The sequence below is a fragment of the Streptomyces sp. NPDC001941 genome, assembly GCF_040296945.1.
In the GTDB taxonomy this organism is placed as follows: domain Bacteria; phylum Actinomycetota; class Actinomycetes; order Streptomycetales; family Streptomycetaceae; genus Streptomyces.
In genome coordinates this window covers 1-46,354 of sequence record NZ_JBEOYE010000042.1, presented here as the reverse complement: position 1 = coordinate 46,354, position 46,354 = coordinate 1, and the positions used below count along the sequence as shown (strand labels likewise).

The 46,354-nt window shown below is 71.7% G+C and carries 49 protein-coding genes, 1 tRNA gene and 2 pseudogenes; 32 read left to right on the top strand and 20 right to left on the bottom strand.

The window, feature by feature from the left end:
* On the bottom strand, window positions 1-3,268 hold a 3,268-nt coding region (locus ABT160_RS25985), incomplete at its 3' end, for a tetratricopeptide repeat protein (RefSeq protein WP_351650216.1).
* Window positions 3,269-3,423: 155 nt separating this feature from the next.
* On the bottom strand, window positions 3,424-3,783 hold the full coding sequence (locus ABT160_RS25980) for a trypco2 family protein (RefSeq protein WP_351650215.1): 360 nt from the start codon (window positions 3,781-3,783) through the stop codon (window positions 3,424-3,426).
* 162 nt (window positions 3,784-3,945) lie between these two features.
* Here ABT160_RS25980 and ABT160_RS25975 point away from each other — a divergent pair, with 162 nt between their 5' ends.
* Window positions 3,946-4,107 carry a hypothetical protein gene (locus tag ABT160_RS25975; protein WP_351650214.1) on the top strand — a complete coding sequence of 54 codons (162 nt, stop codon included), beginning with the start codon at window positions 3,946-3,948 and terminating at the stop codon, window positions 4,105-4,107.
* 12 nt (window positions 4,108-4,119) lie between these two features.
* Here the strand turns inward: ABT160_RS25975 and ABT160_RS25970 are convergent.
* Window positions 4,120-5,309, bottom strand: a pseudogene (locus ABT160_RS25970) (dihydrofolate reductase family protein).
* 160 nt (window positions 5,310-5,469) lie between these two features.
* Here ABT160_RS25970 and ABT160_RS25965 point away from each other — a divergent pair.
* Both ABT160_RS25965 and ABT160_RS25960 read left to right on the top strand, forming a co-directional pair.
* On the top strand, window positions 5,470-5,931 hold the full coding sequence (locus tag ABT160_RS25965) for a GntR family transcriptional regulator (protein ID WP_351650213.1): 462 nt from the start codon (window positions 5,470-5,472) through the stop codon (window positions 5,929-5,931).
* The gene (locus ABT160_RS25960) at window positions 5,928-6,509 is read left to right on the top strand and encodes an HD domain-containing protein (RefSeq protein WP_351650212.1); all 582 of its coding nucleotides are present in this window, start codon (window positions 5,928-5,930) and stop codon (window positions 6,507-6,509) included. The genes ABT160_RS25965 and ABT160_RS25960 overlap by 4 nt, the downstream gene beginning before the upstream one ends.
* Here ABT160_RS25960 and ABT160_RS25955 read toward each other — a convergent pair.
* Together ABT160_RS25955 and ABT160_RS25950 are read right to left on the bottom strand one after the other, a co-directional pair.
* Entirely contained in the window at window positions 6,497-6,970 is a 474-nt protein-coding gene (locus ABT160_RS25955; RefSeq protein ID WP_351650211.1) for an NUDIX domain-containing protein, read from the bottom strand. The genes ABT160_RS25960 and ABT160_RS25955 overlap by 13 nt on opposite strands.
* A gap of 2 nt (window positions 6,971-6,972) precedes the next feature.
* The gene (locus ABT160_RS25950; protein WP_351650210.1) at window positions 6,973-7,689 is read right to left on the bottom strand and encodes a MerR family transcriptional regulator; all 717 of its coding nucleotides are present in this window, start codon (window positions 7,687-7,689) and stop codon (window positions 6,973-6,975) included.
* A gap of 379 nt (window positions 7,690-8,068) precedes the next feature.
* Here ABT160_RS25950 and ABT160_RS25945 point away from each other — a divergent pair, with 379 nt between their 5' ends.
* From ABT160_RS25945 to ABT160_RS25850, 20 genes are all read left to right on the top strand, one after another.
* A complete protein-coding gene (locus ABT160_RS25945) occupies window positions 8,069-8,458 on the top strand; it encodes a hypothetical protein (RefSeq protein WP_351650209.1) in 390 nt (129 codons plus the stop codon).
* Between the two features lie 169 nt (window positions 8,459-8,627).
* Complete coding sequence (locus ABT160_RS25940) at window positions 8,628-8,990, top strand: WhiB family transcriptional regulator (protein WP_351650208.1); 363 nt, start codon at window positions 8,628-8,630, stop codon at window positions 8,988-8,990.
* Entirely contained in the window at window positions 8,987-9,406 is a 420-nt protein-coding gene (locus ABT160_RS25935; RefSeq protein WP_351650207.1) for a hypothetical protein, read from the top strand. Before ABT160_RS25940 ends, ABT160_RS25935 begins: the two co-directional genes overlap by 4 nt.
* Before the next feature lie 89 nt (window positions 9,407-9,495).
* The gene (locus ABT160_RS25930; protein ID WP_351650206.1) at window positions 9,496-9,774 is read left to right on the top strand and encodes a hypothetical protein; all 279 of its coding nucleotides are present in this window, start codon (window positions 9,496-9,498) and stop codon (window positions 9,772-9,774) included.
* Window positions 9,771-9,905, top strand: coding sequence for a hypothetical protein (locus ABT160_RS25925; RefSeq protein ID WP_351650205.1), 135 nt, complete (start codon window positions 9,771-9,773; stop codon window positions 9,903-9,905). Before ABT160_RS25930 ends, ABT160_RS25925 begins: the two co-directional genes overlap by 4 nt.
* Window positions 9,902-10,441: a hypothetical protein gene (locus tag ABT160_RS25920; protein WP_351650204.1), complete on the top strand. Its 540-nt coding sequence runs from the start codon at window positions 9,902-9,904 to the stop codon at window positions 10,439-10,441. Before ABT160_RS25925 ends, ABT160_RS25920 begins: the two co-directional genes overlap by 4 nt.
* Window positions 10,438-10,656: a hypothetical protein gene (locus tag ABT160_RS25915; RefSeq protein WP_351650203.1), complete on the top strand. Its 219-nt coding sequence runs from the start codon at window positions 10,438-10,440 to the stop codon at window positions 10,654-10,656. Before ABT160_RS25920 ends, ABT160_RS25915 begins: the two co-directional genes overlap by 4 nt.
* Before the next feature lie 146 nt (window positions 10,657-10,802).
* A complete protein-coding gene (locus ABT160_RS25910; protein WP_351650202.1) occupies window positions 10,803-11,057 on the top strand; it encodes a hypothetical protein in 255 nt (84 codons plus the stop codon).
* A gap of 2 nt (window positions 11,058-11,059) precedes the next feature.
* The gene (locus ABT160_RS25905) at window positions 11,060-12,484 is read left to right on the top strand and encodes a hypothetical protein (protein WP_351650201.1); all 1,425 of its coding nucleotides are present in this window, start codon (window positions 11,060-11,062) and stop codon (window positions 12,482-12,484) included.
* Window positions 12,481-13,110 carry a GGDEF domain-containing protein gene (locus tag ABT160_RS25900; RefSeq protein ID WP_351650200.1) on the top strand — a complete coding sequence of 210 codons (630 nt, stop codon included), beginning with the start codon at window positions 12,481-12,483 and terminating at the stop codon, window positions 13,108-13,110. Before ABT160_RS25905 ends, ABT160_RS25900 begins: the two co-directional genes overlap by 4 nt.
* 50 nt (window positions 13,111-13,160) lie before the next feature.
* Window positions 13,161-13,724 carry a hypothetical protein gene (locus ABT160_RS25895; protein ID WP_351650199.1) on the top strand — a complete coding sequence of 188 codons (564 nt, stop codon included), beginning with the start codon at window positions 13,161-13,163 and terminating at the stop codon, window positions 13,722-13,724.
* Window positions 13,724-14,317: a plasmid transfer protein TraA gene (traA, locus tag ABT160_RS25890; protein ID WP_351650198.1), complete on the top strand. Its 594-nt coding sequence runs from the start codon at window positions 13,724-13,726 to the stop codon at window positions 14,315-14,317. Before ABT160_RS25895 ends, traA begins: the two co-directional genes overlap by 1 nt.
* An 82-nt stretch (window positions 14,318-14,399) precedes the next feature.
* Window positions 14,400-16,472, top strand: coding sequence for a plasmid transfer protein TraB (gene traB, locus ABT160_RS25885; protein ID WP_351650197.1), 2,073 nt, complete (start codon window positions 14,400-14,402; stop codon window positions 16,470-16,472).
* A 144-nt stretch (window positions 16,473-16,616) separates the two neighbouring features.
* Window positions 16,617-17,492: a bifunctional DNA primase/polymerase gene (locus ABT160_RS25880; RefSeq protein ID WP_351650196.1), complete on the top strand. Its 876-nt coding sequence runs from the start codon at window positions 16,617-16,619 to the stop codon at window positions 17,490-17,492.
* Entirely contained in the window at window positions 17,489-19,387 is a 1,899-nt protein-coding gene (locus ABT160_RS25875; protein WP_351650195.1) for an AICE element replication initiation protein, read from the top strand. The genes ABT160_RS25880 and ABT160_RS25875 overlap by 4 nt, the downstream gene beginning before the upstream one ends.
* A 2-nt stretch (window positions 19,388-19,389) precedes the next feature.
* Window positions 19,390-19,566 (top strand): hypothetical protein, encoded by a 177-nt coding sequence (locus ABT160_RS25870; RefSeq protein ID WP_351650194.1) that lies wholly within the window; start codon window positions 19,390-19,392, stop codon window positions 19,564-19,566.
* 48 nt (window positions 19,567-19,614) lie between these two features.
* Window positions 19,615-21,030, top strand: a complete 1,416-nt coding sequence (locus ABT160_RS25865; RefSeq protein ID WP_351650193.1) for a tyrosine-type recombinase/integrase — start codon at window positions 19,615-19,617, stop codon at window positions 21,028-21,030.
* Between the two features lie 232 nt (window positions 21,031-21,262).
* Window positions 21,263-22,054, top strand: coding sequence for a TIGR04255 family protein (locus ABT160_RS25860; RefSeq protein ID WP_351650192.1), 792 nt, complete (start codon window positions 21,263-21,265; stop codon window positions 22,052-22,054).
* Window positions 22,051-22,593 (top strand): hypothetical protein, encoded by a 543-nt coding sequence (locus tag ABT160_RS25855; protein ID WP_351650191.1) that lies wholly within the window; start codon window positions 22,051-22,053, stop codon window positions 22,591-22,593. The genes ABT160_RS25860 and ABT160_RS25855 overlap by 4 nt, the downstream gene beginning before the upstream one ends.
* Window positions 22,594-22,622: 29 nt before the next feature.
* A complete protein-coding gene (locus ABT160_RS25850) occupies window positions 22,623-23,048 on the top strand; it encodes a hypothetical protein (RefSeq protein WP_351650190.1) in 426 nt (141 codons plus the stop codon).
* Window positions 23,049-23,302: 254 nt separating this feature from the next.
* Here ABT160_RS25850 and ABT160_RS25845 read toward each other — a convergent pair.
* Window positions 23,303-23,384: transfer RNA gene (locus ABT160_RS25845), tRNA-Tyr, on the bottom strand.
* A 189-nt stretch (window positions 23,385-23,573) separates the two neighbouring features.
* Here ABT160_RS25845 and ABT160_RS25840 point away from each other — a divergent pair.
* From ABT160_RS25840 to ABT160_RS25830, 3 genes are all read left to right on the top strand, one after another.
* Window positions 23,574-24,062: a YajQ family cyclic di-GMP-binding protein gene (locus tag ABT160_RS25840; protein WP_351650189.1), complete on the top strand. Its 489-nt coding sequence runs from the start codon at window positions 23,574-23,576 to the stop codon at window positions 24,060-24,062.
* Window positions 24,063-24,218: 156 nt separating this feature from the next.
* Window positions 24,219-24,764: a methylated-DNA--[protein]-cysteine S-methyltransferase gene (locus ABT160_RS25835; protein WP_351650188.1), complete on the top strand. Its 546-nt coding sequence runs from the start codon at window positions 24,219-24,221 to the stop codon at window positions 24,762-24,764.
* Window positions 24,761-25,423, top strand: a complete 663-nt coding sequence (locus ABT160_RS25830) for an alpha-ketoglutarate-dependent dioxygenase AlkB family protein (protein ID WP_351650187.1) — start codon at window positions 24,761-24,763, stop codon at window positions 25,421-25,423. Before ABT160_RS25835 ends, ABT160_RS25830 begins: the two co-directional genes overlap by 4 nt.
* A 15-nt stretch (window positions 25,424-25,438) precedes the next feature.
* Here ABT160_RS25830 and ABT160_RS25825 read toward each other — a convergent pair whose 3' ends face one another.
* Complete coding sequence (locus tag ABT160_RS25825; RefSeq protein WP_351650186.1) at window positions 25,439-25,708, bottom strand: GlsB/YeaQ/YmgE family stress response membrane protein; 270 nt, start codon at window positions 25,706-25,708, stop codon at window positions 25,439-25,441.
* A gap of 91 nt (window positions 25,709-25,799) precedes the next feature.
* Here ABT160_RS25825 and ABT160_RS25820 point away from each other — a divergent pair, with 91 nt between their 5' ends.
* Window positions 25,800-27,059 (top strand): APC family permease, encoded by a 1,260-nt coding sequence (locus tag ABT160_RS25820; protein WP_351650185.1) that lies wholly within the window; start codon window positions 25,800-25,802, stop codon window positions 27,057-27,059.
* Between the two features lie 301 nt (window positions 27,060-27,360).
* On the opposite strand, the gene ABT160_RS25815 is transcribed toward ABT160_RS25820, so the two are convergent.
* The 13 genes from ABT160_RS25815 to ABT160_RS25755 all read right to left on the bottom strand — a co-directional run bounded on the left by ABT160_RS25815 (window position 27,361) and on the right by ABT160_RS25755 (window position 39,636).
* Complete coding sequence (locus ABT160_RS25815; RefSeq protein WP_351650184.1) at window positions 27,361-27,753, bottom strand: YccF domain-containing protein; 393 nt, start codon at window positions 27,751-27,753, stop codon at window positions 27,361-27,363.
* Window positions 27,750-28,613, bottom strand: coding sequence for a zinc metalloprotease HtpX (gene htpX, locus ABT160_RS25810; RefSeq protein WP_351650183.1), 864 nt, complete (start codon window positions 28,611-28,613; stop codon window positions 27,750-27,752). The genes ABT160_RS25815 and htpX overlap by 4 nt, the downstream gene beginning before the upstream one ends.
* Window positions 28,614-28,789: 176 nt before the next feature.
* Window positions 28,790-29,254: a large conductance mechanosensitive channel protein MscL gene (gene mscL / locus ABT160_RS25805; protein WP_351650181.1), complete on the bottom strand. Its 465-nt coding sequence runs from the start codon at window positions 29,252-29,254 to the stop codon at window positions 28,790-28,792.
* Window positions 29,255-29,321: 67 nt separating this feature from the next.
* Complete coding sequence (locus tag ABT160_RS25800; RefSeq protein ID WP_351650180.1) at window positions 29,322-30,878, bottom strand: NADH-quinone oxidoreductase subunit N; 1,557 nt, start codon at window positions 30,876-30,878, stop codon at window positions 29,322-29,324.
* Window positions 30,875-32,428: an NADH-quinone oxidoreductase subunit M gene (locus tag ABT160_RS25795; protein WP_351650253.1), complete on the bottom strand. Its 1,554-nt coding sequence runs from the start codon at window positions 32,426-32,428 to the stop codon at window positions 30,875-30,877. The genes ABT160_RS25800 and ABT160_RS25795 overlap by 4 nt, the downstream gene beginning before the upstream one ends.
* Before the next feature lie 27 nt (window positions 32,429-32,455).
* Window positions 32,456-34,447 (bottom strand): NADH-quinone oxidoreductase subunit 5 family protein, encoded by a 1,992-nt coding sequence (locus tag ABT160_RS25790; RefSeq protein ID WP_351650179.1) that lies wholly within the window; start codon window positions 34,445-34,447, stop codon window positions 32,456-32,458.
* Entirely contained in the window at window positions 34,444-34,830 is a 387-nt protein-coding gene (gene nuoK / locus ABT160_RS25785; RefSeq protein WP_351650178.1) for an NADH-quinone oxidoreductase subunit NuoK, read from the bottom strand. Before nuoK ends, ABT160_RS25790 begins: the two co-directional genes overlap by 4 nt.
* Window positions 34,830-35,426, bottom strand: coding sequence for an NADH-quinone oxidoreductase subunit J family protein (locus ABT160_RS25780; RefSeq protein ID WP_351650177.1), 597 nt, complete (start codon window positions 35,424-35,426; stop codon window positions 34,830-34,832). The genes nuoK and ABT160_RS25780 overlap by 1 nt, the downstream gene beginning before the upstream one ends.
* A complete protein-coding gene (locus ABT160_RS25775; protein ID WP_351650176.1) occupies window positions 35,423-36,118 on the bottom strand; it encodes a NuoI/complex I 23 kDa subunit family protein in 696 nt (231 codons plus the stop codon). Before ABT160_RS25775 ends, ABT160_RS25780 begins: the two co-directional genes overlap by 4 nt.
* Entirely contained in the window at window positions 36,118-37,086 is a 969-nt protein-coding gene (locus ABT160_RS25770) for a complex I subunit 1/NuoH family protein (protein ID WP_351650175.1), read from the bottom strand. The genes ABT160_RS25775 and ABT160_RS25770 overlap by 1 nt, the downstream gene beginning before the upstream one ends.
* The gene (locus ABT160_RS25765; protein ID WP_351650174.1) at window positions 37,083-38,552 is read right to left on the bottom strand and encodes an NADH-quinone oxidoreductase subunit C; all 1,470 of its coding nucleotides are present in this window, start codon (window positions 38,550-38,552) and stop codon (window positions 37,083-37,085) included. The genes ABT160_RS25770 and ABT160_RS25765 overlap by 4 nt, the downstream gene beginning before the upstream one ends.
* Window positions 38,549-39,199 (bottom strand): NADH-quinone oxidoreductase subunit B, encoded by a 651-nt coding sequence (locus tag ABT160_RS25760; protein WP_351650173.1) that lies wholly within the window; start codon window positions 39,197-39,199, stop codon window positions 38,549-38,551. Before ABT160_RS25760 ends, ABT160_RS25765 begins: the two co-directional genes overlap by 4 nt.
* Window positions 39,190-39,636 (bottom strand): NADH-quinone oxidoreductase subunit A, encoded by a 447-nt coding sequence (locus ABT160_RS25755; protein WP_502984300.1) that lies wholly within the window; start codon window positions 39,634-39,636, stop codon window positions 39,190-39,192. Before ABT160_RS25755 ends, ABT160_RS25760 begins: the two co-directional genes overlap by 10 nt.
* A gap of 252 nt (window positions 39,637-39,888) precedes the next feature.
* Here ABT160_RS25755 and ABT160_RS25750 point away from each other — a divergent pair, with 252 nt between their 5' ends.
* From ABT160_RS25750 to ABT160_RS25730, 5 genes and pseudogenes are all read left to right on the top strand, one after another.
* Entirely contained in the window at window positions 39,889-41,097 is a 1,209-nt protein-coding gene (locus tag ABT160_RS25750; RefSeq protein WP_502984299.1) for a sensor histidine kinase, read from the top strand.
* 498 nt (window positions 41,098-41,595) lie between these two features.
* The gene (locus ABT160_RS25745) at window positions 41,596-42,903 is read left to right on the top strand and encodes a sensor histidine kinase (protein ID WP_351650171.1); all 1,308 of its coding nucleotides are present in this window, start codon (window positions 41,596-41,598) and stop codon (window positions 42,901-42,903) included.
* A gap of 165 nt (window positions 42,904-43,068) precedes the next feature.
* Window positions 43,069-43,758, top strand: coding sequence for a response regulator (locus ABT160_RS25740; RefSeq protein WP_351650170.1), 690 nt, complete (start codon window positions 43,069-43,071; stop codon window positions 43,756-43,758).
* Window positions 43,759-44,154: 396 nt separating this feature from the next.
* Entirely contained in the window at window positions 44,155-46,089 is a 1,935-nt protein-coding gene (locus ABT160_RS25735) for a 2-oxoacid:acceptor oxidoreductase subunit alpha (protein ID WP_351650169.1), read from the top strand.
* Window positions 46,082-46,354 (top strand): annotated as a pseudogene (locus tag ABT160_RS25730) (2-oxoacid:ferredoxin oxidoreductase subunit beta); the annotation flags it as partial. The gene ABT160_RS25735 and the pseudogene ABT160_RS25730, both read left to right, overlap by 8 nt.

Below are 46,354 nucleotides of genomic sequence, written 5' to 3'. Positions count from 1 at the left end.
TGGAATCAGCAAGGGCACGGCGAATTCGGACAGCTTCCTCAACCGCCGCAAGCCCCTCCGATGATCGCCCCACATCCCCCAGCCGATTAGAAAGGCTGTTCAGGGACATGGCCAGGGCAGGCAAGTACGCATCTGGATTGGAATCAGCAAGGGCACGGCGAATTCGGACAGCTTCCTCAACCGCCGCAAGCCCCTCCGATGATCGCCCCACATCCCCCAGCCGATTAGAAAGGTTGACCAGGGACATGGCCAGGGCAGGCAAGTACGCATCCGGATTGGAATCAGCAAGGGCACGGCGAATTCGGACAGCTTCCTGAATCGCGGCAAGGCCCTCCGATGATCGCCCCATGTCTCCAAGCTGATTAGACATGTTGTTCAGGCAGGTGGCGAGGGCGGGTAGGTGGACGTCTGGATTGGATTCGGAAAGGGTACGGCGAATTCTGACAGCTTCTTCAATCACCGCGAACCCCTCCACCTGCCGCCTCATATTCCACAGACTGGCGGCCAGGTTATTCAGAGAGTTAGCAAGGGCAGGCAGATAGGCATCCGAATTGGAATCGGCGAGGGCGCGGTAGTGGCGGACGGCTTCTTCAATCGCGGCATGCCCCTCCACCCGCCGACCCATTTCCCACAGACGGACAACCAGGTTATTCAGAGAGTTGGCAAGGGCGGGCAGATAGATGTCAGGGTCAACTTCGGCAAGGGCACGACGAATTTGGACGGCTTCCTCAATCGCGGCAAGCCCCTCCACCCGCCGACCCATCTCCCCCAGGCGGACAGACAGCGTGTTCAAGGACATGGCAAAGGCGGGGAGGTGGTCGCCCCCACTGGCTTCGGCGACAGCGCGGCGAATTCGGACGGCTTCCTCAATCGCGGCAAGCCCCTCCGCTCGCCGACCCATCTCCCCCAGGTGGTTGGCCAGGTTATTTAGGCAGGTGGCTAGGTCGGGCAAGTAGGCTTTCGCGTCAACTTCGACGAGTATGCGATAGTGGCGGACGGCTTCCTCAATCACAGAAAGACCCTCCCGTCGCCGACCCATCTCCATCAGGCGGGTGGCCAGGGTGTTCAAGGAGGAGGCTAGGGCGGGCAGGTAGGCGTCCGGATCGACTTCGGAAAGGGCGCGACGAATTCCGACCGCTTCCTCAATCACGGCAAGCCCCTCCGCCCGCCGACCCACCTCCCCCAGACGGACGGCGAGATTACTCAGAGCCATGGCAAGGGCGGGCAAGTAGGCGTCCGGATCGGCCTCGGCAAGCGTGCTGTAGCGGTTGGAGATGGTCTGCGCGAGGCAGACGGCTGTACTCGCGAGACGTTGGCTGATCTGCGGAAATTGGTCGAACAACGATGTGAGGTCGTCGAGTTCAGCGTTGGGGTCGGCCACGATGGTGTCGAGGGCAGCGATGAGAGGCTGGGGATAGTCGGTCTGGACGACAGTGGTGACGAGATAGGGGGCGAGCTGGTGTCGTAGGCGTATGCATAGGTTGGTGAGGTGGCCATCGAGACGGCCGCCGAAGATCGAATGGGCGGCAGCGCGGCTGTAAACGGTCAGGAGCTGGACTGTCTGGGTGCTGTCGGCGCTATGGATCAGGTGCTCGGCGAGGGCGGGGTCGCTGTCCAGTGCACGTCCGATATGACGTTCCGCGAGACGGTCAGGCTGGAGCGCGCCCCACGGCTTGTCCGAGACGGCGGGTGGGTAGAGGGCAGCGACCCAAGCGGTGACCCGGTCTCGCCGGTCGCGCGCCTGGTCGGCCAGGGCCGGGATGCTGACCCACGTGCGATCAGCCTGTTCACGGTCGGCCGCGCCCACGAGGTGGGCGGCAGCCAGGGCTTTTTCCAGCGTGCTGCGACTCAGCACATCAGCGAGGCCGAGTGCGTGGGCACCATGCTGCCAGTAGCGGCGTTCATGCCCAAGCAGCCGGTCTTCTACCTCCTGGGCACGGTCGGCCGCTGACGACGCCGAGTCCTCAGCGGCCGGGGCGGCGGAGTCAAGTAGATCAGCGAGGACGGTCATCTGCAGGGTCAGCGCGTTGGCGAACACGTCATCGCCGAGCCGCGGGGCAGGCAGGGCGACGGCGGCGCCGGTCCAGTCCTGGTCGGCCAAGCCGCGCACCCGAGGTAGGGCGTCGGCCAGGGCTCGTGCGGCAGCACGGTAGGCCTGCGCGCGCGAGCCCGGCGCCTGCTCCAGTGGTGCCAGCCCGACTGCGGGAGCGTCGTCCAGGTGGTCCTCGGCGAGGCGGGTGGCGCTCCTTGCTTGGGTCCACCAGTCGCCGTCCGTGCGAGCCAGCAGCAGTACCTTGAACGGCGCGCCGCCTGCATGGACGCCGGCGTCGACGAGCGCGGTCAGCTGCCCGGTGCGGGCCTCCGCGTAGTCGAGGACGACCAGCAGCGGTTTGGCCACGTCGCGAAGCTCTCGGAGCTCGGACGCGTCGGCGCCCGCGCGAGGCCAGAGCACGGCCCACCCGTCAGCTGCCAGCAGCCCGGCCAAATGGTGGGCGAGCCGGGTCTTGCCTTGCCCACCGGGCCCGTGCAACAGCCAGGCGCCGAACCCGTCCCGGCTGCACCATCCGCGCATCCGCTGCAGCAGTTCCTCGCGGCCGTGGAAGGGAACTGTCTGCCGACCGGGTTGCAGCAACGCAGCCGGCGAAGCCGGACCCGCCCCGCCCCCAACGGTGTCTGCGTCGTCTAGATGCTGAAGCTCAGCCGCCTCCAGCCCGGCCGGACGTGTGCCGTGTTCGGCCAAGGCCGCACGGAACCTCGGGTCATGGTGCAGGACGTAGGTGGGGACGACGTTCAGCTGGCCGTGCTCGGAATGCTCTCGGTCGGAGGCCACCACGCCTGCCAGCAACCGACCGCAGAACACTGCCGCTCCCGACAGACCACCCCATGGGGAACTGTTCTCCTTCCACCATCGTGGGGGGTGCTGGAGCAGATCCATCACGTATCGGTTGCCGACGAACCCCGTACCCGGATTGATTCGGCCCTGCAGTTGGACCGCTTCCACTGGTTGCCCTGGCCGCTGGGCCACGTCGGGCAGACCCCACGTCTGGCACGTGGCGCCGGGCCGGTCCGTCACCAGCCGCCCCCAGCGCGCCGCCCCCGGCCAGAGCCGCCACACAGGATCGGCCTCGAGCAGGACCAGCGCAGCGTCGTCGCGGCCGCCGGGCGTGCCGCACCACACCACCTGACCATCCAACGTGCCGTCATGGCCGGGGCGGAACACGTCAACCAGCTCACCGGTCCGCATCGCGACGTGTGCGGACGTCAGCACCAGCCGCCCACCCACCGCGTATCCCGACCCCGGACCACCCGGCCCGGAGACCCCCAGCACACAACCCCGCTCCACTCCAACCCCTCCCGCGCGCCATGTCTAAGCCGCCGACCTTCGGCCCCGACCGGATAGTCGAGGCCGTCGTGTCAGAGCAGTCAGTCCGGGATGCGGCCTGATACGTCCCCCGGGCCGGCAGGCCGCTCCTGCGATCCACTGACCAAGAGGTCGCCACCTCGTGCGTTCTTCGGCGTGAGCGTGAAGGACACCCGGTGCGTACGACCACGCGACACCCCGGCCTCCGTCTCCGCACCCACCGCCCACAGCTTGAACCCGGCCTTCGCCTTCGCGTCCGCCCGCAGCTCGACCTCGAACTCCATCTCCACCGGCCCCACCGCGAACACCACATCGGGATCATCCGCGCCCAGCGCCGCCGCAGCGACAAGCTCATCCCGTACTGCCGCGACCGCATCCACCAGAGGAATATCCACCGACCCCACCCCGATCAGACGACCCACCAACCCGCATACCGTAAAACCACTGGTACAACCCCGGCAGGCGAACACTCAGACCCGCCGCAGGCCGTCCGCGCCAATCCAGGGCGGCAGTGAAGGCGGCTCGCCGCTTTCGCCACCGCGGTGGGGACGCGTTGAACATCCCCGCACAACGACCGGCTGCCGGTGATCTTCCTTTCCCAGGCCAGCGCCTGCGAGGAGTTCGTGACCACGCGGGCCGTCGCCCGTCGCGCCCTGGTCGAGCTGACCGGCTCCGGGCTGCTCGAAGTGGTGCCCGGGAAGGGGCGCGTCGTGCGGGGCCTGCCCGGGGGCGACGCCCCGCACTGACTGCAGGCGCTCCTACGGGAGCGACAGGTGCTCGTTCGGCTTCATGGCAGACGCCGCCAGGTCCGGTACCTCGACCACCACCACGTCCTCCGCCTCCAGGAGCTCCGTCCCGTTGGCGCCCGGGACGAAGGTGTCCGGCTCCCGCCAGGCCGTCACGACCCGGGGGATGCCCGCGCGCATGATCAGCCGCGCGCACGGCAGCGGGCGGGACGCGCGCTTCGCGCACGGCTCCAGGCTGCTGTAGATCGTCGCCGTCCCCAGGTGCGCGTCGTCCTGGTCCAGCTTCGCGAGGGCCGCTTCCTCCGCGTGCACCGTCGGGTCGCCGCCCTCGCGGGAAAAGCCGCGGGCCAGTTCCCTACCGTCCGACGCGACGATGACCGCACCCACGCTGAACGCGGTCTCCGAGGGCGGGCATTGCGTCGCCAGGTCGCAGGCCAGCTGCAGCCAGTGGCGGTCGGCCTGCGTCGGCTCCTGAGCCGTTCCTGGCGTACGGGGGTGTGTCTGGTCGCTCACTGTTGCTCCGGTGCGCTGGTCTCCTTCGGGGCGTACCGAAGGAGTACCACGTCGCCGATCTGCCGCGTCTCCAGCAGCCGCATCCGTCGCAGCGCGCCCCCGGGGTACGTGCCTTCGCCCAGGAACTTCGGCGCCTCCGGCTCGCCCACGATCAGGGGCGCGATCGCCAGGTGCAGTTCGTCGGCCAGGCCCTGCTCCAGGAGCTGCGTGTGGATCTGTCCGCCGCCTTCGACCATCAGGCGCCGCACTCCCCTGCTGTACAGGTACTCCAGGCTCGTCTCCCAGAACTGCCCGACGGGGGTGGCAAAGACCGCCGCCAGGTCGCCGAGTGCAGCGCCCGCCTTCTGCGCGGCGTCGCCAGCCGCGAGGACCAGCTTCTCGCCGCCGTAGTGCCAGAACTTCCACTCCGGGTCGAGGTCACCGGAGTTCGTCACGGTGACCTTCAGCGGGTACTCGGACAGCCCGGCCGCCAGGCGGTCGGCCCGGCGCTGGTCGGACTTCACCAGGAGCCGCGGGTTGTCCGCGCGCAAGGTGCCGGCGCCGACCAGGATCGCGTCGCAGGACGCCCGTACCGCGTCCACCCGGTCGAAGTCGGCGTCGTTCGACAGCATCAGCCGGTCCGGGCTCGTGTCGTCGAGGTAGCCGTCGAGGGAGACAGCTGCGGAGAGCAGGACGTACGGGCGAGGCATCCGTGGACTCCTCAGGGGTGGGGTGCCGATCTAGCAAGCCCTAACGTTAGGTGCTGAACACCCAATGGTTGGGTGCTCCGAGAGGTACCTGGGTACCCCACAGCGTGTCTGATCAGAGATGCTCGCTCTCGACCGAACCGGGAGCAGGAAGGGAGCATGCGTGGCTCAGTCGAGTCCTCGCGGGACGTACTTGAAGATCGCTGACGATCTGCGCGCCCGTATCTCCGAGGACCCCACGCTCTCCAAGCTCCCCTCCCTCGCAGAGCTGATGCAGACGTACTCCGTCTCCCGCGGCGTCGCCCTCCGTGCCTACGGCCTGCTCCGCGAGGAGGGCGTCGTCGAGGCCACCGCCGGCGGGCGCTATCAGGTACGGCGAGGCGGGGCAGAGCGGCGGCGGCCGTTGGCCGATCGCGTCCTCGCTCTCTTCTTCCAGCGCGAGTTGAAGGTGGGTGACCCCTTCCTCAGTGCCTCCGAGCTCAGTCGCCTCCTCGATGCCGCACGGCCCACCGTGGCCAAGGCGCTCGACAAGTTGGAGGCCGCCGGGCTCTTGTCCGCCGGCGGACAGGGGAAGGTTAGGACCGTGCTGGCCCTGCCGGACCGAGAGGAGCATTCCAAGCCTTGACTGCCAAGGGACTGACCGCCTGGGCGTATCCGCTCGCCGAATCCCTGCTCGCCGAGCCACTCCCCCGGCGCTGGAAGCACGTCCTGGGGGTCGCCGAGCGTGCGCAGGTTCTCGCGCCGATCCTCGGCGACGACGCCGAGCTCCTGGAGGCCGCCGCCGTCCTCCACGACATCGGTTACTCGCCCGACCTCGCCAAGACCGGCTTCCACCCGCTCGACGGCGCTCGCTACCTGCGCGACGTGGCCGGCGCCGACGAGAGAGTCGTACGGCTGGTGGCGCACCACTCGTGCGCCTGGCTGGAGGCCGACGCGCGAGGGCTGCGCGAGGAGCTGGACGGCGAGTTCCCGCACGACGCCGCGCACCTCGACGACGCCCTGTGCTTCTGCGACATGAACACCACTCCGGACGGCACCCCCACCAACCCGGTGGACCGCATCAACGAGATCGCGGGCCGGTACGGGACGGACAGCCTGATCGGGAAGTTCATCCGTCGCGCCGAGCCGGAGATCCTCGGGTGCACCTCGCGGGTCCTGGAGCGGGTGGCCGCGGCGAAGCGCGAGGCCCTTCAGCCGATGTAGGGCCGCTCGCGCCCCTCGTCCAGGGCGTGCTCGATCCGAAGCCGCATCGTGGGGTGCACGTCGTAGTCCGCCAGGTCCGCTGGGGCGACCCAGCGGACCTGCGTCGTCTCGTCGCTCGTACGGACCTCGCCACCGACCGGGCGCGCGCGGAAGCAGATGCTGAACTGCTGCCGGGCCTCGCCGTCGTCGTACAGCATCACGTGACCGGGGTCGGTGTAGATCCCCGAGAGGTCGATGACCTCCGCCTTGATCCCGGTCTCCTCCCAGACCTCGCGGATCACGGTGTCGCTGATCGACTCGCCGACGTCGTGGCCGCCGCCCGGCAGGGCCCAGCGGCCGTTGTCGGAGCGCTGGATCAGCAGGACCTCGCCCGCGTCGTTGCGCACGAACGCGACGACGGACGGGACTACGGAGTTGGCCGGCGGAGCGTCGGGGTCGTGGAGGTAGTCGATGCGTCCCATGATCAAGCTCCCGTGATGTCGTGTTCCGTCACCTGGCGCGCGCCTCCCCAGGTGTGCTCGATGCTATTCGCGTACGTGTCGAAGAGGCCGCCGCCGGGGAGCCGCCGCAGGTGCAGGACCGGGGCCATGTAGGCGCCGATGCCGTACACGTGGGTGTTCACCAGCATGTCGTCGTCCGCTCTGAACAGCGAGTTGTAGAGGGTCGCTTCGTGGATGCGGAAGCCGATCTCCGGGTGCGTCGCGAAGAGCGGGCGGTAGTTCATCAAGGCGTTGCGGATCTTGCCGTCCATGATGCGGTGGCCTTCGTCGATCCCGCGCTGCCGGACCGCGTCGCACTCCGGGTCGCCGAGCAGGATGCGCACCTGGGCGTCCGCCCGCACCTTCGTTTTCAGGATCTCCAGGAACTGCGGGTCCTCCGACAGCCACAACCCGGAGTAGACGAGCACCTCCAGGCGGTGCTCGGCCTTGCTGAAGAGGTCCCGCCAGAGGCCCGCCGGCACCATGTGCCGGTGCGGGTAGATGGTGACGATCTCCGCCCTGCTCAGGTCTGTCGTGACCTCCGCGACCCGTGCGTCCTCCCAGAGGGTGGCGACATCGACCTGCAGGGCCTCCGCCGTCGCGTACTGGTGGCGCCGGTACGGCACGATCCCCCGCGTGATCCAGCGCTCGACGGTCTTCGGGTTGACTGCCAGAGCGTCGGCGAGCTCCTGAATGCTCATCTTCCGGGCCAACAGGGCTGAACGTAAGCGCTCGTTGGGCATCTCCGCTCCCCGTGGGACGTCTTGGGAGCTCTTGACGCTAGCCAGACGTCCCCGAGCTGTCCATGGGTGGGGTGACCAACGCCCCTCATCTGCAGGGATTCTGATGGTGCGCCAGGAAGTCCCGGCAGCAAGCCAAGAGATTCCGTCGAGCTACTTGACGCGCTCGCCATGTAGTACCTGTAATACAGGTACTACATGGCGGCTGAGGAAGCCGCCCTGTGCGGCTCTCTCAGCACACGACAAAGGCCCCAGCAGATATGGGTCTCGGGGTGTTGGCCCACCCCTTGAACCGTCTGCCAGGGCCGTCGCATCGAGTTCCGTCCAGAGGAGTTCAACGATGCTCGACGAGCGTACCGCCGCCCCCGCGGCCGCATTAGCCCCCGAGGGTCTCCCTCACCCGCCCGCCCTCCTGGCCCAGCTCGACCGGGTCCGCGCTCTGTTCACGGCCCTTCCCGGGCTGCCGGAGCCGAGCGTGACCATCGACGACTGGCACGTCCAGGTCCAGTTCTCGCACCAGCCCTCCCACGTCGTCTTCCCCGCCGTCGCCCGGGTCGCGGCCCTGCTCCGCGTCCCCACCGAGATGCGGCACATGGACGGCGGCCGCGCCCACTTCCGGTGCGCCGGGCAGTTCCGGGGGACGGCCGTGTGCGCCTTCGCCTCCAGCACGCTCGCGCTCGACGAGGACCGCGACGTCGAGCGCGCGGATGTGGTCGGAGGCGGGGCGTGATGGCCGCCGTTCCGTTCTACGACCGTCGCCCGGTCGCCCGTCGCGGTACGTGCCCGCGCTGCCGCCGTACCGTCTCCCTCTCCGGCTGCCACACCGCCCGCGAGATGTGCGGCACCTGCGGTCACGAGTGGTCCCCCGCGTGCCGCGTCGAGCGGGCGGAGGTGCGGTGATGGTGAGCCCCTCGTACGGCCTGGCCGTCGCCGGCCGTCGCAACCCGCACCTCGCCCTGGTCCCGTCCCTCAGCGAGCGCATCGGGGTCCAGACGAACCCTCTGCAGAGTGCCCTCTGCACCACGGTCAACCCCGAGGTCTTCTTCGCGACCGTCCCCTTCGTGGTCGAGATCGCCCGCCGTGTCTGCGAGCGCTGCCCCGTCCAGCGGGCTTGCCTGCAGGGCGCGTTGGAGCGTGGCGAGCAGTACGGGATGTGGGGCGGCCTGACCCCGGAGGAGCGCCGCGAGTTGCGGCGTCCTCGGCGGAAGGCGCGGAAGACAGCGGAGGCACCGGAGGTTCGGAAGGAGGTGCGAGCGGCATGACCTACTCGACACCCACCGGGCACCCCAGCCAGCACGGCTACCCCGGGAGCTCCCTCGCGCCGGAGGGCCAGCCGTACGTGCTGACCGACGCCTTCGGCCGTACGTGCGTCTCCTCCGCGCCCGTGCCCGCTCCCCCGCACGCGGTCCACGCCCAGACGCCCGCCCCGGCCTGCGGCTGCTCGCACGGTTCGGCGCACACCCCTGCGCCCCAGCACCGCCTCTCTCCCGCCGCCATGGTCGCGGTCGGTGCGGGTGGCGTCCTGGTGGTCGGTGCCGTCGTCGTGGCGCTGCTCCTGTCGGTCGCGGTCGTCGCCGCCTCCGTGGCGACCTGCGCGGTCGCGCTGGCCGTGTGCGCCGTGGTGATGCGCTCGCTGCTCACCGGTCCGGCCCCGCATCGCGGCCGCTACCGCCGCTGACGCGGCTCCCCCTTCTCCCTCTTCCACGGCTGCCGGGCCGCCCCGGCTCGCCCCCGGCCTGCCCGGCAGCCGCTTCCCGGAGGTCTCCCGTGTCCGACCGGACGCTCCCCGCACCCACCCTCGCCTCGCTGACCCGCGCGAACGGCCAGCTGCGGCGCCGGATCGCGGCCCTGCGCCACGACCACGCCGAGCTCCTGGCCGCCGCCCGCGCCGCCGTCGTCGCGCACTACGACGGCCAGGCCCTCCCGCTGGCCGTCCTCATCGACACCCTCGACCAGCTCGGCGCGCTGCCCGAGTACGGGCCGGAGCTCACCGACGACGGTCTGGCCGCCGTCGAGGCCCCGCTGACCGGGCGGCGGGTCGCGTGAGCTCCGCCCGCCCGCGCTGCCCGGCCTGCGGCTGGCACCCGCCCCACCGCCGCCGCCACGCGGCCCGCCGCGCCGCCCTCGACCACGCCTGCCACCCGGCCGCCACCACCCGCAAAGGAGCACTGCGATGACCAACACCCGCGTCCCGAACGGCTCCGTCGCCAGCATCCCGCTCGCCCCGACCGGCTCCGGCACCCGGGCCCCGGCCGGCTCTCTCGCCGAGTTGCTCGCGCTCGCCGCCGACTACCGCGCCGCCGTCGAGCTGCGGCAGCGCCGCGAGGAGGAAGAGCGGATGTCCCGCGAGCGTACGGACGCCGAGTCCTCCGCCCGCTTCCACATCCAGCGGTACTTCCCCGAGACCCTCGCCGTCGTCCTGCCCCAGTCCGCGTGGCGCGGCTACGCCAGGGGCAGCGAATCGCCGCTGGCGCCCTGCGCGGTCGCGCACCTGGGCGAGGGCCTGTGGCTGCACCACACCCGCAACAAGCCCTTCGGATCAGCGCAGTTGCTGACGCTGCTCGTGCCGTGCGCGTGCGGCAACTACCGGCACGTGGCGCTGCCCGACCAGTTCACGTTGTCGGAGGAGCTGGGGGCCGTCGCGGCGAACCGGGGCACCTGCCCGGGGACCTGCACCACGTCCGCTGCCATGGCCTTCGGCGGTGACTGGTGAGCACCCCGTCCCCGCTGCCGGCGTCCGTGGCGTTCCCGGACGTGCCGGTGGTCCGGCGCCGCGCCTACCTCGCCTTCTGCGTCCACGCCGAGGGCCACCTGACCCCGCGCTGGCACGTGTGGCACGCGAGCGGGGCGTACGTCGGCTACTGCACCGAGCCTGCGCTGATCGACCTCACCATCGCCCAGCACCAGCCGCCCGGCGGCACCGCGTAGCCAGGCGGCACCGCCCCTCCGCCCGTCTGCCCCTCCGCGTCCCGCCCCACGCGGTGAGCCGTGCGCCCGCAGTGCTGCCGGTGCCCCGAGCCCGCGCCGGGCGGGCCCCACTCCCCATCACCTCGCTCCCTCGAAGGAGAGCCGTCGTGTTCCTCGCATCGTCGTCCGTCCTGGCCGCCCCTGCGGCCGGAGCGTCCCCCGCCGTCACCATGTCGGTGCTGTTCCTGCTGATCGCGGCCGCCGTGGTGATGTGCCTGTGGGTCGGCCACCGCTGGTCGACGCTGGTCCTGGGCGTGCTGATCGGCGTCTACCTGACCGGTCCGGTCGCCGACACCACCAAGTCCGTCGTCGCGCAGGTCATCGGTATCGCCGTCTCCGGCATTTCCCAGGCGGTGGGCTGACCGTGACCAGCCGCCGCACCACCAAGCGCCGTTCCCCGGCGCCCACGCAGGCCCCGACGGCCGGTGACCCGCTCGCCGCCGCCCGTACGGAAGCCGAAGCGCTGCTCGCCGTGGCCCGCGCGGAGGCGGACGGCGTACGCGCCGACGCCCGGGCCGTCGCCGAGGACCTGGTGGCCGACGCCGACCGTCAAGCCGCCGAGCTCCGCAAGGACGCGGCCGCCGACCTCGACCTGGTCCAGGGCGAGTTGGCGGACGCCGTGGGGCGCCGCGCCCAGGCCGTACGCGACCTGGACCGGGCCCGGTCGGCCGCAGCCGCGATCCGCACGGAAGCCGAGGACTTCAGCGCCGCGCGCCGCGCCTTCGCCGACCGGGTCCACCACGACGCCATCGACGCGGCCACGACGATCCGCACGGCCGCCGACCGTGATGCCGAGCGCGTACGGGAAGCCGGCGCGGCGGTCGCCCGGCGGCTGCGCGAGCAGGCGGACGCCGATGCCGTACGCCTCCGCGATGACGCGGACCGCGTGACCGCGCAGGCGGACCAGGCCCGGCGGGACGCCGAGCAGGAGGCCGCCCGGACCGTCGCCGACGGGCAGCGGCGGGCCAAGCTCACCCGCTACGACGCCGACGTCCTCCGCCACCAGGCCGACGCCGAACTCGCCCGCGCCCGCCGCCTGCGCGAGGCCGCCGAGGACGGACGGCGCGGGCAACTGACCGCATGGCTGTGGGGCAAGGCGCCGTGGGCCGCGTTGTGCGCGGCGGTTGGGCTGACGGCGTCGGGGGAGTTCGAGCTGGCCCGGCTGGTCGGCTGGCCCAACCTGGTCGCGCCGCTGCTGCCGGTCACGATCGACGTGTGGGCGGTGACAGCGTTCCACCGGGGGCGGGACGTGAAGGCGGCCCTCGCGGTGATGATCGGGACGAACACGGTCTACCACCTCGCCGAACGCGGCATGTTCGGCGTCGACGGCGCCGGACGCCCGGCCTGGTGGCTGATCATCCTGACCGCGTCCATCGCCCCGATCGTGGTGTGGCGGGTCCACCAACTGATCGGCGCGGGACGAGAACGTACCCCTTCCGCGCCAGACGCGGATCGGACCCCTTCCGCCGCCGTCGCGGAAGCCCCTACCGCGCCCGCCCCGGTAGCCCCCGCCCACCGGAAGGCCAGTAGCCCTACCGCTACCCGACGCCGCACCCCCGCGCAGAAGCCTTCCGGCACACACCCGCAGAAGCCCTCCGCCTCGCAGACCACCGCGTCCGACGCCGACCTGATCGCCGTCGCCCGCGCCCGTCTCGCCGAGGGGCACGAACCCTCCGCGACCTGGCTCATGAACACCCACGGCGTCGGCGCCAAGCGCGCGGCCCGGATCAGGGACGCCGCGAAGACGCCCACCCTCGCCCCCACCCTCGAAGGGAAGTCCGCGCCATGACGACCGACCCGTACCTCGCCGCCGTCGCGCTCGCCCCCGCCCTCGGATGGGCCGCCCACAGTCTGTGGATGGTGCGCCGCCTGCACGCGGCCCGCCTCGACCCGCTGACCGGCCTGCCCACCCGGCACGCCTTCACCGTCCGCGCCCGCCGCGGCCTGCGCCGCCGGGAGCTCAGCGTGCTCCTCCTCGACCTGGACGACTTCAAGCTCGTCAACGACACCTTCGGGCACGCCTCCGGCGACCGCCTCCTGGCCGCCGTCGCCGAGCAGCTGCACCGCTGGTGCGCCGCGCACGGCGGGTTCGCCGCCCGCATCGGCGGCGACGAGTTCGCCGCCGTCGCCGAGATGGGCGCCCAGGACACCGCCGACCTGGCCCACGTCCTCCTGAACACCACCGTCGACGTCGGCCACGCCCACCTGACCCCGGTCTTCTCCCTCGGTGTGTGCCTGCCCGAGGACTACCCCGGCGCCTGCCTCGCCGAGCGCCTGCACGCCGCCGACCAGGCCATGTACGCCGCCAAGTCCCTCGGCTCCCGCTGGCACATCGCCGGAGAACACCCCACCCACCGCACCGCCGCCGGCCGCCGCGCCGGACGCCACGGCACCCACGCCGCCCTCTCCCGCTGACGGCCCAACGACCCGACGCCACGGCGACGACACCAGGAAGGACACCCGCCATGCGCCCTCGCCCCAGCCCCCGTACCGGCTCCCGCGCCACGAAGGTGCAGTACGGATACGGCGGCACCCGCACCGTCCACCGCATCCCGCGCACCCGCCGCCGCGACGCCCAGCCCATCGTGCTGATCGTCCCCGAGCGCCCCACCCTCCTGCGGCGCGCCGCCAGCGCCCTGGGCCTGTGGCTCTGGGAGCGCCGCAGGGCATGGGCACCGGCCGCGTTGGCGCTGCTCGCGCTCCCGGCCGCCGCCGTCGGTCACGTACTGGCGTCGTGGACCGGCCTGGCCCTGGCCCCCGCCGCCGTACTGCCCCTGGCCTGGCTGCTGCGCACGTCGCGCCGCGACGCCTACCCCGACCCGTCCGTACGGCGCTGGCGCCTCGCCCTCGCCCTGGCGGCCACGTCCGCCACCGCCTGGGCCGCGCTCGCCCTCGCCTTCGGCCCCACCGCAGGCCCGCTCGAACTGCTCTGGCTCGCCACCGCCGTCGCCGCCCAGGTCCTGTGGCTGCGCAGCCGCCGCACCCCTGCCCCCACCGCCCCCAACTCCCCCACTGAGGAGCTGCACTGATGTCGTCCTTCTTCCCGCCCCCGCGCAACGCCGGATACGCGAACGGCACCACCAACCGCTCCAACGGGTCCAACCGGCCCAACCCGTCCGCCGGGTCCAACGGCAAGTCCCGCACCAAGACCAGCAACCGCACGCGCACCCGCGAGTACCACTTCCACGTCAACGAGCGCGACGCCTCCCGCACCGCCGGACCGGGCGGCGGCCCGTTCTCGCGCGGCGCGGGCGGCGGCGGTCGCCCCGGCCACAGCCCCCTCGCCGACCCGGAGTTCTTCAACAGCACCGACGTGCGCAACTACTGCGACGCCGCCCGCGCCGTCTTCCTGCAGCTCTCCTTCGAGCTCGCCGGGGCGGCCGACGTCCTCAACGCGGTCCTCAAGGAGGTCCCGGACCCGGACGGCAGGCCGTTCGGGTCGCGGGCCCGCGCCCGGCGCGTGTCCCGACGGATGAAGAAGGTCGCCGACGACGCCCGCGACGCGGCCAAGAACGCGGCGGCCACCTACGCGGCCTTCCAGCGCGAGTTCGACCTGCAGCTCATGACGTACCGCGCCCGCCAGGCCCAACGCCCACGCCGCCGCTTCGACTTCAACCAGTAGCCGCCCCGGACCGGCTCCACACCCGGCCACCGCCCAACAGCCAAACGCCCCACGCCCGTAGCCCGTCCAGGAGGACCAGGCCGTGTCCCACCCCACCCCCGAGCAGCTCCACGAAGAGCAGCTGCGCGCCGCCCAGGGCGGCGGCGGCCCGGTCGAGTACCTCGGCCACCGGGCCAAGCCCCACCTCCCGCCGTGGCTGATCGGGGTCGCCAGCGGCCTGGTCTCCTGGCCTGCCCACTGGTACTGGGCCGACAACGCCGCCGCCACCGCCGGGCTCACCCTCGCCTCGGTCGCGCTGACCGGCGCGACCTGGTGGGCGGGCAAGAGCACCACCGCGCAGCGCCGCCTGCACTCCGCCATCACGGTCGCCGCGTCCACCGGCTGGTTCACGGCGGCCGCCATCGCGGGGCCGGACGCGGGCCCACTGCCCGGCCTGTACTTCATCGGCGCCCCGGCGCTCGCCCTGTCCTGGAACATCCGGCAGATCCTGCGCCGTACGCCCGAGGGCAACTCCTCCGGCGCCGACGGCGGCTTCCTGGAGAAGGTGGGCCTGGCCAAGACCCAGGTCGTACGGTCCGAAGTCGGCCCCAACCGCGCCTCCTTCGACCTGCAACTGCCGCGCGGCGAGCTCACCCCCGACGACGTCTCCAAGAACGCCACCCGCATCGCCGGCGCCCTCGACGTGCCCCGGACCGCCATCCGCGTCCAGGAGAACCCCGACTCCGCCTCCCGCGTCACCCTCACCGTCGTCCCCCTCGACCTGCTGAAGAACACCGTCCCGTGCCCCGGCCCGTCCCACCCCGGCGGCTCGATCGCCGACCCTGTCCACGTCGGGATCTACGAGGACGGCACCGCGGCCGTCGTCCACTTCCCCGGCGATCCGTCCGCCGCCCGCAACGCCATGCACCTGCTCGTGATGGGGATGACCGGCTCGGGCAAGTCCGAGGGCGGCCTGACCGCTCTCGCCGAGATCTGCACCCGCCGCGACGTCGTGGTGTGGGCATCCGACCCGGCCAAGGCCGAACAGACGCTGGGGCCGCTGCTGCCCGCGCTGGACTGGGCGGCCCTGGACATGAAGTCCACGAAGGCGATGATCGCGGCGCTCAAGGCGGCCATCCCGGCGCGTACGGCGTGGCTGGCCAAGTACGGCTACAAGCAGTGGGAACCCGCCTGCGCGCGGGTCCAGTCGGACGGCTCCCCCGGCATGCCGTACCTGATCGGCTGGTTCGAGGAGGCCGCCAAGACGATCCGCGAGACGGACGACGACGTCTTCACCGGCATCTCCCAGGAGGCCCGCTCGGCGGGCGTCTCCCTGGTCATCTCCATGCAGCGGGCCTCCGGCGCCCAGGTCTCCACCGAGACCCGCGCCTCCTTCGGCTCCTCCTGGTGCCACGGCGTGCGCACCGAGACCGACGCCCGCTTCGCCCTCGACGACGACGTCCTGGACGCGGGCGCCGCCCCGCACGTGTGGAAGGACAAGAAGCCCGGCTACAGCTACCTGGTCGCCAACGGCGTCCCCGAGACGTTCTGGCCCACGCCCCTGCGCGACTTCCTGACCAGCGTCGAGTACCTGCGCTGGACCGTCGTCACCTTCGACCAGGTCCGTGCGTCCCTCGACGCCGTCACCGCGGCGGCCGCCACCAAGGCGGCCCACCGCCAGTACACCCAGCGCACCCGCCACCCCGTGCCCGGAACGACACCGCCCGAGGAGCCCGAGAAGGGGAACGCCATGCCCGAGACGACGTACGCCGCCGAGAACGAGGACGACCAGGCCACCCACGAACAGCACCTCGAAGCCGACCTGTTGGACGAGGACGACGACGACCCGGACCTCGACGACATCGACCCCGAGCAGCCGCTGCCCGAGTCCTCGACGGTGGTCCACTTCGCCGAACGCCCGGCCCCTCAGGACAAGGTCCAGCTCTCCCCCGCCCATGCCCGCCGCGCGATGGAGGAGCTCTTGGCCGAGTTCGAGGCGGAGGGCCGCACCGTCGTCCGCCCCGCCGACTTCATGGCCCACTGCGACCGCCACGGCCGCTCGCGCTCGTGGGTCTCGGGCCAGGTCGCCGCGTTCGTGATGGCCGGACGCCTCGCGGAGACGGAGGAGACGGGCACGTACCTGATCGTCCGCGACGACGAGGAAGAGGCGGCCTGACGCGTCGGACGCCCCCGCGCCCGTACACCCCGAACGCACCGGTCATACGCCCGCGCGACCCCCGTCTGACGCGTCGGACACCCGCCCCTGACGCGTCAGACGCTCCCCCTATCGCGGCCCTCCTCCCTCCCGAAGGAAGCGCGCATGAACGCTCCCGCCACCCACAAGTCCCATGCCCGTGCTCTCACCCACGCCCTGAACGCCGCCCGCCACGGCCTGGCCGTCATCCCGCTCACCCGCACCAAGCTCCCCGGCATCCGCTCCCCGCACCGAGCCGAACGCCGCCGTTCCCGCTGCCGTGGCGAGTGCGGACGGACCGGCCACGGCATCCACGACGCGACCACGGACGAGGAGGCGGTACGCGACCTCTTCGCGTACGCCCCCTGGGCGACCGGCTACGGCATCGCCTGCGGTCGCGCACCCCACCACCTGGTCGGCATCGACCTCGATGTGAAGAACGACGTCGACGGCATCGCCCACTTCGACCGCCTGGCCGCCGAGCACGGCTTCAGCGTCCCGCCCACGGTCACCGTGGCCACGCCCAGCGGCGGCCGACACCTGTGGCTGACGGCCCCCGCGCACGCGCCCGTCCCGAACTCGGCGGGCCGCCTGGCCCCGGGCGTCGACGTCCGCGGCTCCGGCGGCTACCTGGTCGGCCCCGGCTCCCTCACCGTGCGCGGCCACTACACGCTCGCGCCCGGCACTGAGGGCCACGCCCTCGCGGCCGCGCCGCCCGTGCTCCTCCAGCTCCTCGCCCCACCACGCCCCGCACCCCGCGCGGCAGCCTCGCTCCCCCTCTCCGGCCACCAGTCGGTCGCCCTGGTCCGCTTCGTCCTGGACGCACCCGACGGGCAGCGCAACGACCGCCTGTACTGGGCGGCTTGCCGCGCCCACGGCAGCAGCGACCCGGCCCCGCTCGCCGCGGCGCTCATCGAGGCGGCCCTGCACATCGGCCTCCCGGAGCCGGAGGCCCGCGCCACCGTCGCGTCCGCCGCCCGCCGTACGCGAGGAGCACGGTGACCCCGCACGTCGACCGGACCACCACCCCACCCGACGGCACGACCTCAGCCGACCTGGCGCGCACGCTCCTCACGGCCAACGGCGGGGACCCGGAGAAGAAGGGTCCCTCGCAGGCGACCCAGCTGGTCGCCCTGGCCCGGGAGCGCTACGACCTGTTCATGTCCGACGACGGCCGCCCGTACGGCGTCCGCGTCGACGGCCCCAACCTCGCCCTGCCCCTGCGCGGCAAGGCGGGCCTGCGCTCCCAACTCGCCCGCATCTACACCGACGTCCAGGGCGGCACGGTCCCCTCCCAGTCCGCGCTCGCCGACGCCATGACCGTCCTGGAGGGCCTGGCCGCCAACGCCGACCCGCGCACCCCGCTCCTCCGCGTGGCCCGCCACGACGACCGCATCCTGATCGACCTGGGCACCAGCGACGGCCGGTGCGTGAGCGTGGGCCCGGACGGCTGGCAGCTGCTGCCCGACGCCCCGATCGTCTTCCGCCGCTCGGGCGCGATGAAGCCGCTGCCCGCCCCCGTACGGGACGGTGACGGCCTGGCCGCGCTCCGCGACCTGCTCAACACCACCGACGAGGGCTTCCACCTCCTGGTCGCCTGGCTGCTCGCCGCGTTCATCCCGGACCTGCCGCACCCGATCCTGGCGTTCCGCGGCGAGCAAGGCACGGGCAAGTCCAAGGGCGCGGCCATGGTCATCGGCATCATCGATCCGTCCGGCGCCCCGAAACGCACGGCGCCGCGGGACCTGAAGTCCTGGTCGGTGCAGGCGTTCAACTCCTGGGCGATCTGCCTCGACAACATCTCGATCATCCCGGACTGGCTCTCCGACGCCCTCTGCCGCGCGGTCACCGGGGACGGCGTGGTGGACCGCGCGCTGTTCACGGACGACGACGTGGTGGTCCTCGAATTCCGCCGCGTCCTGGCCATCACCACCATCGACGCGGGCGCCCTCGCCGGCGACCTCGCCGAACGCCTCCTGACCATCGAGCTCCAGCTGATCCCGGACAGCAAGCGCCGCGAGGAGGCCGACCTGGACCGCGCGTACGCCGACGCCCACCCGGCGATGCTGGCCTCGCTCTTCGACCTCCTGGCCCAGGTCCTCAAGGCCCTCCCGGACGTCCAGCTCACCGAACGCCCGCGCATGGCCGACTTCGCCCGCGTCCTGGCGGCGGTCGACCACGTCACGGGCTGGGCGACCCAGTCCGCGTACAAGGCGACGGCGGCGGACGCGGTGGCGGACGTTTTGGAGGGGGAGCCGTTCGCGCAGGCGGTGGTCGAGCTGGTCGACGCGGCCGGACCCGACGGGCTCACGCTCACCACGGCGCAGATCCTCGACCTGGTCACCACCCCGGAGAAGCTGCCGAAGAAGTGGCCCAAGGACGCCACCCGCGCGGGCGGTCAGCTGAAGCGCCTGGCGCCCGCGCTGCGCACCATCGGCATCGAGGTGGACGACAGCCACCGGACGCCCGACCGACGCCGACAGCGCCTCTACCGCATCACGGCATCAGAGAAGAGGCGCAACACAGCGTCCGCAGCGTCCATAGCGTCCGCAACCACCTCTGACCAGGCACGTTCAGCGGACGCTGTCGCAGACCCAGCGTCCGGTGCAGTGGGCGCCAGCGTCCGCACACCCACCCTTGCGGACGCTGCGGACGCTCGACCGGACGCTGGCACCGTCACAGCGTCCGCACCTCGCACCCCCTCCGACCAGGCCGAATACAGGTCACCGGACGCTGCGGACACTGCGGACGCTGAATTGCAGCTCTCCTCTACTGCCGCCACCTCCTGCGAGGTCTGCGGCACGCCGCTCGACCCGGTTCTGGCGGCCGCCGGCGACCGCTCGCACCCCGGCTGCGAGACCCCCAACACCCCACCGCCCCCACCGCTCAGGAGCTGAAGATGCGCATACGCCTGCACGGCCCGGCCCTCGACTGCCTCCGCACCGCCCGCCTCCTGGAGAACGTCTTCGAGGTCCTGGAGATGAGCCAGCCGTACCCGGACCGCCCACCGAGCCGCCTGGTCCGGATCTACCTCACGGTGACCCCGCCGGAGCAGCCGCTCCGACGGCCCCACTGACGACACCCACCCACCCCGCTCACGCACACCGGAGGACGAGACCCACCCATGCCCACCAGCTACAACGTCCGCTTCTGGGACATCCGCGAGCGCCCCAAGCGCCGCAAGCCGTTCGAGGTCCGCTGGTCGGTGGACGGCCGCGAGGGCTCGGAGTCGTTCCTGACCAAGGCCCTGGCGGAGAGCCGCAAGGCGGAGCTCATCACGGCGGCGAACAACGGCGAACCGTTCGACCTGCAGACCCGCCTCCCGGCCTCCGAGCTCCGCAAGCTCAGGCAGTCGGTCACCTGGTACGAGCACACCCTGACGTACGTCGACGAAAAGTGGGACGCCACCCCGGCCAAGTCCCGGCCGGGCATCGCCGACGCGCTGGCCACGGTCACCCCGGCCCTGGTGAAGTCGGAGGCGGGCCGCCCCGACCTCCAGGTCCTCCGCCGCGCGCTCTACAGCTGGGCGTACAACAAGAAGGCCCGCGAGACCGGCGAGCTCCCTCAGGACTGGCACCAGGCTCTGGCCTGGCTCAAGAAGCAGTCGATATCCGTCTCGGACCTGGAAGAGCCGCTCGTCCTCCGCAAGGCGCTCCAGGCCCTGAGCAAGAAGCTCGACGGCCAGCCGGCGGCCGCGCGCACGTTCCGCCGCAAGAAGGTCTGTTTCAACCAGGTGCTGACCTTCGCGGCGGAGTCCAAGTACTTCTCGACTGCGGCGAACCCCCTGGACGCCCTGAACTGGACGCCCCCGCGCATCTCGGAAGAGGTGGACCCGGAATCCGTGGCGAACCCCCGCCAGGTCCGCCAACTCCTCGACGCCGTCCGCGCCCAGGGCCCGCGCGGCGAACGACTGGAAGCGTTCTTCGGCTGCATGTACTACGCGGCGATGCGCCCCTCGGAGGTCATCAACCTCCGCGTGCAGCAGTGCCTGCTGCCGGCCACGGGCTGGGGAACCCTCACGCTCCGCCGCGGCCTGGTCCGCGTGGGCCGCCAGTGGACGGACACGGGCGAGGCCCACGACCAACGGAGCCTGAAGTGGCGGGCCCCGAACGAAAGCCGCCCGATCCCCATACCCCCGCTCTTCGTCGAGCTGCTCCGCCGCCACATCAAGGAGTACGGCACGGCGAAGGACGGCCGGGTCTTCCAGACGCTCCGCGGCGGCGTGGTCCAGGAGAGCGGCTACGGCGAGGTCTGGTCCCGCGCCCGCGAATCGGCCCTCTCCCCCGCCGACCAGGAATCCCTCCTGGCCAAGCGCCCTTACGACCTCCGCCACGCGGGCATCTCGTTCTGGCTCCACTCAGGCGTCGACCCGGCAGAGTGCGCCCGCCGGGCCGGCCACAGCCTGGCGGTCATGTTCCGCATCTACGCCAAGGTCCTGGCCCACTCCCAGGACCGCGCCAACAAGCGCATCGACGCGGCTCTGCACGAGTGGGGCACCAGTGAACTCCAGGCTCCCGACGTACGTGAAGGAACCACATGACCTGGCATGACCTCTCCAGCAGAGCCCGTCTCCCTAGTCACGCACTGAACTCACCCGACCAGTTAGCACCCAGATCACAACCAACATGGCCCCATTTCATCCCAACGGGTATAAACAACCACACAAAGCGGCAGCATTCGAGTCACATTGGCCACTGGAGCCCTACCTTCAGGCCATCCTCTTCCGGTGATCTACATCACACAGGTACCCTTCGAGAGGGGGTGGTTGCGACGTGACCAGTGCTTTGAAATTCCGACGTCCGCCGGTGTATGACGTCACACTCGCACTGATGTTCGGTAATCTTTCTAAACTGCAAACGCTCGACTTGGCGCCGCTCCGGGTTGGCTGGAGCACTGACTACCCCGTTCTCCAAGAATCCACTCCGCTACCCGCTTGGGAACCGTCGGAATTGGATGCTGTGGAGTTTGTGCGATCCGGGCTCGCATGGCCTATGGCACTCTGCACTCTCTCCGCAGAAGAGGGTGATCGCAAAGTAAAATTCCAGCAGGATCGCTTTATCCTTAACTGGAACTTCGGCGGCGAGGACCTCCCCTACCCAGGGTATGAGGCGCTCAAAGAGGAGCTTGTCACAAAATTTGACGAGTTCTCGAAGCTTGCACAATCCATCTCGGGCTCCCTGCCAGAGGTGAGGCGGGTCGACGTCACGTACAGCAACAGACTTCCAGGGGTTTCGGCACACGAGGCGATCACCGGAGTTCTAACCGGCTGGAACACGCCCTCGGACATTCCGTTCCGGGTGCCTGACTATTGCGGATTCCGAGTCCGTTATCAAGAGTCTGAGCTCGACGCGCGAGTAAGGGTTCTTGTCGGCATCGACTCTGCCGTAACAGAATCGGATGGAGAATTCTCCAGTGGCTCTTCACTCCTAATCGACGCCGAATCCCTCGTAGAGGGCCCCGATGACTTCGCCGAACGGCTGGACGTGGCTCACGAAGTCGTGACCAACGCATTCGTCGAGGCGACCAGCGAAGAAATGCGATTCAGCTGGGGGGAGAACGAGTGACCAAGCCGAACGCGCGGCAGAAAGACCAGTTCTCGGGAGGGACCGCGTCGCACCGAGGCCACGACCCGGGAACAGGCATCTGGCTGATCCGGCGCCACGCAGCAACACCATCCCTTGATCTGGATGGGAACAACAAACTTGAGTTGCAGACTTACGTCTGCAACAAGCTGTACGAACTGCGTACTCTGCCACAGGGCTGGGATGGGGCAGAGGGAGGGCCTACCCCGCAGCCAGCAACTCACCTCGCCTATCGAATTCTGGACCGCCTCTCTGACTACCGCACCATTTTCCCCTTCATCACACCCGGTGAAGATGGCGAGGTCGTACTAGAGTGGCGAGCTGGCGCCGAACTTCTTGAGCTCACATTCCCTCCGGAAGAGCGGCCCTACGTGTACTACAAAGATCCCTCAGGGTCCCTCCAGTTGAGCGGAGAGTTGGGAACTGAAGGCGTCGGATATGAAGTAGTTCGCAAACTGCTGGCCGCGTTATCGCGACGTGTTTGGTCCGAAAACCCCACCTGGAAAAGGCTCTTCTCCTAGGTGATCATCAGGTAGCGCGGGGGGTCTACTTGGAGCCAAACAGCGAGTTTCGCGACGATGAGGTAATCTACCGTCGAATTCCCAATAAGCCTGATTTTTTGGCGCCTAATCTCTTGACGGGAGAAAAGCTACCCACCCATACGGCGTTCCGGTGGGATCGGGATGGAATTTCCGTGCACAGAAGCTCAATTCTCTCTGCTCATAATCTCGGCCCAGAAGCAATGGTCAAGAAGGAAGAGCACACCGTCTACGGCTTCTCCGTACAAACCGTCCGCTCATGCAAAGCAAAGCTGATCAACGATCCTGATTTAGACGATCCACCGATCGGCATCGCACACGCCCTGATCCAGGGAGATGTTCCGAAGCCGGAGAAGCCGGTACGCCGAGAAATCTCCGAGTCGCTGGCTCAGGCGTCGCGTCGCTACTACCCACCCGAGGACACCCCCCTCGCCTGACGGAGGACAGCGGCGGCTGGCCAGACGCAGCGCCGGGCTCACAGATCGCCGGCTGGCGTCATGCGGCCCCTGTGATCACCCCTTGGCCCGCAGCTGGCCCGCAGACGCAGTTCAACAAGGCCCAAGCAGTGGCTGAGCACGTAACAAGCCGCACATTTTCGATTCCGGTCGAACAAGCGGCCCCCGGGCCCCCCGGGCAACGAAGAGACCCCCGCCCCCTGCGTTTCCGCAGGTGGACGGGGGTCCTCATCGCGTGGCGGCGCCAGGATTCGAACCTGGGTAGGCTAAGCCGACGGATTTACAGTCCGCTCCCATTGGCCACTCGGGCACACCGCCATGGGATGTCGCTCCGGAGTCCGCTCGGCGGGTGTTCCTTGGCAACGACGTAAACGATACCTGATGCCCAGGGGTGCTACGCCACCGGATTGATCAGGCGTGGGGGCGGGCCGGGGTGGCTAGGCTTTGCGGATGCGGTCCGGGACACCGGCCGTAGCCGTACGCACCCGATACAAGGAGCCACAGGACATGGCCGACTCCAGTTTCGACATCGTCTCGAAGGTCGAGCGGCAGGAGGTCGACAACGCCCTCAACCAGGCCGCGAAGGAGATCTCGCAGCGCTACGACTTCAAGAACGTCGGCGCCTCGATCGCCTGGTCCGGCGAGAAGATCCTGATGCAGGCCAACTCCGAGGAGCGGGTCACCGCCATCCTGGACGTCTTCCAGACGAAGCTGATCAAGCGCGGCATCTCGCTGAAGGCCCTGGACGCCGGGGAGCCGCAGCTCTCCGGCAAGGAGTACAAGATCTTCGCCTCCATCGAGGAGGGCATCTCCCAGGAGAACGCCAAGAAGGTCGCCAAGGTCATCCGCGACGAGGGTCCCAAGGGCGTCAAGGCGCAGGTCCAGGGCGATGAGCTGCGGGTCAGCTCCAAGAGCCGTGACGACCTGCAGGCCGTGCAGGCCCTGCTCAAGGGGCAGGACTTCGACTTCGCGCTGCAGTTCGTGAACTACCGGTAGGCAGGTAGGTAAGCGAGCAGGCGGGTTCCGGGGGCGGGGCGCCCCCGGTGCCGGCGTGGCCTCCGTCTGCGGTCGTCGTGTCCGAAAAGCGCCAGCTTCCGGCTTCCGGGCACGTCAGGATCGAGGCATCAGGCAGTACGAGGAGAGGACGCGGCCATGACGCTGTACGCGACGTTCGACAGCCCCCTGGGCGAGCTCCTGCTGGTCGGTGAGGCCTCCGGCGCGGCCCCCGGCGGCACCGCCCTCGTCTCGCTCTCCGTGCCCGGCCAGAAGGGCGGCGCCGTGGTGCGCGAGGACTGGCGGTACGCGCCCGAGGCCTTCACCGCCGTCACCGCGCAGCTGGGCGACTACTTCGCCGGGCGGCTGACCCGCTTCGACCTCGTGTACGCCGACCACGGCACCGACTTCCAGCGGCGCGTCTGGGCCGCCCTCGAGGACATCCCCTACGGCGCCACCGTCAGCTACGGCGACATCGCCCGCCAGGTCGGGTCCTCGGGTGCCGGGGTCCGCGCCGTCGGGACCGCCATCGGGCGCAACCCGCTGCTCGTCGTGCGCCCCTGCCACCGCGTCATCGGCGCCGACGGCGCCCTGCGCGGCTACGCGGGCGGCCTGGAGCGCAAGGAGCGGCTCCTCGGCCTTGAGGGCGCCCTGCCGGGTGCGGAGTCCCGAGCGGGGGGCGCGGGACGGCTGCCCGTCTCGTGAGTGGTGGCGGGCTCTTCCCCCTCGGGCCGCGCGAGATCGCTCCCGGCGCCTGGCACGTGCCCGAGTGGCTGTCCGCGGAGCGCCGGCGCGAACTGGTCGCCGCCTGCCGCGAGTGGGCGCGCGGGCCCGTGCCCATCCGGCACACCGTGCTCCCCGGTGGCGGCGTGATGTCCGTACAGACCGTGTGTCTGGGCTGGCACTGGCAGCCGTACCGCTACACGCGCACCGCCGGGGACGTGAACGGTGCGCGCGTCGCGGCGTTCCCGCACTGGCTCGCCGAGTTGGGGCGCGCCGCGGTGAGTGCGGCGTACGGGGACGAGGCCGGGCGGCGCTACTCCCCCGACGCCGCGCTCGTGAACTTCTACGACGGTGACGCCCGCATGGGCATGCACCAGGACAAGGACGAGCGGTCCTCCGCGCCCGTGGTGTCGCTGAGCGTCGGGGACTCGTGCGTCTTCCGGTTCGGCAACACCGAGGACCGCGGACGGCCCTACACCGACGTCGAGTTGGCCTCCGGCGACCTCTTCGTCTTCGGCGGCCCCTCGCGCTTCGCCTTCCACGGCGTGCCCAAGGTGTACGCGGGGACCGCCGACCCGGCCGTCGCGCTGACCGGCCGGCTCAACATCACGCTGCGCGAGACCGGGCTGGCCCGGGACTGACCCCGCGCGTCGGCGTCAGCGCGAGCGGGAGTGGCCGAACAGGACGCGGTAGATGATCAGCAGCACCAGCGAGCCGCCGATCGCCGCCAGCCACGTCTGGCCGTCGTAGAAGTCCTTGGTGATGGGGTGGTCCAGGAAGCGGGCCGATATCCAGCCTCCGAGAAAGGCTCCGACGATGCCTATGAGCGTGGTGCCGATCAGGCCGCCCGGGTCTCGGCCGGGGAGCAGGATCTTGGCGATGATCCCGGCCAGCAGCCCCAGGACGATCCAGCCGATGATGGTCATGCCGTGAACCTGCCTTTCATTTCGTTCGGTGTTGTCCAGGAGGACGCCTGCCCGCGGTGGCGTGGTTGCGACGCTCGTTAGGGTGCGGCGCATGACACAGCAGTTGAGGCGCACGCTCGGGGTGTTCGACGCGGTGGTCGTCGGGCTCGGGTCGATGGTCGGTGCGGGCGTCTTCGTGGCGATGGGGCCGGCCGCCGGGGCCGCCGGTTCCGGGCTGCTCCCGGCGCTGGCGGTGGCCGCCGTCGTCGCGTACTGCAACGCCATGTCATCTGCCCGCCTCGCCGCGCGTCATCCCCGGTCGGGCGGTACCTACGTGTACGGGAACGAGCGGCTGGGTCCTTTCTGGGGGTATCTGGCGGGCTGGGCGTTCGTCGTCGGCAAGACGGCCTCGTGCGCCGCGATGGCCCTCACCGTCGGCGCGTACGCCTGGCCGGAGCAGGCGCACGCGGTGGCCGTCGCGGCCGTGGTCGCGCTGACTGCCGTGAACTACGCGGGCGTTCAGAAGTCGGCGCTGCTCACGCGCGTGATCGTGGCGGTCGTGCTGGCCGTGCTCGCCGCGGTGGTCGTCTCCTGTCTGGGGTCCGGGGCCGCACGGCTCGGCCGGCTGGGCTTCGACGGGTGGGACGGCCTCGGGAGTACGGCCGGCCCCGGCGGGCTGTTGCAGGCCGCCGCGCTGCTGTTCTTCGCGTTCGCCGGGTACGCCCGCATCGCCACGCTCGGCGAGGAGGTGCGGGACCCGGCCCGGACGATTCCCCGGGCCGTCCCGCTCGCCCTGGGCATCGCGCTCCTGGTGTACGTGTGTGTCGCGGTCTCCGTCCTTTCGGTGCTCGGGGCGGGTGAGTTGGGGCGGTCGACGGCTCCGCTCGCCGACGCCGTGCGGGCCGCGGGGGCGGGGTGGCTCGTCCCCGTGGTCCGGGTGGGCGCGGCCGTCGCCGCGCTGGGCTCGCTGCTGGCGCTGGTCCTCGGGGTCTCGCGCACGACCCTGGCGATGGCCAGGGACGGCCATCTGCCGAGGCCGCTCGCGGCCGTGCACCCGCGCTTCCAGGTGCCGCACCGCGCGGAGCTCGCGGTGGGCGCGGTGGTGGCCGTCGTCGCCGCGACGGCGGACGTGCGGGGCGCGATCGGCTTCTCGTCGTTCGGCGTGCTGGTCTACTACGCGGTCGCCAACGCCTCGGCCTGGACGCTGGGTTCGCGCGAGCGGCTCCTGGCGGGGGTGGGGCTCGCCGGGTGCGCCGCGCTCGCCCTCGCGCTGCCGTGGCGGTCCGTCGCGGCCGGTGCGGGGGTGCTGCTCGTGGGCGTGGCCGTCCATGCCGTACGCGGGCGGGCGCGGGCTCGGGGGGCCGGGGCCTAGGGAGCTGCCCGGGCGGCTCCGTACCACGGGCGCAGCGGGTCGGACGCGGGCGGAACCGGGTGGGGTCGCCGCGCTCAGGCGCGGGGTATTCGGGAGCGCGCCGCGGTGGCGGCCCCGGTCGGCAACTGCTCGATCGCGGTCATGGATTCATGGTGGACCACGGCACTGACAATCGGGCCCGGAGCCCTGCGCCATGGGCCTGGGGCGCAGGAGTTCCGGGCTTGAGAAGGCGCAGGAGTTCCGGGCCCGTGGCGGGGTCGGCCGCCGGGCGGGGCGGGCCGCCGCGGCGGGCGGCTCCGCGTCAGCGAGCGGCGAACGGCTGGTCCGTCGGCACGATCTCCTTGCCCAGCGGGAGCAGGGAGACCGGGATCAGTTTGAAGTTGGCGATGCCCAGCGGGATCCCGATGATCGTGACGCACAGGGCGATGCCCGTGAAGATGTGGCCCAGGGCCAGCCACCAGCCGGCGAGGACCAGCCACAGCACGTTGCCGACGCAGGACGGGGCGCCCGCGTCCCGGCGGTCGACCGCCGTGTACCCGAAGGGCCAGAGGGCGTAGACGCCGATCCTGAAGGCCGCGAGGCCGAAGGGGATGCCGATGATCGTGATGCACAGCAGGAGGCCCGCCAGCATGTAGCCGAGGAACATCCAGAAGCCGCACAGGACGAGCCATATGACGTTCAGGATTGTCTTCACTGCTGGCGACCTGCCATCTGCTCGAGTCGGGCGATGCGCTCCGCCATCGGCGGGTGCGTGGAGAACATCTTGGAGAGTCCCTGGCCCGGCCGGAAGGGGTTCGCGATCATCATGTGGCTCGCGGTCTCGATCTTGGGCTCGGGGGGCAGCGGAAGCTGCTGGGTGCCCGCCTCCAGCTTGCGCAGGGCGCTGGCGAGGGCGAGCGGGTCGCCGGTCAGCTGGGCCCCGGAGGCGTCCGCCTCGTACTCGCGGGAGCGGCTGATGGCGAGCTGGATGACCGAGGCGGCGAGCGGCCCCAGGAGCATGATCAGCAGCATGCCGAAGATGCCCGGGCCCTCGTCGTCGTTGGAGCGGCCGACCGGGATCAGCCAGGCGAAGTTCACCAGGAACATGATCACTGAGGCCAGGGCGCCCGCGACCGACGAGATGAGGATGTCCCGGTTGTAGACGTGGCTGAGCTCGTGGCCGATGACGCCCCGCAGCTCGCGCTCGTCCAGGATCTGCAGGATGCCCTCGGTGCAGCAGACCGCGGCGTTGCGCGGGTTGCGCCCGGTCGCGAACGCGTTGGGCGCCTGCGTCGGGGAGATGTAGAGCCGGGGCATCGGCTGCCGCGCCTGGGTGGAGAGCTCCCGCACCATGCGGTACAGCGCGGGGGCCTCGAACTCGCTGACCGGGCGGGCGCGCATGGCCCGCAGCGCCAGCTTGTCGCTGTTCCAGTAGGCGTACGCGTTGGTGCCCAGCGCCACGAGGAGCGCCACGACCAGGCCCGTACGCCCGAAGAAGCTGCCGATGACGATGATGAGTGCGGACAGTCCCCCGAGGAGTACGGCGGTCCTCAGCCCGTTGTGCCGGCGGTGCACGGTACGCCCTCCAAGTGGTGCGGCAGGGGAACCCTTTGCTTGGTGCTGGTCCACGTCTCCAGTGGACCCTTCCGTACTGGTCAACGCCAGGCGGAGGGAGCTAGTTCCCTTGTGCGCGCGGGGAGGGGTGTAGGCCGTACGGGTGGCGGGGTGTCCGCGGGGGCGGCCCGGTGGGGTCAGCGCGGGGCGGGCAGGCCCGCCTTCTCCATCTTCTCGACCGCCTCGGGGAGCGGCTGGATCTCGCTGGTGCAGTGGGCGCAGCGGGTGGCGACGGCGGGGATCTCGGTGTAGCAGCGGGGGCAGTCCCGCAGGGCGGCCTTCACGCTGAAGGGCTCGTCGCGCTTGAAGCGGGCCTGGAGCTTGGCCATCGGGGCGACGACCAGGAAGTACAGGACGGCCGCGGTGATCAGGAAGGCGATGGCGGCGGCGATGAACAGGCCGTAGGGGAACTTGGTGCCCTGGACGCTGAAGGTGGCCTTGCTGAAGTCGCCCGTCCCGCGGGTGGCGACGCCGATGAGGGGCACTATGAACGCGTTGCTGAAGCCGGTGACGACGGCCGTGAACGCCGATCCGACGGCCAGACCGATGGCCATCGAGACGACGTTCCCGCGAAGTATGAAGTCCTTGAAACCGTTCAGCACTGCGCTTTCTCCTCGGTGGTTCTGGGTGGGGGGATGTGGGGGTCCTGGGCCTTTCGGCCCGTTTTGCCTAGAAGAGGGTAGTCGCTGCGAACCGGAGGGCGAGCTGCGGGTACCCGGAGAGCACCACGCCCGCGGTGGCGGTCAGGATCAGCGCGAGGGTCAGCGGGGCGGGCGCCCGGTGGCGTACGGCGGCCGTCTCGCCGGTGCCGGAACCGGTCCCGGTCAGGGATTCCTCACCGGAGCCCTCCGGGGCTCGCGCCGGGGTCCGGAAGAGGACGGCCGTCCAGCGCAGGTAGTAGAAGAGCGCGATGACGACGTTGGCGCCCATCAGGACGGCGAGCCAGCCGAGGCCCGCGTCGACGGCCGAGGAGAACACGGTGACCTTGGCGAAGAGGCCGATGATGCCGGGCGGCAATCCCGCCAGGCAGAGCAGGAAGAAGGCCATGGCGAGCGCGGTGACCGGGCGGGCGGCGTACAGGCCCGCGTAGTCGGCGATCCGGTTCTTCGGGTGCGTACGGGCCACCAGGGCGGCGACCGTGAAGGCGCCGAGGTTCACGACGGCGTACATCAGGGCGTACGCGACGGTGGAGCCGATCTGGTCGTCGCTGGAGTACGCGGCGGCGGCGATCGGCACCAGCAGGTACCCGGCCTGCCCGACGGAGGACCAGGCGAGCAGCCGGACCGCGCTCCACGCGCGCGTGGTCGACTGGCGCAGCGCCGCGACGTTGCCGACGGTCATCGTCAGGGCGGCCAGGACGGCGAGCGCCGGGCCCCACACGTCGGCGTAGGACGGGAAGGCGACGACGGTGACCAGGATCAGGCCGGTGAAGCCGACCGCCTTGCCGACGACGGAGAGGTACGCGGCGACCGGCAGCGGGGCGCCCGCGTAGGTGTCGGGCACCCAGAAGTGGAACGGCGCGGCGGCCGTCTTGAAGGCGAAGCCGACCAGGGTCAGGGCGACGCCCGCCTTGGCGAGGGTCTGCAGCTGTCCGGGCACGTCGTCCAGGTTCTGGGCGATCTCGGTCAGGTGCAGGGTGCCGGTCGTCGCGTACACGAAGCTGACGCCGAGCAGGGTGACGGCGGTGGCGGTGACGGAGGACAGGAAGAACTTGAGCGCGGCCTCGCTGGACATGCGGTCGCCGCGCTTGAGGCCGACGAGCGCGAAGGCGGGCAGCGAGGCGACCTCCAGGGCGACGACGAGCGTGGCCAGGTCGCGGGCGGCGGGCAGCAGGGCGGCCCCGGCGGCCGAGGAGAGCAGCAGGAACCAGAACTCGCCCGCGGGCAGCTTCTCGCGGGTCTCGGTGAGCGAGAGCAACCCCGTCACCAGCGCGCCGCCGAGCACCAGGAACTGGATGACCAGCGTGAAGTGGTCGGCGGTGTAGCTGCACACGCCGGGGTCGCCGGTGAGGCAGAAGGTGGAGCGGTCGCCGCGGCGCAGGGGCACGAGCAGGGCGGCGGCCGCGGCGAGGCCGCCGATCGCGGTCCAGCCGAGGAGCTGCTTGTTCCTCTCGGGCACGAACAGGTCGGCGACGAGCACGGCCAGGGCGACGAGCGCCGTCAGGGTCGGCGGCGCGATCGCCAGCCAGTCGACCGACTGGACGAGGCCCGCGGCAACGGTGGTCACGACTTTCCTCCCGCGAGGAGCTTCTGCACGGCCGGGTCGGTGAGGCCGAGGAGGACCGCGGGCCACAGTCCGGCGAGGACGGTGAGGGCCGCCAGCGGGGTCCAGGCGGCGAACTCGTACGCCTGGACGTCGGCGATCCGGGTCTCGCCCTCGGGGCGGGGGCCGCCCATGCAGACGCGGCGGACGACGAGGAGGAGGTAGGCGGCGGTGAGCAGGGTGCCGACGCCGCCGACGGCCATGAAGGTGAGGAAGGCGGGGCGGCTGAGGCCCTCGGCCGGGTCGAAGGCGCCGAACAGGGCCAGCATCTCGCCCCAGAACCCGGCGAGGCCGGGCAGGCCGAGCGAGGCGACGGCGGCGAAGGCCAGCAGGCCGCCGAGGCGGGGGGCGCGGCCGTAGAGGGCGGCGCCGGTGGCTCCGGCGAGGGTGTCGAGGTCGGCGGTGCCGTAGCGGTCCTTGACCGCGCCGACCAGAAAGAAGAGCAGGCCGGTGATCAGGCCGTGGGCGATGTTGGCGAAGAGCGCGCCGTTGACGCCGGTGGGCGTCATGGTCGCGATGCCGAGGAGCACGAAGCCCATGTGGCCCACGGAGGAGTAGGCGATGAGCCGCTTGAGGTCGCCCTTGGCGCCGGGGCGGGCCAGGGCGAGGCAGGCGAGCGAGCCGTAGATGATCCCGACCACGGCGAAGGCCGCGAGGTAGGGGGCGAAGACGCGCATGCCGTCGGGCGCGACCGGCAGGACGATCCGGACGAATCCGTACGTACCCATCTTCAGCAGGACGCCGGCGAGCAGCACCGAGCCGACCGTGGGCGCGGCGGTGTGGGCGTCCGGCAGCCAGCTGTGGAACGGCCACATCGGGGCCTTGACCGCGAGCCCGATCCCGATCGCCAGAACCGCCGTGACCTGCAACGACGTGCTCAGGCCCCGGCCGTTGTCAGTGGCCAGTGCCATCATGTCGAACGTGCCGGACTTCAGCCCGATGAGCAGGAGGCCGAGCAGCATCACGACCGAGCCGAGCAGCGTGTAGAGGACGAACTTCCAGGCGGCGGCCTGCCGCCGCTCACCGCCCCAGCGGGCGATGAGGAAGTACATGGGGATCAGGACCGTCTCGAAGGCCAGGAAGAAGAGCAGCAGGTCGAGGACGGCGAAGGAAGCGATCGTGCCCGATTCGAGCACGAGCAGCAGGGCGACGAACGCCTTCGGGGACGGGCCCGCGGGCGGCTTGAAGTAACTGTGGAGCGCGCAGAGGAAGGTCAGCAGCGCGGTCAGGACCAGGAGGGGGAGGGAAATGCCGTCGACACCCAGGTGGACGCGCACGTCCAGCGCGGGGATCCAGCTGACGTCGGTCACCGCCTGCATCCGCGACGGGTGGTCGTGGTCGAAGCCGAGCGCCAGGACCACGGCGGCCACCAGGAGCGCGCCGGTCACGGTCACGCCGTGGCGCAGCACGGCCTGGTCGGGCGACTTCCCCCTCAGTCCGGGCGGGGCGGGCAGCAGGGCGGCGACGGCGCCCAGGAGCGGCCCGGCGACGAGGAACGCCAGGAGGAACTGCATCACGGACTCGCTGATATCGATCACGGCTCACGCTCCGGCGGCGACGAGGACGGCGGCGATCGCCAGGACGACGGAGCCGGCGAGCAGGGCGCTGAGGTAGGTCTGCACGTTGCCGGTCTGGGCGCGGCGCACGGCCAGGCCCAGCCACTTGGCGCCGGTGCCCGAACCCCTGACGTACGTGTCGACGACCTCCCGGTCCAGGAAGCGGACCAGTGAGGCCGCGGCCCGGACGGGGCGTACGAACAGGGCGGTGTAGACGGCGTCCAGGTGGAAGCCGGCGGCCGCGGGGGCGTGCAGCGGGCCGAGCAGCAGGCGGCCGGGGTCCGCCGGGTCGGGGGCGCTCGCCACGTTCCCGTACGCGGGGGTGTGGCTGGCGATGGCCTCGGCCTCGACCAGGGACCCGTCGCCCCCGGGGTTCGCGGCGACGGCGCCGAGCGGGGTGCGGGCGGCGAGGGCGCTGGTCTGGCGCCAGGTGGCGTAGGTGACCAGGCCGCCGACCAGGGCGGCACCGGTGCCGAGGACGCCGGTCGTCACGGTGGGGGTCAGCGCGTGGCCGTCGAACCAGTCGTCGAGGTACCCGACGGCCAGGCCGAAGGCGAGCGAGGGCACCGCGAGGAGCCAGAGCACGGCGTTCATCGCGACGGGCTGGCGGCCGTGGTCGGGGGCCTCGGCGCCCCGGCCCCGGAAGGCGAGCAGCCACAGCCGGGTGGCGTACGCGGCGGTGAGCAGGGCCGCGAGCAGCGCCGCGACCAGGACGATCCAGCCGGCCGCCGCGGGGGCGGTGGCCCGGTCGCCGAGGGCGGTGTGTTCGGCGGCCACCAGGACGGCTTCCTTGGAGAAGAAGCCGGCGAAGGGGGGGATGGCGGCGAGCGCGAGCAGGGCGACGGTCATCGTCCAGTAGGCGTCCGGGATCCGCTTGGCCAGGCCGCTCATGCGGGACATGGCGGCCAGCGAGTTGGTGCCGGCGGCGTGGATGACCACGCCCGCCGCGAGGAAGAGCAGGGCCTTGAAGGCGCCGTGCGAGAGGAGGTGGAAGACGGCGGCACCCCGGTCGCCGACGGCCAGGGCCCCGGCCATGTAGCCGAGCTGGCCGATGGTCGAGTAGGCGAGGACGCGCTTGATGTCGTCCTGGGCGAGGGCGGACAGGCCCGAGCCGACCATCGTCACCGCGGCCATCACGGCCAGGACCGTGAGGGCGGCGCCGGAGGCGGCGAAGACCGGGAGCAGCCGGGCCACGAAGTAGATGCCCGCCGCGACCATCGTGGCGGCGTGGATCAGCGCGGAGACCGGGGTGGGGCCGGCCATCGCGTCGGGCAGCCAGGTGTGCAGCGGGAACTGCGCCGACTTGCCCGCCACGCCGGCCAGGAGCAGCAGGGCGACCAGCGTCGGGTGGTCCAGGCCGCCCGAGGCGACCGCGCCGAGGACGCCGGTGATGCGGAACGTGCCGGCGTCGGCGGCCAGCGCGAACAGACCGATCAGGAAGGGGACGTCACCGAGCTTGGTGACCAGGAAGGCCTTCAGGGAGGCGGCCCGCGCCTCGGGGGTCTCCCAGTAGTGGCCGACGAGGAAGTACGAGCAGATGCCCATGATCTCCCAGCCGACCAGCAGCACCATCAGGTCGCCGGAGTAGACGACGAGCAGCATCGCGGAGGTGAACAGCGAGACGAGGGCGGCGTACGAGGGGTAGCGCGGGTCGTCGCGCAGGTAGCCCGTCGAGTAGATCTGCACGCAGGACGCGACCAGGCCGACCAGGACGGCGACCAGCGCGGCGAAGCCGTCGATGTGCAGGGCCAGGTCGATGGGGACCGAGCCGGTCGGGGTCAGCTGGGTGGCGGCGTCGACCGCCGCGTTCCCGCCCTGGCGGACGGCGACCAGCACGGCCAGCGCGAACGCGGCGACCGTGGGCAGGACCGCGAGGGGGCGGACGAAACCGGGGGCGGTGCGGCCGAGCAGCAGGCCGGCGGCGGCGCCGAGGAAGGGAAGGAGGGGGACGAGTACGGCGAGGGTCGTGGTGGTCACGCGGTGGCCTCGGCCTTCTCGTCGGCGGCTGCGGCGGGGGGCCCGTCGGGGTCGTCGTCCGGGTCGGCGTCGCCGGGGGCCTCGGCGGTGTCGCGCAGCTTGTCGACGTCGGCGGTGCCGCGGTTGCGGTGGACCATCAGCACGATCGCCAGGCCGATGCCGATCTCGGCGGCGGCGATGGCGATGGTGAAGAGGGTCAGCGCCTGGCCGGCGTGCAGGGTGTCGCGGAGCCAGACGTCGAAGGCGACGAGGTTGAGGTTGACGGCGTTGAGCATCAGCTCGACGGACATCAGGACCAGGATCGCGTTGCGCCGGGCCAGCACGCCGTACAGACCGGTGCAGAACAGCAGGGCCGCGAGGACCGCGGGGTAGGCGAGGTGCATCAGCGCCGCTCCTTGTCGCCGGAGGCGGCGTCGGAGGCCGCGCCGGAGCCCTCGGCGGGGTTCTTGCGGGACAGGACGATCGCGCCGACCAGGGCGGCCAGCAGCAGGACGGAGAGCGCCTCGAAGGGCAGCACCCAGTGCCGGAAGAGGATCTCGCCGGACACCTTGGTGGAGCCCTGGGCGGGGCCGTCCAGGTCGATCCAGGTCGTGCGGAACGCGTCGACGACCACCCAGACCAGGGCGGCAGCGGCGGCGAGGGCGACCGCGAGGGCGACCGGGCGGTTGCCGGAGTCGGCGTCCGGGGACCGGCCGATGGGCGCGCGGGTCAGCATGAGGCCGAAGAGGAGGAGGACCACGACGGAACCGACGTAGATCAGCACCTGGACCCAGGCGATGAACTCGGCCGTGAGGAGCAGGTACTCGACGGCGAGGCCGCCGAGGGCCACGACCAGCCAGAGGGCGGCGTGCACCAGCTGCTTGGTCGTGACCGTGATGACGGCCGCGCCGAGGGTGACCAGGCCGACGAGGAGGAAGGCGATCTCGACGCCGCTCGGGGAGAGGAAGCCGTGCGCTCCGGCTGCCAGGCTCGCGCTCACGACTCGCCTCCCTGCTCCCCGTCGCGCGGGGCGGGGTTCGACGGGCCGGCCGGGGCGGCGGGGCCGGCCGGGGTGGCGGGGTCGGCCGGGGTGGCGGGCGTGGCCGTCGGGCCGGTGGGGGCGGCCGGGGCCGCGGTGGCGGTGGTGGCGGCCGGGGTGGCCTCCGCCTGGGCGGCGGCGAGCTTCTCGGCGGCCTTGCGGGCGGCCGCGACCTCCTTGGGCTCCTCGGCCGCGGGGTCGAGGGCGGGCGGTGCCGGGACCGTCCACATCCACTCGCGGAGCTTGTCCCGCTCGTGGGTGAGCTCGTGGATGTCGGTCTCCGCGTACTCGAACTCGGGCGACCAGAACAGCGCGTCGAAAGGACAGACCTCGATGCAGATACCGCAGTACATGCAGAGCGAGAAGTCGATGGCGAAGCGGTCGAGGACGTTGCGGCTGCGCTCGCGGCCACCGGGGACGGCCGCGGGGACCGTCTCCTTGTGCGAGTCGATGTAGATGCACCAGTCGGGGCACTCGCGGGCGCACAGCATGCAGACCGTGCAGTTCTCCTCGAACAGGCCGATCACGCCGCGCGTGCGGGGCGGGAGTTCGGGCTGGACCTCGGGGTACTGCTCGGTGACGGTCCTGCGCGTCATCGTGCGGAGGGTGACGGCGAGGCCCTTGGCCAGGCCGCTGCCGGGGATCGGGGCCACTAGTTGATCGCCACCTTCACGATTCCGGTGAGCGCGATCTGCGCGAGGGCGAGCGGGATGAGGGTCGTCCAGGCCAGCTTCTGGAGCTGGTCCTCGCGCAGCCGCGGATAGCTGACGCGCAGCCAGATGACCACGAAGGCGAGGACGGCGGTCTTCAGCAGGGTCCACACCCAGCCGAGGCCGTCGGCACCGAGGGGGCCGTGCCAGCCCCCCAGGAACAGGACGGTGGTGAGGCCGCAGAGGACGACGATGCCGGCGTACTCGGCCAGCAGGAAGAGGGCGAAGCGCAGGCCCGTGTACTCGGTGTACGCGCCGAAGATGATCTCGGAGTCGGCGACGGGCATGTCGAAGGGGGGACGCTGGAGCTCGGCCAGGCCGGCCACGAAGAAGACCAGGGCGCCGATGACCTGCCAGGGCAGCCACCACCACTCGAAGGCGTCGACGATGCCGGGCAGCGAGACCGTGCCGGCGGCCATCGCGACGGAGGCGGCGGCGAGCAGCATGGGCAGCTCGTACGCCAGGAGCTGGGCGGCGGTGCGCAGGCCGCCGAGGAGGGAGAACTTGTTCGCGGAGGCCCAGCCGGCCATCAGCGAGCCGAGCACGCCGACGCCCATGACGGCGAGCACGAAGAAGATGCCCGCGTCCACGACCTGGCCGACCGCGCCCTCGCCGGGGCCGACCGGGATGGCGACGAGCACGAGGAGGTACGGGAGCAGGGCGACGGCGGGGGCGAGCTGGAAGACGCGGCGGTCGGCGCCAGCCGGGACCACGTCCTCCTTCTGCGCGAACTTCACGCCGTCCGCGACGAGCTGGGCCCAGCCGTGGAAGCCGCCCGCGTACATGGGGCCGAGGCGGCCCTGCATGTGGGCCATCACCTTGTGCTCGGTCTGGCCGACCACGAGCGGCAGGACCAGGAAGACGGCGAAGACGATGACGAGCCGGAGGGCGACGTCGAGAGCGTCGTTCACGCGGGGTCGCCTCCGGGGGTGTCAGGGGTGTGGGGAGCGTCGGGGGTGGTGGGGCCGTCGTCGGGGGTGGTGGGCCTGGCGTCCGGGTCGGTGGTCCGGGGCTTGGCGTCCGGGTCGGTGGCCTGGGGCTTGGTCACCGGGTCGGTGGGCTGGGGCCTGGCCTCCGGGTCGGTGGTCCGGGGTTCGGTGGGCGCGCTGGGCTCGGCGTCCGGGGTGCCCGTCCGGGGCTCGGCGGGCTCGGGGGCCGGGGGCGGGGGTGGTTTCGGGGTGTCCTCGAAGGCCGGGCGGGCGTGGTGCCAGGGGGCGTCGCTGCTGCGGGTGCGCGGGGGCGGGGAGGTGGCGCCGGTGCCGGTGGGGGCGTCGGGGGCCGGGGGCGTCGGCTCCGTACCGCGCTGGCTCGCCGAGCCGCCGCCGGCGGTGCGGTTGCGGCGCGGGCCGCGCGGGGCGGCCGGGGGCGCCTGGCCTTCCGTCGCGCCCGGCGTGCCCGTAGTCCCCGGCGCGCCCGCTGTGTCCGGCGTGCTTGATCCGTCGGTCGTGCCCGCCGTGCTTGACCCGTCCGCCGGGGCCGCCGCCGTGTCCGCCGGGTCCGTCGGGTCCGGGGCGGGCCGGGCTTCGGGGGCGTCCGGGGCGGGGTGCTGGCTGGCGCTGCCCTGGGAGGCGGTGCGGGTGCGGCGAGGCGGACGGGCCGCGGGGGCCTCCGCCGGGGCGCCCGTGACCGGGGCCGGGGCGTCGGTGGCCGGGGACGTCGCCGGGGACGTCGCTGCCGGGGTGTCCGGGGTGGGGGGCTGGGTGGTGGAGCCGTCCGCTGCCGTGCGGGTGCGGCGGACCGGGCGGTCGCCCGCGGCGCGCGGGGTGCGGGCCGGGCGGGCCGGGGCGGCGGGGAGTTGGCCCTTGAGGGGGCCCCACTCGTTGGGGTCCGGGACGCCCGGGGGGAGCATCTGGCGGCGCTTGGGCCCGCCGTGCTCGGACTCCCCCGGCTCCTTGGCGCCGGGCCAGGCCTTGGCGACCCGGGCCGCGAGGACGAAGTCCTTGCGCAGCGGGTGGCCCTCGAATGCCTCGGGCAGGAGCAGCGGCACCAGGTTGGGGTGGTCCTCGAAGCGGACGCCGAACATCTCGTGGGTCTCGCGCTCGTGCCAGGCGGCACCGGCGTAGACGCCCACGGCGGTGGGCAGGACGGGGGCCTCGTGCGGGACGGTCGTACGGACGAGGAGGCGGCGGACGCGGCCGTCGCCGAGGGCGACGACGTGCGCGCACACGCGGAAGCCGGTGCCGGGCTCGTCGACGGCGCTGAGCCAGTCGAAGTAGGTGCAGCCCAGGGCAGAGCGCGCGGTCTCCAGGGCGGTGGTCCAGGAGGCGGCGGGCACGTCGACGGTGAGCAGGTCGTAGGCGTGCTCGGCCGTCGCGCCGTCGCCGAAGACCTCGGCGGCGGCCTCGGGGAGCCGGTCGTACGCGGTGTGCGCGGTCACGGGGCGTCGCCTCCGGGGGCCGGCGGCGGGGTGACCAGACCGCTGGTGAGCTGGGGGACGGAGGCCGCGCCGGACGGACCGCCGTTCCCGTAGCGCTCGCCGAGCGACTCGCGGGCGATCTTCTCCTGGAGCTTGAGGATGCCCTGGAGGAGGGCTTCGGGGCGGGGCGGGCAGCCGGGGACGTAGACGTCGACGGGGATGATCTGGTCGACGCCCTTGGTCACGGAGTACGAGTCCCAGTAGGGCCCGCCGCAGTTGGAGCAGGCGCCGAAGGAGATGACGTACTTCGGCTCGGGCATCTGCTCGTACAGCCGCTTGACGGCGGGGGCCATCTTGTCGGTCACCGTGCCGGAGACGATCATCAGGTCCGCCTGGCGCGGGCCGGGCGCGAAGGGGATGACGCCGAGGCGGATGAAGTCGTGGCGGGCCATGGAGGCGGCGATGAACTCGATGGCGCAGCAGGCGAGGCCGAAGTTGAAGACCCAGAGGCTGTAGCGGCGGCCCCAGTTCAGGACCACCTTCATCGGCTCGGGGGCGAGCCGGGCGAGCGCGCCCAGCTTGGGGGCGGGCAGGTCCACCGGGGCGGGGGCGGCGACCACCGGGGTGGTGGGGAGCTGTGCGTCGGGGGAGGCCGGTGTTACGTCCATGCCAGGACGCCCTTCTTGTACGCGTAGAGCAGGCCGACGGCGAGGAAGCCGAGGAAGACGAACATCTCCACGAGGGTCGCGGCGCCGTAGCCGGGGGCGGCGAAGACGGTCGCCCAGGGGAAGAGGAAGATCGAGTCGACGGCGAAGATCACGTACAGGAACGCGTAGACGTAGTAGCGGACCTGGGTGTGGGCCCAGCCCTCGCCGACCGGGTCGACTCCGCACTCGTACGTCAGGAGCTTCTCGGGGGTGGGGACCACCGGCCGCAGCAGGCGTCCGGCGCCGAAGGCGACCGCGACGAAGAGCACGCCGACGACGGCGAGCAGGCCGACGACCGAGTACGTGTGGAAGTAGTCGGCCGCGAGGGTGAGGGGCCCTGAGGGGGACCCGTGGGTGGGCCCTGGGGTGGGTACGGCTCGTACGGTGAGTTCCGGCACGTCCGTTCCTCGCTCCCTCGGCACCGTTCGTCGATATGTACGGACGGGAGTCTAGGGCCTGCTCAGGGGACCGTAGGAAGTCGTGACGGCCGACAGGTGGGGTTATCCCTACTTCACCCCACCCATCCACCCCATGGCGCGGCGATCTCCGGTCGGGGCACGCTGGACGGTATGAGCCCGAGCATGTCCTCGACACCCGCGTCCCCGACGCCCCCGATGCCCCCGACACCCCCTGCGCCCTCCGTGCCCTCCATGCCGTCGGCACCGTCGACGCCGTCCGCGTCTGCCGTGCCGTCCGGCGGGGGTGGCGGTGCCGAGGGTGGGGCCGGCGGGGGGCCGGAGCCCGCGCGGATGGCCTTCGGCCGGTGCACCTGGAAGGAGATCGCGCACCTCCTGGCGAACCTGCCGTTCGGGATCCTGGGCTTTGTTTACGTGGTGTTCATGGTGTCCGTGGGCGTGGGCCTCTCGGTCACCGTGATCGGTCTGCCCATGCTGGCCGGCGGGCTGGTCGGGGCGCGCCTGCTCGGCCGGCTCGAACGGGGGCGGGCGCGGTCCCTGCTGGGGCTGCGGATCGACGAGCCGAGCCCGTTGCCGCACAGCGGCGGGTTCTTCGGGTGGCTGTGGTCGCGGGTGAAGGACCCGGTGGCGTGGCGGGCGGTGCTGTACGCGTTCGTACGGCTGCCGTGGTGCGTGGTGACGTTCGCGGTGACGCTGACGGGGCTGTTCGTGCTGTGGCCGGTGCTCGGGTACGTGGTGCGGGGCCTGTCCAACGTGGACCGGGCCATGGCGCGCGGGCTGCTGTCGCCGTCCGACGAGCTGGAGCGGCGGATCGCCGAACTGGAGTCGGACCGGGGCGTCGTCGTCGACACCGCCGCCGCCGACCTGCGCCGCATCGAGCGCGACCTGCACGACGGGGCGCAGGCCCGCCTGGTCGCCCTCGCCATGGGGCTCGGCCTGGCCAAGGAGAAGGTCCTCGAGGACCCGGACGCGGCGGCGGAGATGGTGGCCGAGGCGCACGGCGAGGTGAAGCTGGCGCTGCAGGAGCTGCGGGACCTGGCCCGGGGCATCCACCCGGCGGTCCTGACGGACCGGGGGCTGGACGCGGCGCTGTCGGCGGTGGCGGCGCGGTGCACCGTACCCGTACGGGTCGAGGTGGACCTGTCGTCGCGGCCGGCGGCGGCGATCGAGGGGATCGCGTACTTCACCGTCTCCGAGCTGCTCCAGAACATCAGCAAGCACTCCGGCGCGCGGCAGGCCGCCGTCGAGGTGTGGCGGTCCGGGGACCGGGTGGTGCTGCGGGTCGAGGACGACGGGCGGGGCGGGGCGCGGCCGGAGGCCGGGAGCGGGATGCGGGGGCTGGCGGAGCGGTTGGGGGCGGTGGACGGGGTGTTCGTGGTGGAGTCGCCGGTGGGGGGCGGGACGGTGGTGACGGCGGAGTTGCCGTGGAGGGGGAGGGAGTAGGGGGTGGGGCCCGTGGGGGGCGGGGTGAGGTGGTGGGGCGTGGCCCCGGGGTTGCCGTACGGGGTACGGGGGCGTCCGGGGCCTTGTGGTGTGCGGGGCGCCCGGGGGTTGCCGTACGGGGGGCGGGGCCGTTGCGGTGCGGGTGGGGGTGGTGCGGGGCTTCGGTGCCCCTCCCCGCCCCTTCCCGAAAGCCTCCGGCGGTAGGAGGGGCGGGTAGTGGTCGCGGGGGCTGCGCCCCCGCACCCTCAGCGGGGCTCCGCCCCTGCACCCCGGTAGGGGACCCCGACACGGAGCGGCGGCACCTGCGGGGCTCCGCCCCTGCACCCCGTAGGGCACCCGGCACCTCGTCCCCCGGCTCCGTCCCCGTCCGCTCACCCCCCGCACCCAGTAGGGATAACCCCCCACCCACTACGGGCCCCTCCCTCATGGTCAGCGGGCTTGCTTCTCCGCGACGCTGTACGTGTCGGCCCACGGAGTGACAGCGGAGAGAGAAGAGACATGACCATCGCCACCGCAACGGCACGCCCCCGCATTCCCGCCGCGCTGCGTGCGCCGTTCGAGGGGCGGACCTGGCGGGCCTTCGGGTACCTGCTGCTCAGCCTTCCGCTCAGCATCGTCTACTTCGCCTTCGCCATCACCATGTTCAGCCTCGGCGCCGGGCTCCTCATCACCTTCCTGGGCATCCCCGTCCTGGCCGGCGGGCTCGTCATGTGCCGGGGCTTCGGGGCCGTGGAGCGGGCCCGGGCGCGGGCGCTGCTGGGGGCCGACGTCGCCGATCCCGCGCCGGTGCGCGGGCGGACCGGCGGGCTGATGTCCTGGGTCGGCGCCGTCCTGAAGAGCGGCGAGTCCTGGCGGAGCCTGCTCTACGCGGTGCTGCACATGCCGTGGGCGATCTTCGCCTTCAACGTCTCCGTGGTCTTCTGGACGGTCGGCTGGTCCCTCTTCACGTACCCGCTGTGGCAGTGGATCTTCCCCGCCTACGCCGGCCAGGACGGCATCCAGCTGTACGGCGACGGGACCCACGACCTCTACCTCGACTCGCCCTTCGAGCTCGGTGTGACCAGCGCGGTCGGCCTGCTGTTCGTCCTGGTCACGCCCTGGATCATCCGCGGCCTCGCCGCCGTCGACCGGTTCGCGGTCGTCGGTCTGCTCTCCCCCTCACGGCTCGCCACCCGCGTCGTCGAGCTGGAGTCGGACCGGGGCGTCGTCGTCGACACCGCCGCCGCCGACCTGCGCCGCATCGAGCGCGACCTGCACGACGGGGCGCAGGCCCGGCTGGTCGCCCTCGCCATGGACCTGGGCCTGGCCAAGGAGAAGCTCACCGAGGACCCGCAGGCCGCGGCCCGCATGGTCTCCGAGGCACACGGCGAGGTGAAGACCGCCCTGCAGGAGCTGCGGGACCTGGCCCGGGGCATCCACCCGGCGGTCCTGACGGACCGGGGCCTCGACGCGGCGCTGTCCTCGGTCGCCTCCCGCTGCACCGTGCCCGTACGGGTCGAGGTCGACCTGCCCGCGCGGCCCGTCCCGGCGATCGAGGGGATCGCGTACTTCACCGTCTCCGAGCTGCTCCAGAACATCAGCAAGCACTCCAGCGCGAGCCGCGCCACCGTCGACGTCTGGCGCGCCGGGGACCGGCTGCTGCTCCAGGTCTCGGACAACGGCCGCGGCGGCGCCGACACCTCGGCCGGGTCCGGGCTCGCCGGGCTGACCGAGCGGCTGGACGCCGTCGACGGGATCCTGGTCGTGGACTCCCCCGCGGGCGGCCCGACCACCGTCACCGCCGAGCTCCCCTGGCGTACCGCCTGAGCCGCCGCCCGGCCCGCCGGGCGGCCCGTTCTTCGTCGTCGCGGCCGGAAGCCCGCCGGAAGCCCTCCTCCCTCTTCTCCCTCTTCGCCTTCCGTGAGCCCATCCGGGTCAGGATGCTGCGATGCTGGGGACACCGCGCCGGGAACGCCCCGGACGTGCGTGGACATGGGGGACGACAGGGCCGTGGAGGACAGGGTGCGGGTGGTCATCGCCGAGGATTCAGTGCTGCTTCGGGAGGGCCTGACCCGGCTGCTGACCGACCGCGGGCACGAGGTCGTGGCCGGGGTCGGCGACGGCGAGGCGCTGGTGAAGACGGTCGCCGAGCTCGCCGACCAGGGACAGCTGCCGGACGTGGTGGTCGCGGACGTGCGGATGCCGCCGACGCACACCGACGAGGGCGTACGGGCCGCGGTGCGGCTGCGCAAGGAGCACCCCGGCATCGGGGTGCTGGTCCTGTCGCAGTACGTGGAGGAGCAGTACGCCACCGAGCTGCTCGCCGGGAACAGCCGTGGCGTCGGCTACCTGCTCAAGGACCGGGTCGCCGAGGTGCGCGAGTTCGTGGACGCGGTGGTGCGGGTCGCGAGCGGCGGCACCGCGCTCGACCCCGAGGTGGTGGCCCAGCTGCTCGGCCGCAGCCGCAAGCAGGACGTGCTGGCGGGGCTGACGCCGCGCGAGCGCGAGGTCCTCGGTCTGATGGCCGAGGGGCGGACCAACTCGGCGGTCGCCCGGCAGCTCGTGGTGAGCGACGGCGCGGTCGAGAAGCACGTGAGCAACATCTTCCTGAAGCTCGGGCTCTCGCCCAGTGACGGGGACCACCGCCGGGTGCTCGCCGTCCTCACGTACATCAATTCCTGAGACGCGGCCGGGACGCGCCTGGACGGCACCTGAGAACCGCCCGGACTCGGCCCGGGGCGAGCCCGGGACGTGCGTTCCCGAGACGCGACGCACCGGTTCTGACACTCTGTCAGATGATTGACCGGCTGATTGACCGGCGCCTGATGGGCACCCGTCAGGCGCCGGGCCGGAACACGGCGGGAGCGGGTCCTAGAACCAAAGGACGAGTCGGAAACGTCTTCGTCGGGGGGACAGGGGGGCGGTTCAATCGTGACGAAGAGCGACAAAAGCGCGTCTCAAAATACGTTCCATCATATGAGCAGCCCAGGGAAGGGGACCCTTACCGACGTAGGGTGGGCCCTGGGCGACCGGTCGGCCGGTCGCACCGAACAGCCGCCTCAAGGGAGGTCCAGTTCAGTGACCAGCCAGGTCAGTAGCCCGGCCGAGCAGGCCGACGAGTCGCACGAGGCAGTGGTCGGGCAACGCAGGCCCGAGGGCGACAAAGAGGTCCGTCGTCTTGATCGGGTGGTCATCCGGTTCGCGGGTGACTCGGGTGACGGGATGCAGCTGACGGGGGACCGTTTCACGTCGGAGACGGCGTCGTTCGGCAATGACCTGTCGACGCTGCCGAACTTCCCGGCGGAGATCCGGGCGCCTGCCGGGACGCTGCCGGGTGTGTCGAGTTTCCAGTTGCACTTCGCCGATCACGACATCCTGACGCCGGGTGACGCGCCGAACGTGCTGGTGGCGATGAACCCGGCGGCGTTGAAGGCGAACATCGGGGACCTGCCGCGCGGTGCGGAGGTGATCGTCAACACCGATGAGTTCGCCAAGCGGGCGATGGCGAAGGTGGGGTACGCGACCAGTCCGCTGGAGGACGGCTCGCTGGAGGCGTACCACGTGCACGCGGTGCCGCTGACGACGCTGACGATCGAGGCGTTGAAGGAGTTCGGCCTGTCGCGCAAGGAGGCCGAGCGGAGCAAGAACATGTTCGCGCTGGGTCTGCTGTCGTGGATGTACCACCGGCCGACGGAGGGTACGGAGCGGTTCCTGCGGACGAAGTTCGCGAAGAAGCCGGAGATCGCCGAGGCGAATGTGGCGGCGTTCCGGGCGGGCTGGAACTTCGGGGAGACCACCGAGGACTTCGCGGTGTCCTACGAGGTGGCGCCGGCCACGACGGCGTTCCCGGCGGGTACGTACCGCAACATCTCGGGGAACCTGGCCCTGTCCTATGGGCTGGTGGCGGCGGGGCAGCTGGCGGACCTGCCGCTGTACCTGGGCTCGTACCCGATCACTCCGGCATCCGACATCCTGCACGAGTTGTCGAAGCACAAGAACTTCGGGGTGCGCACGTTCCAGGCGGAGGATGAGATCGCCGGGATCGGGGCGGCGCTGGGGGCGGCGTTCGGCGGGTCGCTGGCGGTGACGACGACGTCGGGGCCGGGGGTGGCGCTGAAGTCGGAGACGATCGGCCTTGCGGTGTCGCTGGAGCTGCCGTTGCTGGTGGTGGACATCCAGCGGGGCGGGCCCTCGACGGGGCTGCCGACCAAGACCGAGCAGGCGGATCTGCTGCAGGCGATGTACGGGCGCAACGGCGAGGCGCCGGTGCCGGTGATCGCGCCGCGTACGCCGGCGGACTGTTTCGACGCGGCGGTGGAGGCGGCCCGGATCGCGCTGGAGTACCGCACGCCGGTGTTCCTGCTCTCCGACGGCTACCTGGCCAACGGCTCCGAGCCGTGGCGGGTGCCGGAGACCGACGAGCTGCCTGATCTGCGGGTGCGGTTCGCCACCGGCCCCAACCACACCCTGGCCGATGGCACCGAGGTGTTCTGGCCCTACAAGCGTGATCCGCACACGCTGGCGCGGCCGTGGGCGATCCCGGGCACGCCGGGTCTTGAGCACCGGATCGGGGGGATCGAGAAGCAGGACGGGACGGGCAACATCTCCTACGACCCGGCCAACCACGACTTCATGGTCCGCACCCGCCAGGCCAAGATCGACAACATCACCGTGCCCGACCTCGACGTCGACGACCCGGACGGGGCCCGCACCCTGGTGCTCGGGTGGGGTTCCACCTACGGGCCCATCACCGCCGCCGTGCGCCGCCTGCGCACCGCCGGCGAGGCCATCGCCCAGGCCCACCTGCGCCACCTCAACCCCTTCCCCGCCAACCTCGGCGAGGTCCTGCGCGGTTACGACAAGGTCGTCATCCCGGAGATGAACCTCGGCCAGCTCGCCACCCTCATCCGCGCCAAGTACCTCATCGACGCGCACAGCTACAACCAGGTCAACGGCATGCCGTTCAAGGCCGAGCAGCTCGCCACGGCTCTCAAGGAGGCCATCAATGACTGAGGTGACCGAGGCGACCGAGGCCCCCGGGGCGACCGGGCCGGCCGGCATCGCGCGCACCCTGCTCTCGCTGGTGCCCAAGGCCGACGCCAAGCAGACCATGAAGGACTTCAAGTCCGACCAGGAAGTGCGCTGGTGCCCCGGCTGCGGCGACTACGCCATCCTGGCCGCCGTGCAGGGCTTCATGCCCGAACTCGGCCTGGCCAAGGAGAACATCGTCTTCGTCTCCGGCATCGGCTGCTCCTCCCGCTTCCCGTACTACATGAAC

Bases quoted from the DNA above. Each gene is read 5' to 3' on its own strand.
- ABT160_RS25955 (WP_351650211.1), bottom strand. From the start codon at position 6,970: ATGGGACGCATCGACTACCTCCACGACCCCGACGCTCCGCCGGCCAAC.
- ABT160_RS25950 (WP_351650210.1), bottom strand. From the start codon at position 7,689: ATGAGCATTCAGGAGCTCGCCGACGCTCTGGCAGTCAACCCGAAGACC.
- ABT160_RS25945 (WP_351650209.1), top strand. From the start codon at position 8,069: ATGCTCGACGAGCGTACCGCCGCCCCCGCGGCCGCATTAGCCCCCGAG.
- ABT160_RS25940 (WP_351650208.1), top strand. From the start codon at position 8,628: ATGGTGAGCCCCTCGTACGGCCTGGCCGTCGCCGGCCGTCGCAACCCG.
- ABT160_RS25935 (WP_351650207.1), top strand. From the start codon at position 8,987: ATGACCTACTCGACACCCACCGGGCACCCCAGCCAGCACGGCTACCCC.
- ABT160_RS25920 (WP_351650204.1), top strand. From the start codon at position 9,902: ATGACCAACACCCGCGTCCCGAACGGCTCCGTCGCCAGCATCCCGCTC.
- ABT160_RS25900 (WP_351650200.1), top strand. From the start codon at position 12,481: ATGACGACCGACCCGTACCTCGCCGCCGTCGCGCTCGCCCCCGCCCTC.
- ABT160_RS25895 (WP_351650199.1), top strand. From the start codon at position 13,161: ATGCGCCCTCGCCCCAGCCCCCGTACCGGCTCCCGCGCCACGAAGGTG.
- traA (WP_351650198.1), top strand. From the start codon at position 13,724: ATGTCGTCCTTCTTCCCGCCCCCGCGCAACGCCGGATACGCGAACGGC.
- ABT160_RS25880 (WP_351650196.1), top strand. From the start codon at position 16,617: ATGAACGCTCCCGCCACCCACAAGTCCCATGCCCGTGCTCTCACCCAC.
- ABT160_RS25870 (WP_351650194.1), top strand. From the start codon at position 19,390: ATGCGCATACGCCTGCACGGCCCGGCCCTCGACTGCCTCCGCACCGCC.
- ABT160_RS25865 (WP_351650193.1), top strand. From the start codon at position 19,615: ATGCCCACCAGCTACAACGTCCGCTTCTGGGACATCCGCGAGCGCCCC.
- ABT160_RS25840 (WP_351650189.1), top strand. From the start codon at position 23,574: ATGGCCGACTCCAGTTTCGACATCGTCTCGAAGGTCGAGCGGCAGGAG.
- ABT160_RS25835 (WP_351650188.1), top strand. From the start codon at position 24,219: ATGACGCTGTACGCGACGTTCGACAGCCCCCTGGGCGAGCTCCTGCTG.
- ABT160_RS25825 (WP_351650186.1), bottom strand. From the start codon at position 25,708: ATGACCATCATCGGCTGGATCGTCCTGGGGCTGCTGGCCGGGATCATC.
- ABT160_RS25820 (WP_351650185.1), top strand. From the start codon at position 25,800: ATGACACAGCAGTTGAGGCGCACGCTCGGGGTGTTCGACGCGGTGGTC.
- ABT160_RS25795 (WP_351650253.1), bottom strand. From the start codon at position 32,428: ATGCAGTTCCTCCTGGCGTTCCTCGTCGCCGGGCCGCTCCTGGGCGCC.
- nuoK (WP_351650178.1), bottom strand. From the start codon at position 34,830: ATGCACCTCGCCTACCCCGCGGTCCTCGCGGCCCTGCTGTTCTGCACC.
- ABT160_RS25760 (WP_351650173.1), bottom strand. From the start codon at position 39,199: ATGGACGTAACACCGGCCTCCCCCGACGCACAGCTCCCCACCACCCCG.
- ABT160_RS25750 (WP_502984299.1), top strand. From the start codon at position 39,889: ATGCCGTCGGCACCGTCGACGCCGTCCGCGTCTGCCGTGCCGTCCGGC.
- ABT160_RS25745 (WP_351650171.1), top strand. From the start codon at position 41,596: ATGACCATCGCCACCGCAACGGCACGCCCCCGCATTCCCGCCGCGCTG.
- ABT160_RS25740 (WP_351650170.1), top strand. From the start codon at position 43,069: ATGGGGGACGACAGGGCCGTGGAGGACAGGGTGCGGGTGGTCATCGCC.